This window comes from Streptomyces sp. LARHCF249, from assembly GCF_052871255.1.
This window is the reverse complement of record NZ_JBIXJQ010000006.1, coordinates 111,897-167,424: the sequence shown is the minus strand read 5'-3', so window position 1 is coordinate 167,424 and position 55,528 is coordinate 111,897. Positions and strand designations below refer to the sequence as shown.

Sequence of the window (55,528 nt, the reverse complement as noted above, 5' to 3'; positions counted from 1 at the left end):
ACCCGTTCGGCGGGGGTTGCGTGTAAGCGGGGCCTAAAGGTTGAGCCGACCAGGCTCAGCTCTGTTGACGTCGGCGCAGCGGTACGGCATCCTTGAGCCTGTTGCACTCAAGTCAGCTGGAGGAATTGAAATGGCACGTGCGGTCGGCATCGACCTGGGCACCACTAACTCCGTCGTCAGCGTTCTGGAAGGCGGCGAGCCCACCGTCATCACCAACGCCGAGGGCGCCAGGACCACGCCGTCCGTCGTCGCCTTCGCCAAGAACGGCGAGGTCCTCGTCGGCGAGGTGGCCAAGCGCCAGGCGGTCACGAACGTGGACCGGACCATCCGCTCCGTCAAGCGCCACATGGGCACTGACTGGAAGATCAACCTGGATGGCAAGGACTTCAACCCGCAGCAGATGAGCGCCTTCATCCTGCAGAAGCTGAAGCGCGACGCCGAGGCGTACCTGGGCGAGAAGGTCACGGACGCGGTCATCACCGTCCCGGCCTACTTCAACGACTCCGAGCGCCAGGCGACGAAGGAGGCCGGCGAGATCGCGGGCCTGAACGTCCTGCGCATCGTCAACGAGCCGACGGCCGCCGCCCTGGCCTACGGCCTCGACAAGGACGACCAGACCATTCTCGTCTTCGACCTCGGCGGCGGCACCTTCGACGTGTCGCTCCTCGAGATCGGCGACGGTGTCGTCGAGGTCAAGGCCACCAACGGTGACAACCACCTCGGTGGCGACGACTGGGACCAGCGCGTCGTCGACTACCTCGTGAAGCAGTTCCAGAACGGCCACGGCGTCGACCTGTCCAAGGACAAGATGGCGCTGCAGCGCCTGCGCGAGGCCGCCGAGAAGGCGAAGATCGAGCTGTCCTCCTCCACGGAGACCTCGATCAACCTGCCCTACATCACGGCTTCCGCCGAGGGCCCGCTGCACCTGGACGAGAAGCTCACGCGCTCGCAGTTCCAGCAGCTCACCGCGGACCTGCTCGACCGCTGCAAGACCCCGTTCCACAACGTCATCAAGGACGCCGGCATCCAGCTGTCCGAGATCGACCACGTGGTCCTGGTCGGCGGCTCCACCCGCATGCCGGCCGTCGCCGAGCTCGTCAAGGAGCTCACCGGCGGTCAGGACGCCAACAAGGGCGTCAACCCGGACGAGGTCGTCGCCATCGGCGCCACCCTCCAGGCCGGTGTGCTCAAGGGTGAGGTCAAGGACGTCCTGCTCCTCGACGTGACCCCGCTGTCCCTCGGCATCGAGACCAAGGGCGGCATCATGACCAAGCTCATCGAGCGCAACACGACCATCCCGACCAAGCGGTCGGAGATCTTCACGACGGCCGAGGACAACCAGCCGTCCGTGCAGATCCAGGTCTACCAGGGTGAGCGCGAGATCGCGGCGTACAACAAGAAGCTCGGCATGTTCGAGCTGACCGGCCTGCCGCCGGCCCCGCGCGGTGTCCCGCAGATCGAGGTCTCCTTCGACATCGACGCGAACGGCATCATGCACGTCACGGCCAAGGACCTCGGCACGGGCAAGGAGCAGAAGATGACCGTCACCGGCGGCTCCTCGCTCGGCAAGGACGAGGTCGACCGCATGCGCCAGGAGGCCGAGCAGTACGCGGAGGAGGACCTGCGCCGCAAGGAGGCGGCCGAGTCCCGCAACCAGGGCGAGCAGCTCGTCTACCAGACGGAGAAGTTCGTCAAGGACAACGAGGACAAGGTCCCGGCCGACGTCAAGACCGAGGTCGAGGCCGCCGTCACCGAGCTGAAGGAAAAGCTCAAGGGCGAGGACACCGCCGAGATCCGCACCGCGACCGAGAAGCTCGCCGCGGTCAGCCAGAAGCTCGGCCAGGCGATCTACGCCGACGCCCAGGCCGCTCAGGGCGCCGCCGGCGGCGCTGCCGGTGACGCGGGCCAGGCCAAGGCGGACGACGACGTCGTCGACGCCGAGATCGTCGACGACGAGAAGCCGAAGGGTGGCGCTGCCTGATGTCGGAGGAGACCCCGGGTTTCGACGAGAAGCCCGAAGTCCCCGTCGACGGCACGCCCGACGAGCCGAAGGCCGCCGACTCCGCCTCGGAGGAGGCGGCGGCCCCGGCCGGGGACGCAGCAGCTCAAGCCATCGGCCAGGAGACAGCGCTGCTCGCGCAGCTGGACCAGGCCCGGACGGCGCTCGGTGAGCGCACCACGGACCTCCAGCGGCTGCAGGCCGAGTACCAGAACTACCGCCGCCGGGTGGAGCGGGACCGGATCGCCGTCAAGGAGATCGCGGTCGCGTCCCTCCTGACGGAACTCCTCCCGACCCTGGACGACATCGGCCGGGCGCGGGAGCATGGCGAGCTGGTCGGCGGCTTCAAGTCGGTGGCCGAATCGCTGGAGACCGCCGCGGCCAAGATGGGCCTTCAGCAGTTCGGCAAGGAGGGCGAGCCCTTCGACCCGACGATCCACGAGGCCCTGATGCACTCGTACGCGCCGGACGTCACCGAGACGACCTGCGTGGCGATCCTGCAGCCGGGGTACCGGATCGGCGAGCGCACGATCCGTCCCGCGCGGGTCGCGGTGGCCGAGCCCCAGCCGGGCGCGGCCCCCAAGTCCGAGTCGTCGGAAGGCGACGCGTCGTCCGACAAGGACGCGGATGCAGCCGACAACGGCTGAGGTTGAACACGTAGAGGTACGAGAGGAGGGACACCGGGGATGAGCACGAAGGACTTCGTGGAGAAGGACTACTACAAGGTCCTCGGTGTCCCGAAGGACGCCACCGAGGCCGAGATCAAGAAGGCGTACCGGAAGCTCGCGCGCGAGTTCCACCCGGACGCCAACAAGGGCGACGCCTCGGCCGAGGAGCGCTTCAAGGAGATCTCCGAGGCGAACGACATCCTCGGCGACGCCAAGAGGCGCAAGGAGTACGACGAGGCGCGCGCCCTGTTCGGCAACGGAGGCTTCCGCCCCGGGCCGGGCGGGGCCGGCGGCTCGTTCAACTTCGACCTCGGCGACCTCTTCGGCGGACAGCAGCCGGGCGGCGCGGGCGGCGGCTTCGGCGGCGGCCTGGGCGACGTCTTCGGCGGCCTGTTCAACCGCGGCGCCGGCCCGGGTGCGGGAACCCGCACCCAGCCGCGCCGCGGCCAGGACATCGAGTCGGAGGTCACCCTCTCCTTCACGGAGGCGGTGGACGGGGCCACGGTCCCGCTCCGGATGTCCTCGCAGGCCCCCTGCAAGGCCTGTTCGGGCACCGGCGACAAGAACGGCACGCCCCGCGTGTGCCCGACCTGCGTCGGCACCGGCCAGGTCTCCCGGGGCAGCGGCGGCGGCTTCTCGCTGACCGACCCCTGCGCGGACTGCAAGGGCCGCGGCCTGATCGCGGAGACCCCCTGCGAGGTCTGCAAGGGCAGCGGGCGTGCCCGCAGCTCGCGCACCATGCAGGTCCGGATCCCGGCGGGCGTCTCCGACGGCCAGCGGATCCGGCTGCGCGGCAAGGGCGCGCCGGGCGAGCGCGGCGGTCCCGGCGGCGACCTGTACGTCGTCGTGCACGTCGACTCCCACCCGGTGTTCGGCCGCAAGGACGACAACCTGACGGTGACCGTCCCGGTGACGTTCGCCGAGGCGGCACTGGGCGCCGACATCAAGGTCCCGACCCTGAACGGCCCCTCGGTGACGCTGAAGCTGCCGCCGGGCACCCCCAACGGCCGCACCATGCGGGCCCGCGGCAAGGGAGCGGTCCGCAAGGACGGCACCCGCGGCGACCTGCTGGTGACGGTGGAGGTCGCGGTCCCGACCGAGCTGTCGGACAAGGCCCGCGAGGCGCTGGAGATGTACCGCGAGGCGACGGAGTCGCAGGACCCGCGCTCCGCGCTGTTCGAGTCCGCGAAGGGAGCATGACCATGGACGGCCGCCGACGACAGTCCTCCCGCCTGGGCGGGGGCTACCAGCTCACCGATGAGACCCCGGTCTACGTGATCTCGGTGGCCGCCCAGCTCTCGGGCCTGCATCCGCAGACCCTCCGCCAGTACGACCGTCTCGGCCTGGTCTCCCCGGACCGTACGGCCGGCCGCGGCCGGCGCTACTCGGCCCGTGACATCGAGCTGCTCCGCACGGTGCAGGCGCTGTCCCAGGACGAGGGCATCAACCTGGCGGGCATCAAGCGGATCATCGAGCTGGAGAACCAGGTCGCCGCGCTCCAGCAGCGCGTGGCCGAGCTCTCGGCGGCGGTGGACGGCGCGGCGGCCACGCTCCGGGCCCGCGAGGCCCAGGTGCACGCCTCCTACCGGCGCGACCTGGTCCCGTACCAGCCCCCGCAGCCCGGCAACGCCCTGGTCGTCTGGCGTCCGGCGCCGAAGCGCCCGATGGACTGACGGTTTTCGGCCACGGCCGGCATGCGTGGAAGGCCCCTGCCCGGGAACGGGCGGGGGCCTTCCGTTTGTGTGGGCGGGGGGCCGGGGCAGGGCCGGTCAGGGCTGGTGCCGGTGCTCCGGGGTGTCGAGGATGCCCGACTGGGCGATGAGGAACCCGAGTTGGGCGCGGCTGCCACTGCCGAGGTAGGCGGCCAGCTTGGCGATGTGGGCCCGGCAGGTGCGTACGTTCATCCCCAGGCGGCGTGCGATGGCCTCGTCCACGTGTCCCTCGACGAGGAGCTGGGCGATGGTGCGCTGTACGCCGGAAACGCCGTCCGGGGCGTGGGTGTACGTCACCTCCTCGCTCAACGGCACGGCGCGGCGCCACAGTTGCTCGAAGACCTTGATGAGGTAGTCGACCAGGCCGGGGTGCCGCAGTTCCAGTGCCACCTTCCTGTCGTCGCTCGCGGGGATGAAGGCCACGGTGCGATCGAAGATCATCAGGCGCTCGATGAGCTCTTCGAGTGTGCGGATCTCCGCCTTCCCTGTGGAGATCCGGTCCACGTAGGCGAGCGTGCCCTGGCTGTGCCGTACCGTGTGCTGGTAGAGCGTGCGGATGCTCACCCCCCGGTTGAGCAGCGGCGCAGCGCGCTCCAAGGCCTCGGTGAGGATGAAGCTGGGCCGGGCTCCGCCCGGTTGGACGGTCAAGGCCTCCGTGTGGCACTCGGCAGTGGCCAGGTCGAGCGCCGCGTTGATCTGCTCGAAGCCTTCCAGCACCGTGATGGCGTGGGTGGTTGCGGGGCTCTGGGCGCTGATGGTGAGGAACGGCTCGAAAGCGTCGGCGAGATCTACGGCGCTCCGCCTCCGGTCCCGGATCTCACGTTCGAGCGGATGGAGCCGCTGCGTGAGTGCGACGGACGGGGGAACCGCGCGGAGCTGGTTCGCGTCGTCGGGGTCAGGCCTCAGTAGAGCGAATTCGAGCAGGCAGGGGGCGTTCTCCACCTCACTGCGGGATACGCGGCCGGTGCTCAGCGCGGCTGCGTAGAGTCGCGTCCCCTCGGGGCACATGGCTGTGACCGCGTGGGGATGTGTCGGGTTTGTACTGCTCTTGGGCAAATCTCCACCCCCCAGGGTCCTGAACATGTAAGAACATGATGCATCGTCCCTGTGGCACTGACGTGCCTGAATGAGCCATCGTCAGTCACGCGGGGGAGAGGATTCCATCAAGTGAGGACGAAGCCGACCATGTATAAGAGAATGCTTCGCTCGGTGCTTGCCGTTGTTTTCTCCGTCGTTGCGGTCTATGGGGCAGTTGTCGCCTTCAACGGGGGCGCGGGAAGCGTTCAGGCCGACACAGGTACCAGTACGAGCGCGCCCGTCGAAACGGTAGGCAAGACCGATCTCGGCTGGAACACGGCTCCCGCTGATCTCGGCTGGGACACCGTACCGGCGCAGGTCTCCTGATGACCCCCGACGATCGCGGCTTCCGTCGCGAAATGGCCTCCGCATACCGCTCGGGATGGCAGTTCATCGATCTGGCCACTGCCATCCCCTATCCCGGCGACTCCCTGGTCGTCACCCTGTTCGGGCAGCCGATCGTGGTCGTACGCGAAGAGGACGAAGACGTCCGGGCCTACCGCTGCCTGCGCCGCCCCCGCGGCGCGCCGCAGCCCGTCCGCTGCGAGGTGCGCTACGGAATGGTCTTCGTCAACCTCGACCAGCGCGACCACCAGCTCTTCGAACCCGATATCACCACCGCCACCCCCCGCAGTGCCTGAAGCGATTCCCCCGTCGTTGCAGATCGCTCAGGTGCTACCCCCACACAACGGCGCCATCGTGGACCTGACCACGATGGCGCCGTTGTGATGTCCGGGGCTGTGGGCCGGCTGTCGGGCCGGGCTGTCGGGCCGGGTCCGGGTCAGGCCCGGCCCATCGCCCGGTCCAGTGCGATCTCCATGACCACCCGGTCGGGATTGGGCGAGGGCGTCCGCCCGTAGCGCTCCGCGTAGCGCGCCACCGCGTCGGCGACCGACGCCTCGTCCGTACGGATCACCGCGCGCCCCTCGAGGGTGGCCCAGCGGCGTCCTTCCATCTGGCAGACCGCGACCCGGGCCGCGCCCGGCTGCGCCGCCAGGATGTTGCGGACCTTCTTGCTGTGCTTGTTGCTGATCACCCGGGCCAGGCCGGCCTCCGGGTCGTACGTCACGCCCACCGGGACCACGTGGGGGGTCCCGTCGGGCCGCGGCGTGGTCAGCGTGCAGACGTGCCGCTCCCGCCAGAAGGCGAGGTACTCGGGCGTCGGGTTGAGTACGTCATGGGACATGGCCGAAGGGTACGGGGCGTACGGGGCTGGGCCGGACGGGGGTACCGCGAGCTGCCTTGAGTGGAATAGACTCAACTTTGCATAGGTTGTTTATGTCATAGTTCTGTCCCCCAGAGAGGAGCAAGTCACCCGTGGATGCCGAGCTGACCAACAAGAGCCGGGACGCGCTGAACGCGGCCACCAGCCGGGCCGTCAAGGACGGCCACGCCGACCTGACCCCCGCGCACCTGCTGCTGGCGCTCCTCGCCGGCGAGGACAACGAGAACCTGACCGACCTCCTCGCGGCCTCCGACGCCGACCAGGCCGCCGTCCGGGGCGGCGCGGAGCGGCTGCTCGCCGCCCTGCCCAGCGTCACCGGGTCCACGGTCGCGCCCCCGCAGCCCACCCGCGAGCTGCTCGCCGTACTCGCCGAGGCCGACGCCCAGGCGGGCAAGCTCGGCGACGACTACCTCTCCACCGAACACCTGCTCATCGCCATCGCCGCCACGGGCGGCGCGGCCGGTGAGGTCCTTTCCACCCAGGGCGCGAGCGCGAAGAAGCTGCTGGACGCCTTCCAGAACGCACGAGGAGGGCGGCGGGTGACCACCCCCGACCCCGAGGGTCAGTACAAGGCGCTGGAGAAGTTCGGCACCGACTTCACCGCGGCCGCCCGCGAGGGCAAGCTCGACCCGGTCATCGGCCGGGACCACGAGATCCGCCGCGTCGTGCAGGTGCTCTCGCGCCGTACGAAGAACAACCCGGTGCTCATCGGCGAGCCCGGCGTCGGCAAGACGGCCGTCGTCGAGGGCCTGGCCCAGCGCATCGTCAAGGGCGACGTCCCGGAGTCCCTGAAGAACAAGCGGCTCGTCTCCCTCGACCTGGGCGCCATGGTCGCCGGCGCCAAGTACCGCGGTGAGTTCGAGGAGCGGCTGAAGACCGTCCTGGCCGAGATCAAGTCCAGCGACGGCCAGATCATCACCTTCATCGACGAGCTGCACACGGTCGTCGGCGCGGGCGCCGGCGGGGACTCGGCGATGGACGCGGGCAACATGCTCAAGCCCATGCTGGCCCGCGGCGAGCTGCGGATGGTCGGCGCGACCACCCTGGACGAGTACCGCGAGCGCATCGAGAAGGACCCCGCGCTCGAGCGGCGCTTCCAGCAGGTGCTCGTCGCCGAGCCCTCCGTCGAGGACACCATCGCGATCCTGCGCGGCCTCAAGGGCCGCTACGAGGCCCACCACAAGGTCCAGATCAACGACAGCGCCCTGGTCGCCGCGGCCACCCTCTCCGACCGGTACATCACCTCCCGCTTCCTGCCCGACAAGGCCATCGACCTCGTCGACGAGGCCGCGTCCCGGCTGCGCATGGAGATCGACTCCTCCCCCCTGGAGATCGACGAGCTCCAGCGCTCGGTGGACCGGCTGCGGATGGAGGAGCTGGCGCTGAAGAACGAGTCCGACCCGGCCTCGCTCGAACGCCTCGACAAGATCCGCAAGGACCTCGCCGACAAGGAGGAGGAGCTGCGCGGGCTGACCGCCCGATGGGAGAAGGAGAAGCAGTCCCTCAACCGCGTCGGTGAGCTCAAGGAGCGCCTGGACGACCTGCGCGGCCAGGCCGAGCGCGCCCAGCGCGACGGTGACTTCGACACCGCATCCAAGCTGCTCTACGGGGAGATCCCGACCGTCGAGCGGGAGCTGGCGGAGGCCACCGAGGCCGAGGAGGAGGCCTCCAAGACCGGTGCCGCGAAGGACAGCATGGTCCGGGACGAGGTCGGTCCCGACGACATCGCCGACGTGGTGGGCGCCTGGACCGGCATCCCGGCCGGCCGCCTCCTCGAAGGCGAGACGCAGAAGCTGCTCCGCATGGAGGACGAGCTGGGCCGCCGCCTGATCGGCCAGGGCGAGGCCGTACGGGCCGTCTCCGACGCGGTGCGCCGCACCCGGGCCGGCATCGCCGACCCGGACCGGCCGACCGGCTCCTTCCTCTTCCTGGGCCCGACGGGCGTCGGCAAGACGGAGCTGGCCAAGGCGCTGGCCGACTTCCTCTTCGACGACGAGCGGGCCATGATCCGCATCGACATGTCGGAGTACGGCGAGAAGCACTCCGTGGCCCGGCTCGTCGGCGCCCCGCCCGGCTACGTGGGCTACGAGGAGGGCGGCCAGCTCACCGAGGCCGTCCGCCGCCGCCCGTACTCCGTCGTCCTCCTGGACGAGGTGGAGAAGGCCCACCCCGAGGTCTTCGACATCCTGCTCCAGGTCCTCGACGACGGCCGCCTCACGGACGGCCAGGGCCGCACGGTCGACTTCCGCAACACGATCCTGGTCCTCACCTCGAACCTGGGCAGCCAGTTCCTGATGGACCCGGCGACGCCCCCGGAGCAGAAGAAGCAGCAGGTCCTGGACGTGGTGCGGTCCACCTTCAAGCCGGAGTTCCTCAACCGCCTCGACGACCTGGTGGTCTTCTCCGCCCTGTCCGGGGACGAGCTGGCCCACATCGCGGAGCTCCAGATCGGCCGCCTCGCCAAGCGGCTGGCCGACCGGCGCCTGACCCTGGAGGTCACCCCGGAGGCCCTGGCCTGGCTGGCGGACAAGGGCAACGACCCCGCGTACGGCGCCCGGCCCCTGCGCCGCCTGATCCAGACCGCGATCGGCGACCGCCTCGCGAAGGAGATCCTCTCCGGCGAGGTCAGGGACGGGGACACCGTCCGCGTCGACGTGGCGGGCGAAGACCTGCTGGTCGGCAAGGCGCTGTAACCCGGCGGACGCTCTCGTGCCGTGACCGCGCTAGCGGGCCGGGGCCGAGGCCTGCAGGTCCACGAGGTCGATCCCGCCCTCGAGGTGCCTCACGCCGTACCTCACGCGTTCCGCGAGGCCGGCTCCGTCCTTGCCGTGGAGGACGATGCCGCAATCGACCAGGTCGGAGCGGCCGCAGGGCTTCTGGGGCTCGGCTCCCGGGTAGGTGGCGGCGAGCCAGGCCCCGGCATCGCCGCGTTCCATCCGGAACGTGGCGATGACCGTCGTGTGCGAGCTCGTCGGGGCGTTGAGGCAGCTCGCGTCCTGCGCCCCGGCGGGCAGCCGGGCACGGGCGAAGGCCAGGGCTCCGTCGCACGTGATCGGAGTCTTCGGCGTATCGTCGACGGAGACGTCCCAGTAGGACTCGGGCCGCTCGTCGCCGTACGGATCACCGAAGAAGAACGCCGCCAGCAGCCACAGCGTGCCCGCGACCGGTGTCAGGGCCAGCACCCCCACCACGCCGGCCAGGGCCGCCAGCGCCCATACCGCTCCCTTTGCCTGAGTCCGTCTCCGCACGGTTCCCCCTCTGCCGGCGCACCCCCTGTCCGCCCGGAGCGGATCGTAGGCCGTCGGGCTGGACACGGGGTGGGCGGGATGGGGGAGGATGCAGGTATCCGCACGAAGGGAAGTACACGGTGAGCATCGACCCGGCCTCGATTCCGAACTTCGGAGGGCAGCAGCCCGATCCGCAGGCCACAGGACCGGCGGGCCCCGTCGTCCCCGACCAGGATCTGGTCAAGCAGCTGCTGGAGCAGATGGAGCTCAAGTACGTCGTCGACGACGAGGGTGACCTCGCGGCGCCGTGGGAGGAGTTCCGCACGTACTTCATGTTCCGCGGCGAGGACGAGCAGCAGGTCTTCTCGGTGCGGACCTTCTACGACCGTCCGCACAAGATCGAAGAGAAGCCCCAGCTTCTCGAGTCGATCGACGACTGGAACCGCCGCACCCTGTGGCCGAAGGTCTACAGCCACACCCACGACGACGGCTCGGTCCGTCTGATCGGTGAGGCGCAGATGCTGATCGGCACCGGCGTGAGCCTGGAGCACTTCGTGTCCTCCACGGTCAGCTGGGTCCGCGCCTCCATCGAGTTCGACAAGTGGCTCGTCGAGCAGCTCGGCCTGGAGAAGGAGATCGACTCCACCGAGGGCGACGACGAGGGCGACAACAACGGCTAGGACCAGGTCCTAGAGCGGTACGCGGGCCACGAGCAGCAGGTACAGCCCGTAGCCGTAGCTGAGCCCGGCCAGCGCCGCGGTCACCATGACCGCGGTGCGCGGCCGGGCTCTCGCCATGGCGGCCGCCACCGGCAGCAGCAGGGGGAAGGCCGGGAGCAGGAACCGCGGCTTCGACTCGAAGAACCCGGCCCCGCCGTACGCGATCAGCAGCAGTATCGCCGTGTAGGCGAGCAGCGGCAGCGGGGTGCGGTCCAGCACCAGCAGCATCGCGAGCAGCCCGGCCGCGGCCAGCAGGACCACGGTCACGGTGGTGGCCAGCGGCACGTGCCCGCCGGTCAGCACCCGCTCCGCGGAGCGCAGCGCCCCGGCCCCGAAGTCGAAGCGCGAGCCCCAGCGGCGCTGCACGGCGAAGTACCCGCCGAGGGGATCGCGCACCCGCATCCCCACGGCCACGACGTACGCCGCCCAGCCCGCCGGGGCCAGCAGCCCGGCCACCCACACCTCGGGCGCGCGGGACCGGCGGGTGGCGATCGCGTACAGGGCCATCGCCGAGACGGCGGCGGCGACCGCGAGCCCGGTCGGCCGGGTCAGACCGGCGAGCACGGCCAGGCCGGCCGCCCACAGCCAGCGCTCGCGCAGCAGGGCGTAGAGCGCCCAGGCGGCGAGCGCGGCCAGCAGCGCCTCGGTGTAGGCCAGGCTCAGCACCACGGCGTGCGGCAGCGCCGCCCACAGTCCCACGAGCAGCAGCCCGGCGCGCGGCCCGATCACCCAGGCGCCGATCCGGTAGACGCCGACGGCGGCCACCGCGGCGCAGAGCCAGGCGACGAGGATCCCGGCCGGGACCAGCCCGCCGGGCAGCACGGAGCCGACCAGCCTGATCAGCGCCGGGTAGAGCGGGAAGAAGGCGTAGTCGCTCTGGATGGAGCCGGTGCCGGTGGTGGCGTTGGGCCACATCTGGGTGCGCCCGTAGCCGTTGGCGGCGATCCCGAGGTACCAGACGGAGTCCCAGGACCTGCCGAGGACCCGGAGCGGGTCCTTCCCCGCCCACCAGGAGCCGAGGGTGAGGACCAGTACCCCGGCGCCGCGTACGGCGGCGAACACCCCGAGCGCGATGACCGTCGCCGGCGCGGCCGCCCGCACCGCCTTGACGGCGCGCATCTCCAGGGGCGACGCGGACACCGAGACTCTGCCCGTTGCCATGTATCCCGACTTTCCTGCTCTTCGTGAGTACGCTCATCCGATGATGAGAGCTACGGGCACGTTCCAGGCCGTCAGCTTCACATCGGCCTCGCACACCCCGCAAGCACACCTGGTAAACGACCGGACCCCGAACGTGCCCTAAAGGCGGCGCAGGCGGGACACCGCCTCTTGGAGTACTTCCGTCCGCTTGCAGTAGGCCCAGCGGACCTGGGTGGCGCCGGCCGACTTGTCGTCGTAGAAGACCTGGTTCGGGATGGCGACCACCCCGCAGCGCTCGGGCAGGGCGCGGCAGAAGGCCAGGCCGTCCTTCTCGCCGAGCGGGGTGATGTCCGTGGTGATGAAGTACGTGCCCTGCGGGCGGTAGACCTCGAAGCCGGCCGCCGCGAGGCCGTCGGCGAGGAGGTCGCGCTTGGCGGCCAGGTCCGCGCGGAAGCCCTCGTAGTAGGCGTCGGGCAGGGCGAGGGCCTCGGCGATCGCGTACTGGAAGGGGCCGGAGGAGACGTAGGTGAGGAACTGCTTCGCCGAGCGGACCGCCGTCACCAGCTCCGGGGGCGCCGTGACCCAGCCGACCTTCCAGCCCGTGAAGGAGAAGGTCTTCCCCGCCGAGGAGATGGTGACCGTGCGCTCGCGCATGCCCGGGAACCCGGCCAGCGGGATGTGCGCGCCCTCGAAGACCAGGTGCTCGTAGACCTCGTCCGTGACGACCAGGAGGTCGCGCTCCACGGCGAGGGCGGCGACGGCGGCCAGCTCCTCGCGGGTCAGGACCGTGCCCGTCGGGTTGTGCGGGGTGTTCAGCAGGAGCAGGCGGGTGCGCGGGGTGACGGCGGCGCGCAGTTCGTCCAGGTCGAGGGCGAAGCTCCCGGAGTGCGGGCGCAGGGTGACGGGCACGCGGACGGCGCCGGCCATCGCGATGCAGGCCGCGTACGAGTCGTAGTACGGCTCCAGGGCGATGACCTCGTCGCCCGGCTCGAGCAGGGCCAGCAGCGAGGCGGCGATGGCCTCGGTGGCACCGGCCGTGACCAGGACCTCGGTGTCGGGGTCGTAGGCCAGGCCGTAGAAGCGCTGCTGGTGCGCGGCGACCGCGGTGCGCAGTTCGGGGACGCCGGGGCCCGGCGGGTACTGGTTGCCGAGGCCCGTGAGGACCGCGCGGGAGGCCGCCTCGGCGATGCCGGCGGGGCCGTCGGTGTCGGGGAAGCCCTGGCCCAGGTTGATCGACCCGGTGCGGGCGGCCAGCGCCGACATCTCCGCGAAGATCGTGGTGCCGAAAGCCGCCAGACGGCGGTTGAGGAAGGGGCGGTCGCTGCTCACGGGTGCGCTCATGGGCGCCATCCTGGGGGGAACCTCTGGACTTGCTCAAGTGTGCTTTGGGCCGCGTGGCCTGCGGGCATCCCCCCTTCACACGGGACGCGGGGATCCCGTCCCCCGGGAAGACCGGGGCGTGAGAGAGGGGGCGGGCATCGTGTTCGTCTTCATTGTGATCGGGCTTCTCATCGTCGGTTTCGTCGTGGCCATGGCAGTCCGTTCGGCCGGTTCCGGCGGCGGCGGTGGCGGCAAGAGCAGCAGCTGGTGGGCCGGCGGAAGCGGTTCCTCGTCGGGTTCGTGTTCGAGCGGATCGTCCTCGTCCTGCGGCGGATCTTCGTCCTCCTGCGGCGGTGGCGGGGGATGCGGTTCCAGCTGACACGGGGCAGCTGGCACCGCATGGACGAGGGCGCCCGGCGGGCGGATTTCCGCCGGGCGCCCTCTCCTTCGCGCATGCATCGCGACGCGCGGGGCACATGTCGTTGAACACGTGAACTGTGGAGCCCCCGGGGGGATGTAAACCCCGTCAAGTTGGGTAAAAACGCTGTGAGTGCCGTGCCTTTCATGATTCCCTCGGTTGAGTAGACCAGTCCTCGGACCTCCCTGGACTTCCTGTGGACCCGTGCCGGTGTCCCCCCACCCGTTGACTACCGCTGGCGGGCCCCGGCCCATCTCCCTCGCGCGTTTGCGGAGCCGACTCATGCTCACGACCCTCCAGACCACCTACACCGACACGCGTGCCGCCGATCTCGCCTGGGCCCTGGGTCGGGACCGGCTGCCCGCCCTGGCCGTACTGAACCTCGAACTGTCGGGTGCGAAGGTGGAGTTGCGCCTGCTCGGGGCCTCTCATCAGGTGCTCCTGGAAGAGGGCGAGGTGCTCTGCTCGGAGACGGTCGCCTGCATGCCCGGCAGCAGTACGCCGCTGCCGCTCGGCGTGGCCAAGCGGGTGGGCGACTGGGAGTACGAGTTCGCCGCCCGGGTCGAGACCCTGTCGCGCGGCTCCTTCGCGGGGCGGGCGCAGGAGCTGCTCGCACTGGTGGCCGACCACCCGAACGGACTGGCGGGCACCTTCCCGGGCAGTCCGCACGCCTTCACCGCCATGCTGGCCCAGCACTACGAGGGCCAGGTGCGCTGGCGGACCTGGCACGCGTACCCGCAGGAGGGCCAACTGGTGGCCACCAGGACCCGGGTCGGCGCCCGCGCGGGCTCCGCGGCCGTGGCCACCCTGGAGTCGCACGCCGTGCTGTAGGAGTGCGGCCGGGGCCTGCCGGCCGCCGGGGCGCGGGCATTGCTGCGCGGTTACGCCAACTGGCCGGACCAGTACCCCACTTGCACCCATGTGGGTGACCGGATGCGAGTGGGCGGTGACGTACGGTTCGCTGCATGATCGACCGTTCCGTCCCGCGCCGGGTGCTCCCGGCTCCGGAGCCGCGGGGCGCGGGGCGCGTCCCGGCCGCCCTGCCCGTACGGCCCCGGACCGGCCGACTCCTCGTGCTGGCCACCGTGTTCGTCTGCGCCGCCTGCGGGCTCGTATACGAACTGGAGCTGCTTGCCCTCGGCTCCTACCTCATCGGCGATTCCGTCACCCAGGCGTCGGTCGTGCTGTCCGTCATGGTCTTCGCCATGGGCGTCGGCTCCCTGCTCGCCAAACGGCTGCGGCACCGCCCGGCCTTCGGCTTCGCCGCCATCGAAGCCGGGCTCGCGCTGCTCGGCGGGCTCTCCGCCATAGCGCTGTACGCGAGCTTCGCCTGGCTGGGTGAATCCCGGCCGGCCCTCGTCGCCTTCTCCTTCGCCATCGGTGTCCTCATCGGCGCGGAGATCCCGCTCCTGATGGCCCTCATCCAGCGCATCCGCAGACAGGACGCGGGCGGGGCCGTCGCCGACCTGTTCGCCGCCGACTACGTGGGCGCGCTGGTCGGCGGCCTCGCCTTCCCCTTCCTGCTGCTGCCGGTGCTCGGCCAGCTCACCGGCGCCATGCTCACCGGCACCGTCAACGCGGTCGTCGGCGGCGGGCTCGTGCTCTGGCTGTTCCGCCGCGACCTGAGCCGGCGCGCCCGCTGGACGCTGGTCGCCGCCAACGTGACCGTGCTGTCCGTGCTCGCCTGCGCGACCGTCCTCGCCGACGACTTCGAGCGGGTCGCCCGCGGCGCCGTCTACGGCGGGGAGGTGCGCGTCGCCGTCCAGACCGGGGTGCAGGAACTGGTGCTCACGGGGCCCGCGACCGGCTCCCCGCGCTCCCTGGACCTGTACCTCGACGGGCGGCTGCGGGTCAGCGGCTACGACGAGTACCGCTACCACGAGGCGCTCGTCCACCCCGCCATGACCGGCCCGCACACCCGCGTCCTGGTCCTCGGCGGCGGTGACGGGCTCGCCGCCCGCGAGGTGCTGCGCTACCCCGACGTCGCCTCCGTCACCGTCGTCGAACTCGACCCCGGCGTGGTCCGGCTCGCCCGCACCGACCCGATGCTCTCCGCGCTCAACGCCGGCGTGTACGGGGACCCGCGGCTCGCGGTCGTCACGCAGGACGCGTTCCGCTGGCTGCGCGGAGCGGCCGCCCGGGACCGGTTCGACGTGATCGTCTCCGACCTCCCCGACCCGGGCATCACGCCCAGCACGAAGCTGTACTCGCAGGAGTTCTACGGGCTGGCCGCGCGGGCCCTGCGTCCCGGGGGCCGGCTCGCCGTGCACGCCGGACCGCTGGCCACGCGCCCGCGCACGTACTGGACCGTCGAGTCCACCCTGCGCGCGGCCGGTCTGCGGACCTCCCCCTACAGCGCGGGCGGCCGCCTCTCGGGCTTCGCCGCCGGACCCGACCGCACCCCCCTCGGCGGCAGCGGCGCGCCCCCGCAGGACTGGGGCTTCGTACTGGCCTCCCGCGAGCACGCACCCCCGCTGCTGGTGGACCGCTACACGCCGGGGCTGCGCTCGCTGTCGACCGGCTCGCTCCAGGACGCGGCGCGCGACGCCGAGCGCACCCGGATGCGGGGACTTCCGCCGTCGACCCTCCCGCACCCGCGGTATTCGTGACCCGGTGCGGTTGTCGTCGGTAGGCTCGGCCGCATGGAGCATCAGGTGTTCGTTCCGGTACCGGCAGACAGTCTCCGCGCCGTGCTGCGCGACCCCGTCCGGGTGGCCCGGTGCGTGCCGGGTCTCCAGCAGGACGCCGACACCGAGTCCGGACCGCTCTCCGGCCGGTTGAAGATCCGGGTCGGCGGGAGCACCGTGACCTACCGGGGGGCCTTGTCCGTCGCCGAGCGGGACCCCGACCACTTCGCCGTCGACGGCGAGGGCGCGGAGGTCCGCGGCAGCGGGACCGTCAAGCTCACCCTCGCGCTGCGGCTCACCCCGGAGGGGGACCGGCGGACCCGGATCGACTTCACCGGCGGGGCAACCGCCGACGGGCGCGCCGCCGCGTTCACCGCCGCGGCCACCGCCACCGCCGTACAGCGGCTGCTGGACCAGACCGCCGCCCGGCTCGCCGAGGCGACCCGGGAGGAGTCCGCCCCCGGCGGGGCCGCCGGGCCCGACGAGGTGAGCGACCCGGTGGCGGACGCCGAGGAGGCCGAAGGCGGCGAGTCCGCCGGACCGGAGGGGACCGACGGGGACGACGTCACCGAGGTCACCGCCTCCGTGTTCGACACCGACGTGCCGCCGCCCTCCCTGGACCCCTTCCTGGCCGGCGGCTTCGACGACTTCGACGACCTCGGCGACCTCCCGCGGCCCCCGGCCGAGGCCGCCCACGCCCGCCGAACCATGATCGGCCGCAGCGCCGAGGAGGTGGACCACGCGCCCCCGCGCGGCCGGTACGCCCCCGTCCCCGCGCCCGCCACCACCACGGCCGCCGACAGCCTGCGCTGGCTCGCCCCCGCCGCCGCCCTCGCCCTGGCCTCGGCGGTCGTCATCGGCCGGGCCCTGCGCCGCCGCCGCTAGGGGGTGTCTTGTCGATCACGCCCTATTACGCTCGACCGCATGAGTACGCAACTGAGCGCCGGCGGCGCCGAGCTGACCATCGACCAGGAGAACGGCTGCCGGATCAGCAGCCTGCGTGTCGACGGGACCGAGCTGCTGCGCCAGGGCCCGCACTTCGGGGCCTTCCCGATGGTCCCCTGGTGCGGACGCACCGCGAACGGGCAGTTCCGTGACGGCGGGGTCGTCCACCAGCTCCCGCTCAACCACCCCCCGCACGCCATCCACGGCTTCGGCCGCGACACCGCCTGGCGCCGGGGGCGGCTCACCGGCACCGAGGCGGCGTTCGTCTTCGACCTCGCCGACCCCTGGCCGTGGCCCGGCCGCGTCACCCAGAGCTTCGAGCTGACCCCCGACGGGCTGACGCTCGCCCTGGGCGTCGAGACGTACGGCGACTCCTTCCCGGCCCAGGCGGGCTGGCACCCCTGGTTCCGCCGCAACCTCGGCACCGGCGAGGACGTACGCCTGGACTTCGAGCCCGCGTGGCAGGAGGAGCGCGGCGACGACCACCTCCCCACCGGCCACCGCACCGACCCCAAGCCGGGCCCCTGGGACGACTGCTTCGGCATGCCGCACGGCGTGGACGTGACGCTCACCTGGCCCGGCGCGCTCGAGCTAAAGATCACCAGCCGTGAGGAATGGGTGGTCGTGTACGACGAGGAGGCCGAGGCCGTCTGCGTCGAACCGCAGTCCGGCCCGCCCAACGGGCTGAACACCCTCCCGCGCCTGGTCACCCCCGTCGACCCGCTCGAGGTCTCCACGACGTGGACGTGGCGGCGGCTCCCGTAGAGCCGAATTAAGCTCAGGGGCATGAGCGACGTCAACGAAGTCATGCCGTCAGGCACACGCGATGAGCTTCTGCAGCAGATCAAGGACAAGGCCGTCGTGCACGGCAAGGTGATCCTCTCCTCCGGCAGGGAGGCCGACTACTACATCGACCTCCGCCGGATCACCCTCGACGGCGAGGCGGCCCCCCTGGTCGGGCAGGTCATGCTCGACCTCACCGCCGACCTCGACTTCGACTGCGTCGGCGGTCTGACCCTGGGCGCCGACCCGGTCGCGACCTCGATGCTGCACGCCTCCGCCGCACGCGGTCAGCGGCTGGACGCCTTCGTGGTCCGCAAGGCGCAGAAGGCCCATGGCATGCAGCGCCGCATCGAGGGCACCGACGTCAAGGGCAAGCGCTGCCTGGTCGTCGAGGACACCTCCACCACCGGCGGGTCCCCGCTGATCGCCGTCGAGGCGGTCCGCGAGGCCGGCGGCGAGGTCGTGGCCGTCGCCACGATCGTCGACCGCGGCGCGGCCGGCGCCATCGCCGAGGCGGGTCTCCCCTACCTCACCGGCTACCGCCTCGAGGACCTCGGCCTCTCCTAGCCACGGAGGGGCGGATTCCGCTCCGGGACAACCGGGGACGGAGGTCCCCGGACGTCCCGGATCATGGCTTGACCTGCTGCTTTTCGGGTGGCCGGGATGTTTCACGTGAAACGCCCCGGCAGGTTCCGGCCGTACTTGCCGACGGCCGGGGTGGAGTGTGGGGCGGAGTCTGGAAAGATGGGTGCGACGATGACGTCGCCCCCAGGTCAGGGCCCGCAATAAGCACACTCCCCGCACATCCAAGGAGCGGACAGATGCCCATCGCAACCCCCGAGGTCTACAACGAGATGCTCGACCGGGCGAAGGCAGGCAAGTTCGCCTACCCGGCCATCAACGTGACCTCGTCCCAGACCCTGCACGCTGCGCTGCGCGGCTTCGCGGAGGCCGAGAGCGACGGCATCATCCAGATCTCCACCGGTGGTGCGGAGTTCCTGGGTGGCCAGTACAGCAAGGACATGGTCACCGGCGCCGTCGCCCTGGCCGAGTTCGCGCACATCGTCGCCGCCAAGTACGACATCACGGTCGCGCTGCACACCGACCACTGCCCCAAGGACAAGCTGGACGGCTACGTACGTCCGCTGCTCGACATCTCCGCCGAGCGCGTCGCCCAGGGCCGCAACCCGCTCTTCCAGTCGCACATGTGGGACGGCTCCGCCGAGACCCTGGCCGACAACCTGGCCATCGGCCAGGAGCTGCTCGCCAAGGCCGCCGCCGCGAAGATCATCCTCGAGGTCGAGATCACCCCGACCGGCGGCGAGGAGGACGGCGTCAGCCACGAGATCAACGACGAGCTGTACACCACCGTCGAGGACGCGATCCGCACCGCCGAGGCCCTGGGCCTGGGCGAGAAGGGCCGCTACCTGCTGGCCGCCTCCTTCGGCAACGTCCACGGCGTCTACAAGCCGGGCAACGTCGTCCTGCGCCCCGAGCTCCTCAAGGACCTCCAGGCCGGTGTCGGCGAGAAGTACGGCAAGGCCTCGCCGTTCGACTTCGTCTTCCACGGCGGCTCGGGCTCCACGGCCGAGGAGATCGCCACCGCGCTGGAGAACGGCGTCGTGAAGATGAACCTCGACACCGACACCCAGTACGCCTTCACCCGCCCCGTCGTGGACCACATGTTCACCAACTACGCGGGCGTGCTGAAGGTCGACGGCGAGGTCGGCACCAAGTCCAAGTACGACCCCCGCACCTGGGGCAAGGCCGCCGAGGCCGGCATGGCCGCGCGCGTCACCGAGGCCTGCGCCAACCTGCGCTCCACGGGCACCAAGCTGAAGTAAGCGCCCGCGCGCGCACGTTCACGCCGTTCCCGCCGAAGGGCCCGGCCCGCCGTCCCACGACGGCGGGCCGGGCCCTTCGGCGCTCGTGCCCCGCGATACCCCAGACTGGGGGCATGTCCATTCACCAGAACCTGCTCGGGGGCCCCGCCCCCACCCACCTTCCCGACGAGCCCGGCCGCGGGGCCCTGGCGTCCGGCACCCCCGCGGTCGAGGTGGCTGCCGCGCACCCCACCTCCTCCCTCGCCTGGGCGACCCTCGCCGACGAGGCCTTCGCCGCCGGCCGCGCGGTCGAGTCGTACGCGTACGCCCGTACGGGCTACCACCGCGGCCTCGACGCCCTGCGCCGCGCCGGCTGGAAGGGCCACGGCCCCGTGCCGTGGGAGCACGAGCCGAACCGCGGCTTCCTCCGCGCCTTGAACGCCCTGGCCCGCGCCGCCGAGGCGATCGGCGAGAAGGACGAGTACGAGCGCTGCTCGACCTTCCTGCGCGACTCCTCGCAGACGGCGGCGGACGCGCTGCAGGCCTGAGGCCCGAGGCGGGGACGTGACGTGCGTCACTCCCCGCTGGAGCCCCGCCCCGACCGGGTCCTATGATGCTGGGCAGGGGACCGGGGCTCCACTTGCCTCACGGAAGGAGCGGACCGCTACCCGGAAGCACGTGTCGAGGAGACAGCGATGTCGAACACCCTTGATGCCTCCGGAGCCGGTTCGGACACCCCGAACCTCGACTTCGCCGGCACGACCCCGTACGAGGACTACGTCCAGGCGGACGTCCTCACCCACCTCCAGCACCTCCGCTCGGACGACCCCGGCGAGATGGTCTTCCTGGTCACCACTCAGGTCATGGAGCTGTGGTTCACGGTCATAGTCCACGAGTGGGAAACCGCCGCGAAGGCGCTGCGCGAGGACCGCGTCCCGGTCGCGATGGACGCGCTGAAACGATCCCTCCGCGAGCTGGAGGCCCTCAACGCCTCCTGGCGCCCGCTCGCCCAGCTCACCCCGGGCCAGTTCAACGCCTACCGCGCCGCGCTCGGCGAGGGCTCGGGCTTCCAGTCGGCGATGTACCGCCGCATGGAGTTCCTGCTCGGCGAGAAGTCCGCCTCCATGCTGGTCCCGCACCGCGGCGCCCCGCGCGTCCACGCGGAGCTGGAGAAGGCCCTGCACGAGCCCAGCCTCTACGACGAGGTCCTGCGCCTGCTGGCCCGCCGCGGCCTTCCGGTGCCGGCCGAGGTCCTGACCCGCGACCTCTCGCAGCGCTACGAGCCTTCGGCCGAGGTCGAGGCCGTCTGGACCGGCCTGTACGCCGACCCGGACGAGCACCTGGACCTGCACCGCCTGGGCGAGGTCCTCACGGACGTCGCCGAACTGGTCTGGCGCTGGCGCAACGACCACCTCGTGGCCACCCGCCGCGCGATGGGCGCGAAGACGGGCACGGGCGGCTCGGCGGGCGTGACGTGGCTCGAGAAGCGCGCCGCGAAGAACGTCTTCCCGGAGCTCTGGACGGCCCGCAGCCATGTCTGACATGACCTCGATAACGGACCTCGCGGCCCGGGCCGAAGCCCTGGACGCGGCCGACGAGCTCGGCAAGCTCCGCGACCGTTTCACCCTCCCCGAGGGTGTCGTCTACCTCGACGGCAACAGCCTCGGAGCGCTCCCGGCCGGTGTCGCCGACACCACCGCCGATGTCGTCCGGCGCCAGTGGGGCGAGCTCCTGATCCGGTCCTGGGACGAGAGCGGCTGGTGGACCGCCCCCGAGCGGATCGGCGACAAGCTCGCCCCGCTCATCGGCGCGGCCCCGGGCCAGGTGGTCGTCGGCGACTCCACCAGCGTCAACCTCTTCAAGGCCCTGGTCGGCGCGGCCCGCCTCGCCGGGCCGGGCCGCACGCGGATGCTGGTCGACGCCGCCACCTTCCCCACCGACGGCTACATCGCCGCGTCGGCGGCCAGGATGACCGGCCTCGAGGTGGTCCCGGTGGACCCGTCCGCCGCCGCGCAGGCGCTCGGCGAGGACACCGCCGTGGTCCTGCTCAACCACGTCGACTACAAGTCCGGCCGGCTCCACGACCTCCCGGCCCTGACGGCGGCCGCCCGCGCCGCCGGCGCGGTCACGGTCTGGGACCTGTGCCACTCCGCAGGCGCCCTCCCCGTCGGCCTCGACGCGCACGCCGTCGACCTCGCGGTCGGCTGCACGTACAAGTACCTCAACGGCGGCCCCGGCGCCCCGGCGTACCTGTACATCGCCGACCGCCACCAGGCCGCCTTCGACTCCCCCCTCCCGGGGTGGAACGGCCACGCCGATCCCTTCGCCATGACGCCGGAGTTCACCCCGGCCGACGGCGCGCGGCGCGGCCGCGTGGGCACGCCGGACATCCTGTCCATGCTGGCCCTGGAGGCGGCGCTCGACGTCTGGGACGGCGTGTCCGTCGAAGCCGTGCGCGCCAAGTCCCTCGCGCTGACCGACTTCTTCCTGGCCTGCGTGGCGGCGTACGTCCCGCAGGGCCGGGTCGAGTCGGTCACCCCGGCCGAGCACGCGCACCGCGGCAGCCAGGTCTCGCTGCGCACCGAGAACGCCCGCGAGGTCATGCGGGAGCTCATCGCGCGCGGCGTGATCGGGGACTTCCGGGCCCCCGACGTCCTGCGCTTCGGCTTCACCCCGCTCTACGTCGGATTCGCCGATGCGGAGCGTGCGGCGCGGACACTGGGTCACATTTTCGGGTGACCCCGTAGCGAAACGTCACATCACCGGGCGGGCGGGGCTACGGCTCCGCCCGCTCCGGCACATCCCGGGCCCCGCACGGAACGGCTCGTTCCAGACTGATACGGTCCCGCTCTGCCGGACCACCGGAACATCTGTCCCCGCTGTCCCACGCGTTACCGAGAGGTTGAGCCGATGACGGACCCCGCCGCAGTGGAACGGGACGCCGCCGAGGCTGCCTCGGCCTTCTCCCATCCGGCCGTCGCGCCGGACGCGACCGCCGCGTACGGGGAACACCCCGACCAGGTCGTCGACTTCTACGCCCCGCGCGGGGCGGCCGCGCACCCGGCGCCGCTGGTCGTCGTGCTGCACGGCGGGGCGTGGCGGGCCCCGTACGACCGCCGGCACGTCACGCCCTTCGCGGACTTCCTGGCCCGGCGTGGTTTCGCGGTGGCCAACGTCGAGTACCGGCGCGGCCGTTCCCTTCCGGCGCAGGGCTCCGAGGGTCCGGTCGCCGGGCGTTGGCCGGAGACCTTCGACGACGTCGCCGCCGCGCTGGACGCCCTGCCGGGCCTGGCCGCCACCGCCCTGCCGCAGGCCGACATCCGCCGCGTGGTCCTGACCGGCCATTCCGCCGGCGGCCACCTCGCGCTGTGGGGCGCGGCCCGGCACGTTCTTCCGTACGGCTCCCCGTGGAGGCTGCCTTCCCCGCCGCTGCTGCGCGGCGTGGTGGCGCTGGCCCCGATCGCGGACTTCGCGGTGGCGGAGGAACTCGGCGTGTGCGGGGGCGCGAGCGCGCAGCTGCTGGGCGGGCCCGAGCACTTCGCCTCCCGGCTCCCCTCCGCGGACCCGGCGGCCCTGCTCCCGACGGGCATCGCGACGGCCGTGGTCCAGGGCCGCGAGGACATCGTGGTCCCGCCCGCGGTCGCGGAGTCGTACGTGGCCGCGGCGGCGAAGGCGGGGGAGATGGTGGGCCTGACCCTGCTGGACGGGGTCGGCCACTTTCCGCTCATCGACCCGGCGGCGGACGCGTGCGCGGTGGTGGCGGAGGAGATCTCGCAGCTGGCCTGGTAGAACTCGGAGCCGCCCGGTGCGGCAGCAGCGCGGATTCACGGGTGGGGCGAGGGCCTAGAACGGGACAGGCTGGGGCACATCCGGGCCAGGTTCCCCCACCCTCCCGGATACCCGGCTGGACCGTGCGCATAAGCTATGTAGGCTGCACCCCGATACATCCTGAGCACGTTCAAAAATGGGGGGATCGGTGCGCAGTCGCCGTCTCGTAGTATCCGCCGCACTTATAGCCGCCGGTGCGGGCCTCATCCCGGGAATGGCCCACGCGGCCGACCCGGGCAAGCCGGCCACCAACCGTGTGGCCGCCTCCGCCGTGGACCTGGACAAGGCCGCGGCGTCGAGCTTCAAGAAGTTCTCCAGCCCGGCCGACAAGTCGGTCCGGAAGAGCCTGCCGGGGGCCCAGAACGAGGCCGCCGCCACCGTCCAGGCCGAGGGTGCCGTCGCCGGCAACCCGGACCTGGCGATCGTCCTGAACGCCGAGAGCACGACGGCGCACGGCCTCAACCTGGCCACCGAGATCATCAGTGCACCCGCCTCGCTCAGCATCACCATCGAGTGGGGCGACGGCACCAAGGACACCACCACCGCCGGTGGGTCCACCACGCTGTACAACAGCCACACCTACGCGGAGCTCGGCCAGTACGACGTCAAGGTCACCGTGACGGACGCCGCGAACCAGGCCGAGGTCGTCAACGCGTTCCCCGTCCACACCGCGGGCTCGGACTTCACCCCGTACGGCCCGACCCGTCTGCTGGACACCCGTAGCGGCATCGGCGCCGCCAAGGCCAAGGTCCCGGCGCGCGGCAAGGCCCGTCTGAAGGTCGGCGGCAACGGCAGCATCCCGACCGGCGTCACCGCGGTCGTCCTGAACGTCACCGTCACCAACGCCACCCAGGCCGGCCACGTCACCGTCTTCGGCTCGGGCCACGAGCAGCCGATCACCTCGAACGTGAACTTCGAGGCCGGTCAGACCGTCCCGAACCTGGTCATCGTGCCGGTCGGCAAGGACGGCTACGTCGAGCTGTTCAACGGCGGCTGGGAGTCCATCGACCTGCTCGCCGACGTCACCGGCTACTTCACCCGGTCCGCGGCCAGCGGCTACACGTCGATGACGCCGGCCCGCTTCGTCGACTCCCGCGAGGGCCTCGGCACCGCCAAGGGCCAGGTCGCCGGCCAGGCGGTCTTCAGCACGCAGATCAGCGGCCTGCGCGGGGTGCCCCAGGGCATCAGCGCCGTGGCGCTGAACGTGACCGTCACGAACCCGAAGGAGACCGGTCACCTGACCGTCTTCCCGAGCGGTCAGACGGCTCCGTCCACGTCCAGCGTGAACTTCACCGCCGGCCAGACCATCGCCAACTCGGTGATCGTCCCGGTCGGCGCTGACGGGAAGATCAGCGTCCGCAACGGCGCCTGGGCCGGTGCCGACGTCATCGTGGACGTCGTCGGCTACTACAGCCAGGCGAGCAACGGCGCCTACATGCCGCTGGCGCCGGGCCGCATGCTCGACACCCGCGACCCCAGCTGGCCGTACGGGCAGCTGCCGGCCCGCGATTGGCTCCCGCTGGAGATCTCCGGCACGGAGCCCGGCATCGCCGGCTACGTGCTGAACACCACGGTGACCAACACCCAGGGCGCCGGCTTCCTCTCGGTCGCCCCGGACCCGAACTCGGTCGAGGACTACGAGAACGGCACCTGGGTCGAACCCGCGCGTCCTGGCGCCTCGACCCTCAACTGGACCGCGGGCAAGACCGTCCCGAACCTGGTCCAGGCGAGCGCCGGCACCACCGGCATCGTCGACTTCTGGAACCAGGGCTGGGAGCCCGTGGACCTTGTCGTCGACATCTTCGGCTACTACGAGACCAAGTAGCAGCCGGCTCTCACCACCGCTCCGGGCCCGGCCGTCGAGGCCGGGCCCGGAGTGCGTTTTTCCACTTACACCGACTTTGGGGGGGCCGGTGCGCAATCACCGACTTGTACTTTCCGCCGCGCTCGTCGCGGCAGGCATCGGACTGATCCCGGGCATCGCCCAGGCGGCGGGCCCGGGGCCGGTCGCTCCCGCGGCTCCCGCGGCCGCTCAGGGGGCGGCCGCGACCGGGGCCGCCCCGGACGCGGCGCGGGCGTTCAAGGGCAAGGCCTTCACCAGCCCGGCCGACCGTACGGTGGTCACGCCGGAGTCCGGTGACCGGACCGGCGGGACCGCGCGGGCGCAGGGCGCGCAGGGCGAGCAGGACGGCTCGCGCCTCTCGATCGACCTGTACGCCACGGGCACCGGCGCGCACTCGATCGATCTGCGGACCATCGTCCTCCCCTGGGACGACGCCGCGCTCGACGTCACCATCTCCTGGGGCGACGGGACCACGGACACGTTCAGCGCCACCGTCGCCGGCTTCGACACCGACCTCCGGTACACCAAGCACACGTACGCCGCGGTCGGCTCGTACGACGTCAAGGTCACGGTGAAGGACACCACGAACGGCGTCGAGGCCGCGAACGAGCTCACGTTCGTCACCGCGGGCGCCGAGTTCACCTCGCACGCGCCCACCCGGCTGCTGGACACCCGCGCGGGCCTCGGCGCCGCGCAGGCCAAGGTCGGCGGGCGGAGCTCGGTGGCGCTGAAGGTCGCAGGCGTGGCCAAGGTCCCCGCGGGGGTCCGCGCGGTGGTCCTCAACGTCACCGTCACCAACACGGCGGGACCGGGCCACATCTCGGTCGGCCAGGACAAGGACCTGGCCGAGGGCGCCGAGACGTCGAACGTGAACTACGTCGCGGGCCAGAGCGTTCCGAACCTGGTGATCGCGCCGGTCGGCGACGACGGGTACGTGCACCTGTTCAACGGCGGCTGGGAGTCGGTCGACCTGCTCGCGGACGTCACCGGCTCCTTCACGACGGCGCCCGCCGCCGGCTACGGCGCGCTGACCCCGACCCGCGCCGTCGACACCCGCGAGGGCGTCGGTGCGGCGAAGGGCCAGGTCGCCGGCTACGGCACCTTCGGCGTCGAGATCGCCGGGCGCGGGGGCGTCCCGGCGGGCGCCACCGCCGTGGCGCTCAACCTGACCGCCACCAACCCGCGGGCGGACGGCCACCTGACCGCCTACCCCAGCGGGCAGGCGGCTCCGGCCACCTCGAACGTGAACTTCACCGCCGGCCAGACCGTCGCCAACTCGGTGATCGTGCCGATCGGTCCCGACGGGAAGATCACCGTTCGCAACGGCAGCTGGAAGCCGGCCGACGTGGTGGTCGACGTCGTCGGCTACTACACCCCCGACAGCCGGTCCGCCTTCGTGACCGCCTGGGTGCCCATGCGGCTGCTGGACACGCGCAAGGACCGCAGCTGGGGCCTCAGGAAGGCCGCCCCGGTGCCGGCCCGTGCGTACGAGCCCATGCGGCTCGAGGGCGACAGGACGACCCCCGAGGTCGACGGCTGGGCGCTCAACACCACGGTCACCAACACCACCGGGGCGGGTTTCCTGTCGGTCGCCCCCGATCCGAACTTCTGGTCCGACTACCAGAACGGCACCCCGGTCACGCCGCAGCGGCCCCTCTCCTCGTCCCTGAACTGGACGGCGGGCGCGACCGTCCCGAACCTGGTCCAGACGCCCGGGGGCAAGGGGGGCATGGTCGACTTCTGGAACCAGGGCTGGGAGAACATCGACCTGCTCGTCGACCTGACCGGCTACTACCAGACGATCCGGTAAGAGCCGGCTGGTCAGCGGAAGGGGCGGTGCACCGTACGGCGCACCGCCCCTTCCGCGTCCCGGCGGCTCAGTCCCACTGCTCGTCGGCCAGCGAGCCGACCGGCTGCGGCTTGCCGATGACGGCCAGGGCGATGAAGAAGTTGATCTGGCCGATCGCGATGGTGAGGGTGGCCAGCGCCTTCTCGTCGTAGTGCTTCGCCACCTCGGCGTACAGCTCGTCGGAGACCCGCTCCCGGCCGTGCGGGGCGGGCTGGAGGGTGGCCTCCACCAGGGCGAGGGCGGCGCGCTCCGCCTCGGTGAAGTAGGGGGCGTCCTGCCAGGAGGAGACGGCGGTGATGCGCTCCTCGGTCTCCCCGGCCTTGCGCAGGAACGACGTGTTCAGGATGGTCAGGTAGGTGTTCCCGACGATCTGCCCGGCGCGCAGGTGGACGAGGCTGATCGTCTTGCGCGGCACCGAGCGGTTGCCCGTCGCCCGGAAGAGCGCGGCGCTGATGTCGCTCACCTCGGGGACGAACTCGCCCGGGTCGGGCATCCGCGAGATGTGGGTGGTGGCCGGGGCGGTGGTGTCCGTCATGGCTGCTGCTCTCCTTCGGTTCCGGTGTCTGCACAGCACTGACGGACGGGCGCGCACGAGTGTGACCGGCTGCGGGAAATTTCTTTTCCGGTACGCCGAAGGGGCGGGACGCACGCGTCCCGCCCCTTCGGCGTACTTCCTACAGGAACGAGTTGATCTCGATGGTCTCGGTGCGGCCGGGGCCGACGCCGATCGCCGAGATCGGGGCGCCCGACATCTCCTCGAGGGCCTTGACGTACGCCTGCGCGTTCGCCGGGAGGTCCTCGAAGGTCTTCGCCTTGGTGATGTCCTCGGACCAGCCGGGGAGGTATTCGTAGATCGGCTTCGCGTGGTGGAAGTCCGACTGCGAGTACGGGAGCTCCTCGACGCGCTTGCCGTCGATCTCGTACGCGACGCACACCGGGATCTGCTCCCAGCCGGTCAGCACGTCCAGCTTGGTGAGGAAGAAGTCCGTCAGGCCGTTCACGCGGGTGGCGTAGCGCGCGATCGGCGCGTCGAACCAGCCGCAGCGGCGGTCGCGGCCGGTGGTCACGCCGCGCTCGCCGCCGATGCGGCGCAGGTCCTCGCCGTCCTGGTCGAACAGCTCGGTCGGGAACGGGCCGGCGCCGACGCGGGTCGTGTAGGCCTTCAGGATGCCGATGACGCGGCTGATCTTCGTCGGGCCGACACCGGTACCGGTGCAGGCGCCGCCCGCGGTCGGGTTCGAGGAGGTGACGAAGGGGTACGTGCCGTGGTCGACGTCGAGCAGGGTGCCCTGGCCGCCCTCGAAGAGCACGACCTTGTCCTCGTCCAGCGCGTTGTTCAGGATCAGGGTGGTGTCGGCGACGTAGCCCTTGATCTGGTCCGCGTACTGGAGCATCTCCTCCACGATCGCGGCGGCGTCGATCGCGCGGCGGTTGTACAGCTTCGCGAGGAGCTGGTTCTTGCCCTCCAGCGCCGCTTCGACCTTCTGGGTGAGGATCGACTCGTCGTAGAGGTCCTGGACGCGGATGCCGATGCGGTTGATCTTGTCCGCGTACGTCGGACCGATGCCGCGGCCGGTCGTACCGATCTTGCGCTTGCCGAGGAAGCGCTCGCCGACCTTGTCGAGGGTGACGTTGTACGGCGTGATCAGGTGCGCGTTGCCGCTGATGAGCAGCTTGGAGGTGTCGATGCCGCGCTCGTTCAGGCCGCGCAGCTCGGAGAGCAGGACGGCCGGGTCGACGACGACGCCGTTACCGATGACCGGGGTGCATCCGGGGGAGAGGATGCCGGAAGGGAGAAGGTGCAGCGCGTACTTCTGGTCGCCTACGACGACCGTGTGGCCGGCGTTGTTGCCACCCTGGTAGCGCACTACATAGTCAACGGATCCACCGAGCAGGTCGGTGGCCTTTCCCTTGCCCTCGTCACCCCACTGAGCTCCGAGCAGCACAAGAGCGGGCACAGGCGTACACCTCTTCCGGATGGGGCATGTCCAAGGTCAGGGGGCGTACGACGATGTACACCGCAGGCTGAGCCGTCGGACCGGTACCCCGGAATAGACGAAGGCCCTGGCGCAATAGCGCAAGGGCCTCTTGCACAAAGATGCTACCCGAGGAAGGACCGAGGTGTCGGCTCCAGAGCCCACCATGAGCCACGCGGGCGCGCCGGTAGGCGGCCTTCTCGTGCTCGTCGACCCGGTCGCCCGCCGTCTTGACGGCGAGTCCGTGCGGATCGCGAAAGATGTGTTGTCAGCTGGCGCGGCGGCGAAAATCTGCCTCCCGGATTCGCAGGAGGAGTTTGCGCGGGCGCTGGCCCGCCGGGGTCATCGGCGGCCGGTGATCGTGGGCGACGACCGGGCTCTGGTGCGAGCCGTGGGGCTGCTGCACCGGGAGCGGGGGCTGGCCGAGGGTGCTCTTTCGCTGGTGCCGGTGGGGCCCGCGGGGTCGCTGGGGCTGGCCGGGGCGCTGGGCGTGCCGCTGTCGGCCGTCGCGGCGGCGCGGGCGGTGCTGGAGGGGTCGGTACGGATGTGCGACCTGCTGGTGGACGACAGCGACGGGGTGGTCCTGCGGTCGCTGCGCATCCCGCCGCTGCGGGCGGCGGGGGCCGGGCCCCCGGCGCGGCCCTCGGTGTGGAGCGCGTACCGCTCGCTGGTGCGGACGCTGGTCGGCCCGGTGGTCGGGGCGGGTGGCGCGGCCCGGCTGCGGCTGCGGGTGGAGGCGGACGGGGTGGTGCTGGCGGACGCGGACCGGCCGGTGGAGGAGGTCGCGGTGACCACCGGGGAGGACGGGGGCCTCGCGGAGGTCGTCGTCCGTACGGGTGGCGGCGGCGCGGGTTCGACGGTGTCGGCGCGCGCGAAGACGGTCTCGGTGTCGGGCACGGACTTCCGCTACCGGGCCGACGCGACGATGACCGGGCCGGTACGGCGCCGCACGTGGACCCTGCACCCTTCGGCGTGGGCGCTCACCGTGCCCCGGTGACGGCCCCGGTGACGGCCCCGGTGACGGCCCCCGTGACGGAGGCGATGCGCGACGCGCTCGCCGACTGGCGGCGGGACGGGCTGCTGCTGTGCCTGATGCCGGTGTTCTGCTGGCCTGCGCTGGTCGCGGCGGTGCTGACCCGGCCGGTGGCGCTGGTGGTGCTGCTGAGCCCGGTGGTGCTCGGGGTACGGGAGCTTCTCGCCGCCCGGTGGGCCGGCCGGGCCCTGCGGGACCCGGCCGCGCGCTGGACCTCGTACGAGGCCGTGGTGGTGCGGCCGGGGTGGCTGCCGCCGGTGCTGCTCGTGGACGGGCTGGACGGGCGGGTCGGGCTGGACGGGCTGGACGGGCGGCGGGACGCGCTGACCTTGGGGCTGCTGGGCCGGCGGGTGCTGCCTCCAGGCGCTGGGGGCGGCGCCGTACGGCTCCTGCTGGCCGGGGATCCCCCGGTCGGGGGCGTGGTGTGGGTCCCGGCGGCCCGCCGGCTGGGCCGGGCCCGCCCGGCCCGGCCTCAGCCCAGGTCCAGGGTCTCCCGGTAGGCCCGCCAGCGGTCGAGCAGGCCGAGCAGCTCGCCCTGCATGAACTCGAAGAACGCCGCCGTCTCGGCGACCCGCGCCCCGGCCGGGGTGTCGGCGCCCAGGCCGGCCGCGCCCTCGCGCAGGGTCTTCTCCCACAGGGTCAGGACCTGGTCCCGGCGCGTGAAGGTCTCGTACCAGAGCTCGTTGTGCAGGACGTACCGGTCCCGCCGGGAGCCCGGTTCGCGCTCGCGGCTGACCATGTTGACCTGCGCCAGGTACGCCACGGCCCCCGACACCGCCGCCGGGCTGATCCGGAGCGCTTCGCCGAGCTCCGCCGAGGTCATCGCGGCCTCGTCGCTCGCCAGCAGCTGCGCGAAGACCCGCGCGGCCATCCGGGGCATCCCCGCCTCGGTCAGCTGCGCGGCGAACCGCTCCACGAAGCGGGAGACCGCTTCCGCGTCCCGTACCGCCATCTCGTCTGCCATCTCATCCGCCACCTTCCCAACTTTATGCGATTTCTTAGCTTCACAAATTTGTGAAAGAAGCGTACGTTCTGAAACATGACGAAGGCAATCAGCGTCGCCGGGCTCCACAAGGCGTTCGGCCGCACCCACGCACTGGACGGACTCGACCTCTCCGTCGCCACCGGCGAGGTCCACGGCTTCCTCGGCCCCAACGGCGCCGGGAAGTCCACCACCATCCGGGTCCTGCTGGGCTTGCTGCGCGCCGACTCCGGCGCCGCCGAACTCCTCGGCGGCGACCCGTGGGCCGACGCCGTGGCCCTGCACCGTCGCATCGCCTACGTGCCCGGCGACGTCACCTTGTGGCGCAACCTCTCCGGCGGCGAGGTCATCGACCTCTACGGGCGGCTGCGCGGGGGCCTCGACCGGGCCCGCCGCGCCGAGCTGATCGAGCGGTTCGAGCTGGACCCGACCAAGAAGGGCCGTACGTACTCCAAGGGCAACCGGCAGAAGGTCGCCCTGGTCGCCGCCTTCTCCTCCGACGCCGAGCTGCTCATCCTCGACGAACCCACCTCCGGCCTCGACCCGCTGATGGAGGAGGTCTTCCGGTCCTGCGTCGCCGAGGCCCGCGCCGCCGGGCGCACCGTGCTGCTCAGCTCGCACATCCTCAGCGAGGTCGAGGCCCTCTGCGACCGGGTCAGCATCATCCGCAAGGGCCGCACCGTCGAGACGGGCACCCTCGCCGGCCTGCGCCACCTGACCCGTACGTCGATCAGCGCCGAGCTCGCCGGTCCGCCCAATGGCCTCACCCACCTGCCGGGCGTGTACGACGTGCGGGTGCAGGGCCTGCGGGTCAGCCTCCAGGCCGACACCGACAAGCTGGACGCGGTACTGCGCGCCCTCACCGCCTCGGGCGTGCGGTCGCTGACCTCGACCCCGCCCACCCTCGAGGAACTGTTCCTGCGCCACTACGAGGACGAGGACGAGGGTGCGGGTGCGAGTGCGGGTATGGGTGCGGGCGCGGAAGGTGCGTCGCGATGAAGAACCAACTCGCCGGGACGGGCGCCCTGCTGCGGCTGGCCCTGCGCCGCGACCGCGTGATGATGCCGGTCTGGATCACGGTCGTGTCGCTGCTTGTGCTGAGCATGCCCGCCGCCCTCGAATCCGTGTACGCGACGCCCGCCGAACGGGCCCGGCTGGTCGTCACGATGGGTGCCAACGGCTCCCTGCGCGCCCTGTACGGCCCGCTGTTCGGCGACTCGGTCGGCGCCCTGACCGCTTGGCGCAGCGGGGTCTTCGCCGGGCTGCTCGCCGGGGTCATGAGCCTGGTCATCGTGGTCCGGCACACCCGTGAGGAGGAGGAGACGGGCCGTCAGGAACTGCTCTCCGCCGCCATGGTGGGGCGCCGGGCCCCGATGACGGCCGCGCTGCTCACCGCCCTCGTCGCGAACGGGCTCGTCGCGCTCGTCGTGACCGCCGGCCTCGCCGGGCGGGGTACCGGCGGCGCATCGGCCCTCGGGCTCGCCCTCGGCGCGACGGGGATGGTCTTCGCGGGACTGGCGGCCATGGCGGCCCAGCTCACCGAGAGCGCGCGGCTCGCGAAGGGGCTCACCGGGGCGATGCTCGGCGCGGCCTTCGTCCTGCGCGCCGCGGGCGACGCGGGCTCGCAGACCGGCTCGTCGGTGCTGACGTGGATCTCGCCGCTGGGGTGGCTGGAGCACGTACGGGCCTTCGCCGCCGAACGCTGGTGGGTGTTCGCCGTGTTCGCCGCGGCCGTGAGCGCGCAGGTGGCGGCGGCGTACCTGCTGGCCGGGCGCCGCGACGTGGGCATGAGCTTCCTGCCCGCCCGCCCCGGCCCCGCGGAGGGCCGGATCGGCTCGGCCGGCGCGCTGGCCTGGCGGCTGCAGCGCGGCAGCCTGATCGGCTGGAGCCTGGGCTTCCTCGCCGCCGGTGTGGTCTTCGGCGGGATGACGGACGGTGCCGCCGAGCTGGTCGGCGACAACGAGAAGACCCGGGAGATCATCGAGCGGATGGGTGGTCAGAGCGGGATCGCCGACGCCTTCCTCGCCACGATGGCGGGGATGCTCGGCCTGGTCGCCGCCCTGTACATCGTCTCGGCGGTGCTGCGGCTGAGCGGCGAGGAGTCGGGGCAGCGCGCCGAACCGCTGCTCGCGAACGCGGTCGGCCGGCTGCGCTGGGCCGGCGGCCACCTGGCCGTGGCCTTCGGCGGCTCGGCGCTGATCCTGCTGCTCGGGGGGCTCGGGCTGGGCGTCGGGCACGGCCAGTCAGCCGAGGGCGTCGTCGAGGCGGTCGGCGCCGCGCTCGCGCAGCTCCCGGCGGTCTGGGTGATCGGCGCCGTCGCCGCCCTGCTGTACGGGGCGCTCCCCACGTACGCGGTGGCTGCCTGGGCGGTGGCCGGGGCAGCGCTGGCCCTCGGCTGGATCGGCCCCGCACTGGAACTCCCCGGGGCCGTCATGAACCTTTCGCCCTTCGCCCACCTGCCGAAGCTGCCGGGCGCCGAGGCCCTGGCCTGGGCCCCGCTGCTGACCCTGACGGCGCTGGCGGCGGCCCTGACGGGCGCCGGCCTCGCGGCCCTGCGCCGCCGCGACATGGCGGCCTAGGCCTCGGCGGCTAGAACGCCACGAGCAAGCGCTCCAGTCCCCGGATGACGTACCCGTCCCGCCACTGCGGCTCCTCGACGAGCCGCAGGGGCGGGACTCCGTCTGCCAGCAGCGCCCCGAAGGAGGCCTCCAGCTCCCGGCGCGCCAGCGGCGCCCCCAGGCAGTAGTGGATCCCGGCCCCGAAGGACAGATGCGGATTGTCGGCCCGTACGAGGTCCAGCGCGTCGGGATCGGCGAACCGCGCGAGATCCCGGTTCGCGGACCCGAAGAGCAGCGCGACCTCGGCCCCGCGGGGGATCTCGGTGTCCCCGATCCGGATGTCGTCGAGGACCCAGCGCTCGAACATCTGGAGGGGAGTGTCGTAGCGCATGAGTTCATCCACAGCTGTGGACAACTTTTCGGGATTCGGATCGGCGCGCAGCGCGGCGAGCTGACCGGGATGGCGGAACAGGGCCCACCAGCCGTTGACCGTGGTGTTGACGGTGGCCTCGTGCCCGGCGTTCAACAGGAGCACGCACGTGGAGATCATCTCCTGCTCGCTGAGCCTCCCCTCCTCGTCGTGAGCGGCGATCAGACCGGAGATCAGGTCCTCCCCGGGGCGTGCGCGCCGCTCGGCGATCAGTCCGCGCAGGTACGCACTGAACTCGACGCTCGCCCGCACCGCGCGCCGGGCCGTCTCCTCGTCGGGCCGGAGCTCGAACATCCCGCAGATGTCCGCCGACCAGGGCCGCAGCAGCCCCCGGTCCGCCTCGGGCACGCCCAGCAGCTCCGCGATCACCGCCACGGGCAGCGGCTCGGCGACCACGGTGAGCAGATCCCCGCCCCCGTCCGCGAGCAGCTGCCCCACCAGCTCGCCGGCCATCCGCCGTACGGCGGGCACCAGCCGCTCCACCGTACGCGGGGTGAAGGCCTTCGCGACCAGCCTGCGCACCCGCGCGTGCGCGGGGTCCTCCAGGTCCAACAGACCGTTGCCGTTGAGCACGTGAAAGGGCTCGTGCTCCGCGGGCGGCGCTTCGCGCCCGAACTCCTCGTGCGAGAACCGGTGCAGGTAGGTCCTCCCCAACCGCCGGTCCCGCAGCAGCGCACTCACATCGGCGTAGTGCGGCACCAGCCACTGCCCGGTGGGCTCGCACCACACCGCCCGCCCCTGCTCCCGCAGCTCCCGGTACGCCGGATACGGATCGGCGACGAATGCGGCATCCCACGGATCAAAGCCCATCCCCGCACCCTACGACGGAGTCACCAGCCGGGTCTCATAGGCGAAGACCGCCGCCTGGGTGCGGTCCCGCAGGCCCAGCTTCACCAGGATCCGGCTCACGTGGGTCTTGATCGTGGACTCGGCGACGATCAGCCGGCCGGCTATCTCCCCGTTGGACAGACCCTGTGCGATGAGCACCAGCACCTCCTTCTCCCGCTCCGTCAACTCGCCCAGCCCCGCCGGATCCGCGACCCGCGGCGCCTCGGCGAGCTTCGAGAACTCCGCGATCAGCCGCTTGGTCACCGACGGAGCCAGCAGCGCCTCCCCCGCCGCCACCACCCGTACCCCGTCGGCCAGCTGACGGGCCGACGCGTCCTTGAGCAGGAACCCGGAGGCCCCGGCCCGCAGCGCCTGGTACACGTACTCGTCGAGGTCGAAGGTCGTCAGGACCAGCACCTTCGCGTCCGTGTCGGCCGCCACGATCTCCCGCGTCGCCTCCAGCCCGTTCATCTGCGGCATCCGGATGTCCATCAGCACCACATCCGGCCGCAGCGCCGCCACCTGCGCGATGGCCTCACGGCCGTCGACGGCCTCACCGACGACCTCGATGCCCTCCATGGCGTTCAGCAGGACGGAGAACCCCTCGCGGACCATCATCTGGTCGTCGACGATCAGCACCCTGATCGTCATGCCGCCCCCGCCTCTTTCCCCGTGTCCTTCTGAGACTCGGCGGCCGGCTCCGCGCGGTGGCGCACCGGTATGAACACCGCCACCTCGTACCCGCCTTCCGCGGTGTCGCCGGCCGTCATCTCCCCCTCCAGCATGGCCACCCGCTCCCGCATCCCGGTGATCCCGTGCCCGGCCCCCGGCGAGGGCCGTACGTCCCCGGTCGCCGCCCCGTTGACGACGCGTATCCCCAGGCCGCCCAGCACGTACGAGACCTCCACCGAGGCCGTCGCCCCCGGCGCGTGCCGCAGGGTGTTGCTCAGGGCCTCCTGGATGATCCGGTACGCCGACAGCTCCACCCCCTGCGGCAGTTCCCGCATCGCACCCGTGACCGTCTTCTGCACACTCAGCCCCGCCTCCCGCACATTGGCGAGCAGCCCGTCGAGCGAGGCCAGCGTCGGCTGCGGGGCGTCCGGAGCCTCGTAGTCCGCGGAGCGCACCACGCCCAGCACCCGACGCAGCTCCGTCAGCGCCGCCACCGCGTTCTCCCGGATGGTGGCGAACGCCGCCTCCAGCTCCGGCGGCGGGTTCTTCACCCGGTACGGCGCGGCCTCCGCCTGGATCGCCACCACCGACATGTGGTGGGCCACCACGTCGTGCAGTTCCCGCGCGATCGTGGTCCGCTCCTCCAGCAGCGTCCGCTTGTCCCGCTCGACGGCCGTGACCTCCTGCTGCGCGCTCACCTCCGCCTTGGCGGAGCGGCGTATTTGGACGCTGCTCGCGATCGCCAGCGCGAAGGCCGAGGTCACCGCCATCTGCGGCAGTCCGGTCCCGTACCCGTTGCCGAGCAGCACGGTTATCGCGAAGCCGAGCGCGAGGGTGAGCGTCCACATCCAGGCCGCGACCCGGGGGCCGGTCCGCAGGGTGACGAGGACCATGACCAGGAGGTGGGAGAGGAAGCTGCCCGGGCTCCAGGGCCAGTCCGCGCCACCGCCGACCACGGCGAGCACCAGTGTCATCGCCACGGCCGCCCACCACGCGCCGATCGGCCGCACCAGCGTCATGGCCACCGGGATCGTGGCCATGACCCCCGTGGCGAAGCTGCCGGTTTCGCCGAGATAGCCCGACTGCGTGGTGCTCGTGAACACCAGGACGAAGAACGCCAGCGCCCCCACCGCCGCGTACTGCCTCCACGGCGCGTACTGGCGTATCGCCCCGGGAAGCCGCCGCACGAAGCGCCCGGATGTCTCCGCCAGGGGCAGGGGCCGGTAGGCGAAGGCGTCGGTGAAGAGGTCCTGGCGCAGGGTCTCGATCAACCCCGATGCCATTCTGATCTCAGGCGTCCGGGCTGTCCCCCCGGTGGTCGTCTCGGTCATGCGCACAACCGTAGGTCCGTACCTCCCTGGTCCGCGTCGCCACCTGAGGGGATTTCCCCGGGTCCCCCTCAGGTACTACACGGGTGACGTCAGTAGCCCGTCGGACGGACCAGGCCGGTCTCGTAGGCGAACACCGCCGCCTGGGTGCGGTCCCGCAGCCCGAGCTTCACCAGGATCCTGCCCACGTGGGTCTTCACGGTCTGCTCGGCCACGGTCAGGTGGGCCGCGATCTCCGCGTTCGACAGGCCCTGGGCCACGAGTGACAGGACCTCGGTCTCCCGCTCCGTCAGCTCGTCGATCCGCGCCCGCGACGGCGCGCGCGGCGCCCCCAGCCGGGAGAACTCGGTGATCAGCCGCTTCGTGATGTTCGGCGACAGCAGCGCTTCCCCGGCGGCCACCACCCGCACCGCCTCCGCGAGCTGATCGGCCGACGCGTCCTTGAGCAGGAACCCGGAGGCCCCGGCCCGCAGCGCCTCGTACACGTACTCGTCGAGGTCGAAGGTGGTCAGCACGAGCACCTTCACGGTGGCGCCCGCGGCGCCCGTGATGACGGACGTGGCCTCGATCCCGCCCATCCCGGGCATGCGGATGTCCATCAGCACCACGTCCGGCCCTAGTTCGCCGACCTTGGCCACGGCGTCGGCCCCGTCGACGGCCTGGCCGACCACCTCGATGTCGGGCTGGGCGTTGAGAAGCACGGTGAAGCCCTGCCGGACCATCATCTGGTCGTCGGCGATCATCACCTTGATCGGGGTGCTCATGAATCCCTCGTCGTCTCGGGTGCGAAACCGCCGGGCTTGTCCTGCGGATCCATCGGAAGTACCGCGGTCACCTCGTACCCCCCGCTGGGCAGGGGACCGGCGGCCAGCTCGCCCCCCAGCATGCCTGCCCGCTCCCGCATGCCCAGCAGCCCGTGCCCCGCGCCCGGCGAGGGCGGGGCCGGCCGGGTCGGCTCGGTGTTGGCCACGCACAGGTGCAGGTCGTGCGGCCCGTACGCGATGCCCACCTCGACCCGCGAACCGGGCGCATGGCGCAGGCAGTTGCTCAGCGCCTCCTGCACGATCCGGTACGCGGTGAGCTCGACGCCGGGCGTCAGCGGCCGGCGTATCCCCGCGATCTCGGTGGTGACATGCAGTCCGGCCCCCCGCACGTTGTCCACGAGGCCTTCCAGCTCGGCGAGGGTCGGCTGAGGATGGTGAGGGTTCGCCGGATCGTCGGTTTGCTCGGAGCGCAGCACGCCCAGCACCCGCCGCAGCTCGGTCAGGGCCTCCAGCGCGTTCTCCCGGATGCCCGCGAGATTCTCCTTGAGCTCCTCCGACGGGTTGTCCACCAGGTGCGGGGCGACCTGCGCCTGGATGGAGATGACCGACATGTGGTGCGCGACGACATCGTGCAGCTCGCGGGCGATGCGGCTGCGCTCCTCCAGCAGCGTGCGGCGGGCGCGCTCCTCCGCGGTGAGGGACTCCTGTTCGACGAGCTTGCCGCGGGTCAGGCGCGTCGCGCGGAGGGCATAGCCGAGAACGCCGACGAAGCCGAAGAGGAGCGCGATGCCCGGCAGCACCGTCTGACTGCCCGGCGGCCTGAAGGCGGTCTCGGCCAGCCCGGAGTAGAGGATCGACAGTCCCACGACCCCGATCGTCACCCGGGCCGGCATTCGCAGCGCCACCAGCAGGATCAGCGGAGCGAACGTGAAGGCCCCGGCGGGTGTCCACGGCCAGGACTGGCCCTGACCGACGTTGCCGTAGATGGTCCACGCCACCATGGCCGCGGTGACGAGGCCGAGCCACCAGCCGGCGAGGGGCCGGAACATCCCGAGAACGATGGAGCCACCGGTCAGGAGGGCCATCGCGACGACGGGGCCACCGGTGACCTTGTAGTGGTCCTCGAGCTGCGAGACCGTGAGGGCGCAGGACGCCACGGCCGCGTAGGCGACGGCCACATGCGGCAGCCAGGCCAGCCAGCGCGGCCGCGACATGCGGGGAAGCGGGTCCCACTCCAGGGTGAGCAGCTCCCGGGCCAGGCCGCGCAGCGCTGGACGGCCGCTGCGGTTTTCGCGGACGTCGGGTACCGGGGACTCGCTGGGCTTGCTCACGGGCTCCAGCCTAGGCATGGGTGATTTCCTTGACGGGGGCCGTCGCCAGGTGGGGGGAGCCGGAGGCGATGCGCATGGTGCCCTGCGGCTTCGGGCGGCCGCCCCGCTCGTACGCGCGGAACGCGGCCCAGCACACCGTCAGCGCGGCGGCGAACGCGGGCAGCCACAGCAGCCGGGCCGGTATCCACACCAGCGAGTCGGGCACGGTGTGCAGCCCGGGCAGGTCAGCGGGGGCCAGCAGCCCGAGGGCGGTGACGGCCATCATGGCGGTCTGGTGCCAGAGGAAGACCGTCATGGCGGAGAGGTTCACCAGAGCCACCTTCGCCCAGGCCCCCGGCCGTCGCATGGCCCGGGCCAGCGGCTCGCGCACCAGGAGGGCCAGCCCGCACTGGGCCAGTCCGAACGCGACCGCGGCGAGCGTCGGCGGGTTCAGGTTCGACACGGCGGCCCCGGGGACGCCGACCATCGACGCCGGGTATCCGCCCCACAGGATCAGCGCGCCGGTGGCGACGGCGCCCGCGGTGAGCAGCAGGAGCGCGGGCCCGCGCCGGGCGAACGCCCCTCGGGACCAGGCGGCGCCCAGGGTGTAGGGGACGAGCCAGCCGGCGGCCACGTTGACCCAGCCCGCCCATTCGGGCCCGCCGAGCCCGAAGCGCCACACGTCGACGCCCGCCACCACGGCCAGCGGCCACAGCGGATGGAGCCGGGCCACGAGAGGGGTCGCGGCGGTCAGCGCGGCGAACACCAGCAGGAACCACAGGGGGGAGAGCACCAGCTTGACCAGCGTCTGGACGGTGGTGACTTCGACTCCGCCGATCAGCATCCCGCCCGCCACGACCGTCCACAGGATGAGGACGGCGGCGACCGGACGGAACAGCCGGCCCAGCCGCCCGCCGGCCCAGGTGCGGTACGAGTCCCCGCGCTGCCGCGCCGAGGCGTAGCCGAGGGCGGCGACATGCCCGCCGACGAGGAAGAAGACGGCCAGTGTCTGGAACACCCAGGACACCGGGGCCAGCCAGCTCGTGTACGCCAGCGGACTGGTGTTGCTCAGCCCGCCGTTGGCAGTGGTCAGGGCGGTGACCAGCCAGTGGCCGAGCACCACGCCGAGGATCGCGAAGGCCCGCAGCGCGTCCACGGCGCGGTCGCGGTCGGCCGGCGTGGCCGCGTCGATGCCCTCGGCCAGGACGGACCAGCGGGCGCGGAGCTCACGCATGGGAAGCCTCCGAGGCGGTGGCGGTGCCCAGGACGATGGCGGCGAGACTGTCCAGGGACTCGGTGCCGGGCTTGAGGTAGTCGCTGTGCCCGGCGGGACCGGCGGCGAACGCCCGGGCTCCGAAGGCGGGGTCGACGGGGTCGGTGCCGAAGCCGATCGCGCCGAGCCGGGCGTGCGGGACATTGCCGATCCAGTCGCCGCCGCCCCGCCCGGCCCAGACCCGGGCCCCCGTCGGGAGGTCCCGGGCGGAGTCGGCCCCCGTGCCCGGGCTGCCGAACAGGACCATGTCGCCGACCGCGGGCCCGGTCCCCGTACGGGCGCAGACGACCGAGCCGTACGAGTGGCACAGCAGGGAGAGGCGGGCGCCGGGCCCGGCCATGTGCCGCAACCGGTCGAGGAAGGGCCCCAGTTCGGCGGCGGCCTCGTCGGCGCGAGCGGCGGTCAGCACGGTCGTGCTGACCGTGCCGGGGGTGTCGTACCCCAGCCAGGCGACCACGGCGGAGCGCGGATGCTCGGCCTGGAGGCGCTGCTGAAGGGAGACAGCCCCGGCACGGAACCTTTGGTAGGTGTCGAGCGTCGTGTCGGACCCGGGCACCAGGACGGTGACCCGGTCGGCGGTTTCCAGATCGCCGAACACCTCGACGGCCCGGCCCCGTCCCCGGCCGTCGAAGGCGAGGAACTGCGCCGTACCGGCTGCGTCCATGGCGTCCAGCTTCGCGGCCCGCCCGGTGCGTCCGGCGCCCGCCGCCATCCCGGCCGCCTCGGCGAGGTTGGCACGGTTGGCCGTGTACCGGACGTGGGGCGCAGCGGACTCGGCGAACGCCGCGGGTACGGGCGCGGGGACGTCAGGGGAGGCGGCAGCGGCGGACACCGGAACCACGACCGCCGCCGCGACCAGCGCGGCCAGCAGGGTGCGGCGCAGCCGGCCCGTCGGCAGGCCGCGACCGCTCGCCGCGCCCGTCGCCGCGGCGCTGCCGGTGTTTGTCGTCGTCCCCGTCGCCATCGTCTCTTCCTTCGGTTCGGAAGAGCCGTCAGCGCCCTTCTCCGCTTCCGAAGTTAGAAATCGCGCCCCGTCGTCGGCGTCCCGCTCCAGAGCCGTGTTCCTACGTAGCTCTCAGGTATGACAGGGGTTACCTGAGAGGCAGGACCGGCGCGAAGTCGCTGGTGAGGGCGGTTGGTTAGAGTCGATGGATGAGCGAAACCGACTGGCGCCACGACCGCATCGGCACTGCGCACCGCGGGCAGAACCCGACCGTCCTGCGCCGCCTCGACGCGGGCTTCGCCGTGATCGGGGACCGGCAGTTCCTGCCCGGGTACTCCGTCCTGCTCACCGACGATCCCGCCGTGAGCCGGCTCTCCGACCTGCCCCGTGCGCGCAGGGCCGCGTACCTCACCGGCATGGAACGGCTCGCCGAGGCCGTCGAACGGGCCTGCCGCCGCCTCGACCCCGCGTTCCGCCGGGTGAACATCGAGATCCTGGGCAACACCGACCCGTACCTCCACGCCCACATCTGGCCGCGCTACGACTGGGAGCCCGCCGACCGCGTCCGGCTGCCCGTCTGGCTGTACGGGGAGGAGTACTGGCGCGGCGAGCGGCACGCGCTGAGCGACCGCCACGACGGGCTGCGGGATGCCATCGGGCAGGAGCTGGACGTCCTCGGCGGGGCGTGAGGTCAGGTCGTCAGGGGTTCCACGTAGCCCGCGCGCCAGCGGGGTGCCGGGTCCTGGCCGGGGCTGGTCCAGTACTCCCGGGCACCGACGATCTCGCCGTCCCGTACCGTCCAGAGGGAGACGGCCCGGTAGAGCACGTGGTCCTGGGGCACCTCGACCTCGGTGACGACGAGGTCCCCGTCGGCGAGGATGCGCAGCAGTTCCACGGATCTTTCGACGGTGTAGCCGTCGTCGCTGTTCACGGCGATGAAGTTGGCGCGGCCGACGATGCGTTCGCCGCTCACGGGCCATTCGATGACGGCGTCCTCGGCGATGAGGTCGGCTACGCCGTCCCAGTCGCGGGCCTCTATGCGCTGCCACAGGCGTGCCACTACGTTCATCGGCTCCATGGGGGGAGTGTCCGACGGGGGTGTCGGGTGCAACAAGCGTTGCTTGCAGGGTTATTGACATCGACACATTCGCCGGGGCCCTGCCGGGCCCTGCGGGGCTGGGCGGGGTCCGGGGGCCGCAGGGCTTCGCGGGTTCGGCCGCGGGTCGGCTGCTGGGGCTCCGCCCCGGGCCCCGCGCCTCAAACGCCGGCGGGGCTACAAGATCGGGGCTCCGCCCGCGCCCCGCGCCTCAAACGCCGGCGGGGCTGGGGGTGGCTGGGCGGGGCTACAAGATCGGGGCTCCGCCCGCGCCCCGCGCCTCAAGCGCCGGCGGCGTTGGGGCTGGCCCTGCGGGCTGGGGCGGCCCCGCGGGTTGCGGGTGGCCGGGTGGGGTTGGGGTGGCCGTCCGGGTTGGGGCGGTCCCCGCGGGTTGGAGGGTGGTCGGGTCGGGTTGGGGTGGGCCCTGAAGGTGGGGGATCAGGCTTCGGGTGGAGTCGTTATGGCGTCCAGGGCTGCTGTCAGGCGGGTCAGGGCGTCGACCGTTTCGGCGAAGGCGGCGTCGCCCAGTTCTTCTGCCAGGCGGGTGGCCAGGGCGGCGTGGCCCGGGGTGATGCGGGCGATCGCCGCGCGGCCCGCTTCGGTCGGGCGCAGGAGTTTGGCGCGGCGGTGCGCCGGGTTCGGGACGTACTCCGCCAGGCCCTTGGCGGCGAGCAGGTCGGCGATGCGCTGGACGCTCTGCCGTGTGATGCCCATGGCGCGGGCGATGCCGGCGACCGGGAGGGGCTCACGGAGTACGGCGCCGAGCACCTGCCACCAAGCCGCGGTCAGGCCGGCCGGGCGGGCCAGTTCCTCCGACACCGCGAGGAACTGGCCGTTGAGCCGGAACACCCCGAGCGCGGTCCGGCTCAGGAGGTCCTGACGGGCGCGCACCGGCAGAGGCTCCGGTACCGCCGGCTCCGCCCCCGGCTCACGCATCGCCCGCCTCCGCCGCCGCCATCAGGACCGGATACGCGCTCGCGTCCGAGTCGTGGAACAGCCGGTACCACGCGTCCAGTACGTCCGGCTTGTACACGTCCAGCCGGGCGAAGACCTCGCGGGCGAACGCCACCGGTTCCGTCGGCCCCGCCGTGATCAGGTCGCCGTCGGTCACCGCGTCGGCCTCGACGTACCGCTCGGCGCCCGCGTAGCCCGGCTGCTCCGCCAGGTAGAAGGGGGCCGCGCTGGTGTGGGCGTACCCGTCCAGCAGGCCCTCCCGGGCGAGGCCCGCCGTGGCTCCGCAGATCGCCGCGACCGGCACGCCCGCGGCCAGGAACTCCCGGGCCTTCGCCGCGAACGGTGCCAGCTCCTCGCCGGTGTCCCACAGCGAGGCGCCGGTGAGGATCAGCAGGGAGGAGTCCTGCGGCCGCAGGTCCGCCAGGGCCAGGTCGGGCTGGATGCGGACGCCGCCCATGGTGGTGACCGGCCGATCGGCGGCCGGGCCGACGGTACGGACCTGGTGGCCGCGCTGCGTCAGGTGCGCCGTGGTGTGGCCGGTCTCCCAGTCCGCGTACGTGTCGTAGACGGCGAGGTGGACGGGCTTGCGCGGGGTCTCGTTCATCGTGATCGCCTCCGGCGTTGACGTGCTTCACGACCTGCCTTATGACAATAGGCTGTCATGTAGGCAGCATGCTGTCAATGCTTGCGAGGGGTGGTGGCGTGGCAGACAGACTGCCGAGACCGGCCCCCCACCCCCATACAGTCCGCCGATATCCCTTCCCACCTGCGCACTTCTAGCGTGACGCCATGACCCCTCATGTCACCTCGCACAGCCTCGCCGCAGTGAAGGACGCCGACCGGAAGCACGTCTTCCACTCCTGGTCCGCCCAGGCCCTGATCGACCCGCTCGCCGTGGCCGGTGCCGAGGGGTCGTACTTCTGGGACTACGACGGCAAGCGCTTCCTCGACTTCTCCTCCCAGCTGGTCAACACCAACATCGGGCACCAGCACCCCAAGGTCGTCGCCGCCGTGCAGGAGCAGGCCGCCCGGCTCTGCACCCTCGCGCCCGGCTTCGCCGTCGACGTCCGCTCCGAGGCCGCACGCCTCATCGCCGAGCGGACCCCCGGCGACCTGGACAAGATCTTCTTCACCAACGGCGGCGCGGAGGCCGTCGAGAACGCCGTCCGCATGGCCCGGCTGCACACCGGCCGGCAGAAGGTGCTGTCCACCTACCGCTCGTACCACGGCGCCACCGCCGCCGCGATCAACCTCACCGGCGACCCGCGCCGCTGGCCGTCCGACACCGCCGCCGCCGGTGTCGTGCACTTCTGGGGCCCGTACCTCTACCGCTCCGCCTTCCACGCCGCCACCGAGGCCGAGGAGTGCGAGCGCGCCCTCGCGCACCTCGCCGACACGATCGCCTTCGAGGGGCCGCAGACCATCGCGGCGATCATCCTGGAGAGCGTGCCCGGCACGGCCGGGATCATGACCCCGCCGGCCGGCTACCTCGCGGGCGTGCGCGAGCTCTGCGACCGCCACGGCATCGTCTTCGTCCTGGACGAGGTCATGTCGGGATTCGGCCGCACCGGCACGTGGTTCGCCGCCGACCACTGGGGAGTCACCCCCGACCTGATCACCTTCGCCAAGGGCGTGAACAGCGGGTACGTACCGCTCGGCGGTGTCGCCATCTCCGCCGCCATCGCCGAGACCTTCGCCACCCGCCCCTACCCGGGCGGACTCACGTACTCCGGTCACCCGCTGGCCTGCGCCGCCGCCGTGGCCACGATCAACGCGATGGAGGAGGAGGGCATCGTCGAGCACGCCGCCCACCTCGGCGCGAACGTGATCGGCCCGGCGCTCGCCGAGATCGCCGAGCGCCACCCCTCCGTCGGCGAGGTCCGCGGCCTGGGCACCTTCTGGGCCCTGGAACTCGTACGGGACAAGGAGACGCGCGAGCCCCTCGTCCCGTACAACGCCTCCGGCGCGGCCAACACGCCGATGGCCGAATTCGCGGCGGCCTGCAAGGCCTCCGGCCTCTGGCCCTTCGTCAACATGAACCGCACCCACGTCGTCCCCCCGTGCACCATCTCGGAGGCGGAGGCCAAGGAGGGGCTGGCCCTGCTGGACGAGGCGCTGACGGTCGCCGACCGCCACACCACGTCCGGATAGCGGACGGCACATTCGTATACCGATCTTCAACCGCTCTATTTCGGCCTCGCTGCCTGGCCTAAGGTGTCCGGAGTTCACCTAAGGAGACGGACCCCTATGCCAGGCAGCGGCGCTGTCACCCGCAACACACTTCGCCAGCAGATCGCGGACGCGCTGCGTGACGAGGTGCTCGCGGGACGCCTGCCGCCCGGGACCGAGTTCACCGTCAAGCAGATCGCCGAGCAGTACGAGGTCTCCGCGACCCCGGTCCGCGAGGCACTGGTGGACCTCTCGGCCCAGGGCCTGCTCGAACTGGTCCAACACCGCGGATTCCGGGTGCGGATCTTCTCCGTGGACGACTTCCGGGGAATGATCGAGGCCCGCTCGCTGGTCGTGGACGGGATCTTCCGCAGGCTCGCCGAGCACGGCACCGTGGTCGGCTCCGGAGAGCGGCTGGTGTCCGTGCGGCGCCGGGCCGAGGAGGCGCGGCGGGCCGCGCAGAGCGGTTCGCTCGAAGTGCTGATCGGCTACGACCTGCGCTTCTGGCGGGAGCTCAGCGAGCTGGTCGGCAACACCTACATCTCCGAGTTCCTGCACCGCATCCGGGTGCAGTGCTGGGTCTTCGCCGTACCCCACCTCCAGCGCGATCCGCAGCGGCTGCGGGCGGCGCTGTGGGACGGGCACGGCGAGCTGGTGGACGCGGTGACCCTCGCCGACGCGGACGCGGTACGCCGCATCGTGCACGGGTACAACCAGCACGGGCTGGACTGGGCCGCCGGGCTCTAGGTTCGGCGCGTACGGGTCTGCGCGCACGGGTTCTGCGCACCCCTTCGCGGAGCGTGTCCGGCCCACTACGCTGGCCGGATCGGCGGCAACGACTGATCGGAGGCCGAGTGGCCTGTGACCTGTGGCTGGTCCCCCTTGTCGACGTGCTGTGCCACAGCCCCGACAACCCCTTCGCGGAAGAGATCGCCGCGTACGACAAGGCGCTCGGCGAGGCCGGGCTGCCGTCCGTGCCCGTGTTCGCCTACATGCCGGGCCTGAGCGGGGACGTGGCCCCGGTCGCCGGCTTCGACTACGACGCCCTGCATTTCCTGCGGCGGGCGTACCTGCTGCAGATCTGCGGGCTGCCGGTGACGCCGGTGGACGAGCTGGGCGGGGACTACGAGCAGCTGCTGGAGATGTTCGAGCCGACGGCGCAGCAGTCGCACCTGGTGTGGCACTACGACCATGCCGGGGCGTACGTTCCGGTGGACTTCGCGGCTCCGCTGGCGAACGAGGAGCTGTTGGCCGGTGGGGGGCCGCTGGGGTCTGCGCAGGGGTTGCTGCGGGAGCTCGCGGTCGTGGCGCCGGCCATCGGGATAGATCCCGGGAATCCGCCGACCGCGCCGGCGCCGCCGGGGCGGCCGACGTCGTTGGAGGAGCCGGCGGGGCCGATTCCGTATGACGACAGTCCGTTTGCACGGGAGCGGCATGTGTGGCTCGGCTTGCATGCGGCGGCTACGCGGAGTCTGGGGCAGGGGTCGATGATCATCTTTAGCTGAGGGCGGGCCGCGGGGGTCGGGGTGCGGGGCCGCTGCGCGGAGCCTGCTCCCCGCCCCGCCCCGGGTTCTGCCCGGACCCGCGCGGTCGGTTCAGCGGGGCTGTTCCGGGGGGCGCTGGCGGGGCATGTTGGGGCGGGTGCCCGGCGGGAGCGGGAAGCGGGCCGGGGGGACGTACGCGTCCGAGCGGGCTCCGTTGGCGCCCAGGGACTGCATGACCAGCGGGGCGGGGCCGGAGCTGAATTCCACCATCCACTCCGCCGTCTCGGAGCGCACCAGTTCCGTCACGTCCTCCGAGAAGCGCCGCAGTACCGTCAGGCACCGCTCGGCGGCCTCGCTGGCCGTGCCCTCCGTCGGCCCGAGCACCTCCCGTACGTTCTCCGAGGCCCAGTCGAACTGCAGGGTCTGCAGACGGCGCTGCACCGCCTGCGCCGTGGCCACGTCCCGCATCCAGCCCGAGGTCAGGCCGAAGAACCGGTCGCAGCCCAGGCAGGACGCCGCCAGCAGCAGGGACAGGAACCCGTACGCCGACGCGCCCGGCGCCGAGCCCGTCAGCTCCAGCAGCGGCAGCGCGGCGCCCGTGACGGCGCCCAGCGCGGCGCCGACGCGCAGCACGCGCGCCCCCCGGCGCTTCCACGCCCGGTCGGACAGGTACCACTCGGCAGTGCGCAGCGCGTCGGCCTCGACGCGGCGGTAGAGCTCGTCGAGCCGCTCGGCGGGCTCGCCCCAGTCTCCGAGGGGGAACGGCCGCCCGGTCAGATCGCCCGCCGCCATGGGTCCGCTGCCCTCCTCCCGGGGATCCCGGGGATCCCGGGGTGGCCCCTCGGGCTGCATCTCCGGCTGGCTCACCCGGCACTCCCTCTGCCTGCGCTGACGTGTGGTGGTGCGCGTGTGCGCAATGATGCGCATGCTCTTCCTACCTTCGAATGGGGCGCGATGGGCAATGATTCCCGGGATTTCCGCCCACAAGGAGGTCTCCATCAGGTACGCGCACGTCCTGTCTCTCACTCGAAAGAGTTGGTCCTCACGGCGTAGGGCGCAGCGCCCGGGGAGCACGTAGGCTCGGATTGACCAAGCGTCCCGAACGGTACGGAGTGAGTGACCTGTGATTCCCGGTGGTGGCCAGCCCAACATGCAGCAGCTGCTCCAGCAGGCCCAGAAGATGCAGCAGGACCTCGCCGCGGCTCAGGAAGAGCTGGCCAGGACCGAGGTCGAGGGCCAGGCCGGCGGCGGCCTCGTCACCGCGACCGTGACCGGTTCCGGCGAGCTGCGCGCCCTGGTGATCGACCCGAAGGCCGTGGACCCCGAGGACACCGAGACGCTCGCCGACCTGGTGGTCGCGGCCGTCCAGGCGGCCAACGAGAACGCCCAGGCGCTCCAGCAGCAGAAGCTGGGCCCGCTGGCCCAGGGGCTGGGCGGCGGCAGCGGCATCCCCGGCCTCCCCTTCTAGCACTCCCCACCCACCCGAACGAAAGAAGGCAGTCCGTTGTACGAAGGCGTGGTCCAGGACCTGATCGACGAACTGGGCAGGCTGCCCGGCGTCGGGCCCAAGAGCGCGCAGCGGATCGCCTTCCACATCCTGCAGGCCGAGCCCACCGACGTCCGCCGCCTCGCGCACGCGCTGCTGGAGGTCAAGGAGAAGGTCCGGTTCTGCGCGGTGTGCGGGAACGTGGCGCAGGAGGAGCGGTGCGCCATCTGCCGCGACCCGCGCCGCGACACCACGGTCATCTGTGTCGTGGAGGAGCCGAAGGACGTCGTCGCGATCGAGCGGACCCGCGAGTTCCGGGGCAAGTACCACGTCCTCGGCGGCGCGATCAGCCCGATCGAGGGCGTCGGCCCCGACGACCTGCGGATCCGCGAGCTGCTGGCGCGCCTGGCGGACGGCGAGGTGACCGAGCTGATCCTCGCCACCGACCCGAACCTGGAGGGCGAGGCGACCGCCACCTACCTCGCCCGCATGATCAAGCCCATGGGCCTGAAGGTCACCCGCCTGGCCAGCGGGCTCCCCGTCGGGGGAGATCTGGAGTACGCGGACGAGGTCACGCTCGGGCGGGCCTTTGAAGGAAGGCGACTTCTCGATGTCTGACGCAACGCTGCACGCCCTCGGCCAGGATCCGGACGACTTCGCCGCCTCGATCGCGGACCAGATCGAGTCGTTCATCGTCGCGGTCACCGAGGTGGCCAAGGGCGAGGACCCGGACAGCGCGGTGCCCTTCCTCCTCCTGGAGGTCTCCCAGCTGCTGCTGGCGGGCGGCCGGCTGGGCGCGTACCAGGACGTGCTGCCCGAAGAGCGCTACGAGCCCGACCTCGGCCCGGAGCCGGACGTGGACGACCTGCGCGAGCGGTTCGCGATCATGCTGGAGCCGGTCGACGTCTACTCCGAGGTCTTCGACCCGTACGAGCCCCGCAAGGCGCCGGTCCCGCACCGGATCTCCGACGACCTGGCCGACGTGGTCGCCGACCTGCGGCACGGGCTCATCCACCACCAGGCGGGCCGGATCACCGAGGCGCTGTGGTGGTGGCAGTTCTCGTACTTCACGAACTGGGGCCCGACGGCCTCGGCCACGCTGCGCGCCCTCCAGTCGCTGATCGCGCACGTGCGCCTGGACCAGCCCCTCGCCGCCCTGGACGGCCTGGACACGGACGAGGACGTGACGGAGGACGACCTCGCCGAGCAGGCCGGAGAGGTCATGGCCCAGGAGCTCGGCGGCCTCGGCCGTAAATGAGCGCCCGGAAAACGGGCACCAGGGGGAGGAGCGCCCGGGGAAATGAGCGCCCGGCCGGGGGAACCCATCCTTTGATCTTCACGTCTCATGATGTGGTACGAAGCGGTCGGATCCCGGGCGCTCGTTAGACTGCACCAGCAAATGAGACGGACTGAGCGAGGAGCGCACGTGGGCCTTGTCGTGCAGAAGTACGGAGGCTCCTCCGTAGCCGATGCCGAAGGCATCAAGCGCGTCGCCAAGCGGATCGTGGATGCCAAGAAGAACGGCCACCAGGTGGTCGTCGTGGTTTCCGCGATGGGCGACACGACGGACGAGCTGATCGATCTCGCCGAGCAGGTTTCTCCCATGCCTGCCGGGCGCGAATTCGACATGCTGCTGACCGCCGGAGAGCGGATCTCCATGGCCCTGCTGGCCATGGCGATCAAAAACCTGGGCCACGAGGCCCAGTCGTTCACCGGTAGCCAGGCAGGCGTGATCACCGACTCGGTCCACAACAAAGCGCGCATCATCGATGTCACGCCGGGCCGTATCCGCACCGCGCTGGACGAGGGCAACATCGCCATCGTCGCCGGCTTCCAGGGCGTGTCCGCGGACTCCAAGGACATCACCACCCTGGGCCGCGGCGGCTCGGACACCACCGCCGTCGCGCTCGCCGCGGCGCTGGACGCCGAGGTCTGCGAGATCTACACCGACGTCGACGGCGTCTTCACCGCGGACCCCCGCGTCGTGAAGAAGGCCAAGAAGATCGACTGGATCTCCTCCGAGGACATGCTGGAGCTCGCCGCCTCCGGTTCCAAGGTGCTGCTGCACCGCTGTGTCGAGTACGCACGCCGATACAACATCCCGATCCACGTCCGCTCGTCCTTCTCGGGACTGCCGGGCACGTGGGTCAGCAACGAGAATCCGCAAGGGGACGAGCAGGTGGAGCACGCCATCATCTCCGGAGTCGCTCACGACGTCTCCGAAGCCAAGATCACGGTCGTCGGCGTCCCGGACAAGCCGGGCGAGGCCGCGGCGATCTTCCGCGCGATCGCGGACGCCGAGATCAACATCGACATGATCGTGCAGAACGTGTCGGCGGCCTCGACGGGCCTCACCGACATCTCCTTCACGCTTCCCAAGACCGAGGGCCACAAGGCCATCGACGCCCTGGAGAAGGCGAAGGCCCAGATCGGCTTCGACTCCCTGCGCTACGACGACCAGATCGGCAAGATCTCCCTGGTCGGCGCGGGCATGAAGACCAACCCGGGCGTCACCGCCTCCTTCTTCCAGGCGCTGTCCGACGCGGGCGTCAACATCGAGCTGATCTCCACCTCCGAGATCCGCATCTCGGTCGTGACCCGCCAGGACGACGTCAACGAGGCCGTCCGCGCCGTGCACACGGCCTTCGGCCTCGACTCCGACAGTGACGAGGCCGTCGTCTACGGGGGCACCGGACGATGACCGGCGCCCGGTCCTCCGCCCCGGCGCTCGCCGTGGTCGGGGCGACCGGCGCGGTCGGCACCGTCCTGCTCCAGATGCTGTCCCAGCGGGCCGACGTCTGGGGCGACATCCGCCTGATCGCCTCCGCGCGCACGGCCGGCCGCATGCTGGCCGTCCGCGCGGAGGAGATCGAGGTGCTCACCCTCACCGAGGACGCCTTCGACGGCCTCGGCCCGGGCGATGTCGCGCTCTTCCTCACCCCGGCCGAGGTCTCCGCCCGGTGGGCTTCCGTCGTCACCGCACGCGGTGTCGTCGTCGTCGACCAGTCCGCCGCCTTCCGCGAGGACCCCGAGGTCCCCCTGGTGGTGCCCGAGGTCAACGCGCACGCCGTACGGATCCGGCCGCGCGGGATCGTCGCCACCCCGGACTGCGTGACCGCCGCCATGATCGCGGCCCTGGGCGCGCTGCACGCCGAGTACTCCCTCTCCGAGCTGGCCGTCTCCTCGTACCAGGCGGCGAGCGCCGCCGGCCGGGCCGGCACCGAGGCGCTGCGCCGCCAGCTGTCGCTGGTCGCCGGTACCTCCCTGGGCGAGCAGACCGGAGACGTACGCCGGGCCGTGGGCGAGGACACGGGGCCCTTCGCGGCCCCGCTCGCCCTCAACGTCGTGCCCTGGTCCGGGGAGCTGCGCGAGGACGGCTGGTCCTCGCACGAGCTGGCGGTCCGGGGGGAGACCCGCCGGATCCTGGGCCTGCCGGAGCTGCCGATCGCCGTGACCTGCGTACAGGTTCCCGTGGTGACGGGGCATTCCCTGACCGTGCGGGCCCGGTTCGACAACGAGGTGGACGCCGCGCACGCCCGGCAGGTCCTGGACGCCGCGCCCGGCGTGGTGCTCGTGGACGACCCGGCTGCGGGCGAGTTTCCGACGCCGGCGGACGCCGCCGGAACGGATCCGGCCTGGGTGGGACGGGTGCGGGTCTCGCTCGACGACCGGCGTGCGCTGGAGTTCTTCGTGTGCGCCGACAATCTCCGCAAGGGCGCCGCCCTGAATGCCACTCAGATCGCGGAACTGATCGCAGGTGAACTTGCGTAATTCGCTTTGTAGGATCGGTGCTGATCCCTTGATCAAGGTGATGGCCCGACTGCCGTCTCGATAGACGGGGCAATCGGGAAGAGCGGGTACGCATGAGGGCAATGGGGATATTGCTGTGGCGGCTGCCTCGCGCGTACAACCCTGACGGGGGGACGCGTGTCCTACAGGCGTGGCAGAGGCACTGCTGGAACTGGCCGTCCTGCCGGCGCGCACCGGGATCATCCCGTCGCGCCGGGGCTCCCGCACGTCCGGCGGCGGTCTTCCTGTGATCGTTCCCGTCCCGCCGGCCGGGCCCTCCGAGGTGCCCCTACGGGCCGTCGTACCGACCCCGGGCGGCCGCGTGCCCGCGCCGCGCGACAGCGCTGAGGCGGGCGGCGAGACGCCCCCGGCGAGCGAGGCCGCGGCCGGGGCAGCGGCGGAGGCCGTGCCCGAGGCCGTGCGCGAGGTGGTGGCGGGCACCACCGTGGACCACCTCACCGAGACCTACCAGGCGCACTACCGCTCGCTCCTGGGCCTCGCCGCGCTGCTCCTCGACGACACGGCCTCCTGCGAGGACGTGGTCCAGGAGGCGTTCATCCGCGTGCACTCGGCCCGCAACCGGGTCCGTGACCGCGACAAGACGCTGGCGTACCTGCGCCAGACCGTCGTGAACCTCTCCCGGTCCGCCCTGCGCCGGCGCATCCTCGGCCTCAAGCTGCTGTCGAAGCCGATGCCGGACATGGCGAGCGCCGAGGAAGGCGCGTACGACCAGCTGGAACGTGACGATCTGATCAAGGCGATGCGCGGACTGCAGCGTCGCCAGCGAGAGGTGCTCGTGCTGCGGTACTTCGCGGACATGACGGAAGCCCAGGTCGCCGAGACGCTCGGGGTGTCGCTCGGCTCGGTGAAGGCGTACGGATCGCGGGGGATTGCCGCGCTGCGGGTGGCGATGGAGGCTGCGCAGTCATGATGGACGACCACACCGCGCCCGGCGGCGCGAGCGAGGAAGAGGCGCTGCGGGGCCTGCTGCGCGGGGCCGTCGAGGGCCTGCAGCCCGCCGACGGGGCGCTGGAGCGGCTGCGGTACGCCGTCCCCGCCCGCCGGACCCTCAAGCGGCAGGTCTTCGTCGGGGCCGCGGCGGTCGCGCTGCTGGCCGGGACGGCCATTCCGGCCGCCCTTCACATGGCGGCCGACGAGGCAGCCACCACCGAGCACTCGACGATGGCCGGGCACGGGGCGGAGGCGGGCGGGAAGCCGGGCTCCGCGTCCTCCGACCCGCACCAGAACGGCTCCGGGAGCCAGCCCAGGGCCACCCGGTCCGGCGGCGGTACGCCCGACGCGGGCGGCACCACCGGGCAGCCGGACCCCGAGGCCACCGGTTCGCCGGCCGGCGGTGTGACGGCCGGCCCGTCGAGCAGCGGCACCGACCCCGGCACGGTCGTGGGCGCGGGCAAGGGCCCGCAGCCGCCGGCGGCGGCGTCCGGCGCGCCCGGGTGCGGAGCCGAGCAGCTGGGGGTGGTGGGCTCGGCCCGCGCCCCGGAGGCCGACGGCAAGATCTACGGCAGTTTCAAGGTCACCAACGTCTCGGCGCAGGGCTGCACCGTCAGCGGCCCGGACACCGTGACGGCGGCCGCCGCGGCCGGCGCCCCGACCGGCCCGGGCTCCGGCGTCGCCGTGGTCGCCCACACGGCGGGGGACCCGGCCAGCGGGCTGCTGCCCGACCCGTCGGCGGAGGCGCCGGTGCTGGTGCTCCCGCCGAACTCGGCGTACGAGGTCCGCTTCGCCTGGGTGCCGTCGGCGGAGCCGTGTGCCGCGGCCAGCCCGGACGCGGGGGCGAAGCCGTCGCAGGGCCAGTCCGCGGGCACGCCCGTCGCCGAGCCGGAGACGGGGACCACGCCCCCGGAGGCTCCGGGCGTGGCGGTGTCCCACACGCCCCCGACGGGCGCCCCGGTGACGCGGACGACGATCCCCGAGGCCTGCGGGGGGACGGTGTACCGCACGGGAGCGATCCCGGTGGACGCTCCGAAGCCGTAGTCCCTGCGGGTCAGACCCGCTCGGCTGCCGGCGCCGCGGGCAACAGGCCCGCCTCCGCGTCGCGGAGGGTTTCCAGTTCGCGGCGGTAGAGCCGGAACCACATGAAGAGCACGAAGGCGACGAAGACGAACCACTCGCCGGTGTAGCCGAGGTTCTGGAAGGCCTTCAGGTCGAGCCCGGTGTTGGCCGGGGCCGCGGCGGGCACCGGGGTCAGGCCGTCGGCCGGGGTCTGCACGGTCAGCCAGGCGTCGTACAGGTCGTACGGGACGAGGTTGACCAGCGAGGCGGCCCCGATCACGCCGAGCTGCCCGGCCGGGAGGCCGCCCTGGGCGTGGACCCCCTTGGTTCCGGAGTTCTCCGAGGCCTGGAGCGCACCGGTGACCTCGACGCGGCCGGTGGGCGCGGCCGGGGCCTTCGCCGGATCGGCCGTCCCCGGCAGCCAGCCCCGGACCACCGGGACGGCCTTGCCGGAGTCGGTCTTCAGCAGGGTCAGCACGTAGAAGCCGGTCGCGCCGTCCAGCCGCCGCTCGGGGACCAGCAGCTGGTCCCCGTACTCCCCGGAGGCGGAAGCCAGCCGTCCGGAGGTCTTCTTGTCCACCGGGAGCAGTGAGTCCAGCGGCGCGGCCGCCCGGTCCGCGGGGCGCTCGGAGGTCGCCTCGCGGTGGCTGTCGACGCGGTCCTCGAACCGGTCTAGCTGCCAGGACCCCATGAACAGGCAGAAGGGGACGGCGAGCGCGACGAAGACGTTGATCCCCCACCAGCGCGGGGTCAGGAGAAACCGGTGCACCCCACCACCGTACGGGGGGTGCACCGGCTCGGGTTTAGCGGGGCAGGTGCTTGAGCGCGAACTCCAGCTCCATCCGGACCTGCTTGATCCGCTCTTCCACGACCAGCGAGCCGTGCCCGGCGTCGTACCGGTACACCTCGTGCACCGCGCCGCGCGCCGCCAGCCGGTCCACGTAGTTGTCGATCTGCCGGATCGGGCAGCGCGGGTCGTTGACGCCCGCCGCGATGTAGACGGGCGCCTTCACCGCATCGACGTACGTCAGCGGAGAGGAGGCCTCGAAGCGGTCCGGGACCTCCTCCGGCGTACCGCCGAAGAGGGTGCGGTCCAGGGACTTCAGCGCCTCCATCTCGTCGTGGTAGGCCGTCACGTAGTCGGCGACCGGTACGGAGGCCAGGCCCACCGCCCAGGCCCCGGGCTGCGTGCCGAGGCCCAGCAGCGTCAGGTAACCGCCCCAGGAGCCGCCCGAGA

Annotated in this window: 56 protein-coding genes (1 of these 56 running past the window's edge); 35 read left to right on the top strand and 21 right to left on the bottom strand. The window is 72.0% G+C overall.

The window, feature by feature from the left end:
- Positions 1–130 precede the first annotated feature (130 nt).
- The 4 genes from dnaK to ACIPUC_RS18690 are packed head-to-tail and all read left to right on the top strand — an operon-like array spanning position 131 to position 4,340.
- Positions 131–1,981, top strand: a complete 1,851-nt coding sequence (gene dnaK, locus ACIPUC_RS18705) for a molecular chaperone DnaK (protein WP_446590654.1) — start codon at positions 131–133, stop codon at positions 1,979–1,981.
- Positions 1,981–2,646 (top strand): nucleotide exchange factor GrpE, encoded by a 666-nt coding sequence (gene grpE / locus ACIPUC_RS18700; RefSeq protein ID WP_446590653.1) that lies wholly within the window; start codon positions 1,981–1,983, stop codon positions 2,644–2,646. The genes dnaK and grpE overlap by 1 nt, the downstream gene beginning before the upstream one ends.
- A gap of 39 nt (positions 2,647–2,685) precedes the next feature.
- Complete coding sequence (gene dnaJ / locus ACIPUC_RS18695; RefSeq protein WP_446590652.1) at positions 2,686–3,867, top strand: molecular chaperone DnaJ; 1,182 nt, start codon at positions 2,686–2,688, stop codon at positions 3,865–3,867.
- 2 nt (positions 3,868–3,869) lie between these two features.
- Positions 3,870–4,340: a heat shock protein transcriptional repressor HspR gene (locus tag ACIPUC_RS18690; RefSeq protein ID WP_384580355.1), complete on the top strand. Its 471-nt coding sequence runs from the start codon at positions 3,870–3,872 to the stop codon at positions 4,338–4,340.
- Positions 4,341–4,436: 96 nt separating this feature from the next.
- Here the strand turns inward: ACIPUC_RS18690 and ACIPUC_RS18685 are convergent, their stop codons facing one another.
- Complete coding sequence (locus tag ACIPUC_RS18685; protein ID WP_446590651.1) at positions 4,437–5,462, bottom strand: helix-turn-helix transcriptional regulator; 1,026 nt, start codon at positions 5,460–5,462, stop codon at positions 4,437–4,439.
- A gap of 84 nt (positions 5,463–5,546) precedes the next feature.
- On the opposite strand from ACIPUC_RS18685, the gene ACIPUC_RS18680 reads away from it, so the two are divergent.
- Positions 5,547–5,783 (top strand): hypothetical protein, encoded by a 237-nt coding sequence (locus ACIPUC_RS18680; protein WP_446590650.1) that lies wholly within the window; start codon positions 5,547–5,549, stop codon positions 5,781–5,783.
- A complete protein-coding gene (locus ACIPUC_RS18675; RefSeq protein WP_362598434.1) occupies positions 5,783–6,097 on the top strand; it encodes a (2Fe-2S)-binding protein in 315 nt (104 codons plus the stop codon). Before ACIPUC_RS18680 ends, ACIPUC_RS18675 begins: the two co-directional genes overlap by 1 nt.
- A gap of 140 nt (positions 6,098–6,237) precedes the next feature.
- Here the strand turns inward: ACIPUC_RS18675 and ACIPUC_RS18670 are convergent, their stop codons facing one another.
- Positions 6,238–6,642, bottom strand: a complete 405-nt coding sequence (locus ACIPUC_RS18670; protein WP_446590649.1) for a pyridoxamine 5'-phosphate oxidase family protein — start codon at positions 6,640–6,642, stop codon at positions 6,238–6,240.
- 131 nt (positions 6,643–6,773) lie between these two features.
- Here ACIPUC_RS18670 and clpB point away from each other — a divergent pair, with 131 nt between their 5' ends.
- On the top strand, positions 6,774–9,374 hold the full coding sequence (clpB, locus tag ACIPUC_RS18665; RefSeq protein ID WP_446590648.1) for an ATP-dependent chaperone ClpB: 2,601 nt from the start codon (positions 6,774–6,776) through the stop codon (positions 9,372–9,374).
- 30 nt (positions 9,375–9,404) lie between these two features.
- On the opposite strand, the gene ACIPUC_RS18660 is transcribed toward clpB, so the two are convergent.
- Positions 9,405–9,929 carry a hypothetical protein gene (locus ACIPUC_RS18660; protein ID WP_446590646.1) on the bottom strand — a complete coding sequence of 175 codons (525 nt, stop codon included), beginning with the start codon at positions 9,927–9,929 and terminating at the stop codon, positions 9,405–9,407.
- A gap of 119 nt (positions 9,930–10,048) precedes the next feature.
- On the opposite strand from ACIPUC_RS18660, the gene ACIPUC_RS18655 reads away from it, so the two are divergent.
- Positions 10,049–10,588 carry a YbjN domain-containing protein gene (locus ACIPUC_RS18655; protein WP_446590644.1) on the top strand — a complete coding sequence of 180 codons (540 nt, stop codon included), beginning with the start codon at positions 10,049–10,051 and terminating at the stop codon, positions 10,586–10,588.
- A gap of 9 nt (positions 10,589–10,597) precedes the next feature.
- Here ACIPUC_RS18655 and ACIPUC_RS18650 read toward each other — a convergent pair whose 3' ends face one another.
- Together ACIPUC_RS18650 and ACIPUC_RS18645 are read right to left on the bottom strand one after the other, a co-directional pair.
- Positions 10,598–11,788 (bottom strand): hypothetical protein, encoded by a 1,191-nt coding sequence (locus ACIPUC_RS18650; RefSeq protein ID WP_446590643.1) that lies wholly within the window; start codon positions 11,786–11,788, stop codon positions 10,598–10,600.
- Between the two features lie 138 nt (positions 11,789–11,926).
- Positions 11,927–13,117 carry a pyridoxal phosphate-dependent aminotransferase gene (locus ACIPUC_RS18645; RefSeq protein ID WP_446590642.1) on the bottom strand — a complete coding sequence of 397 codons (1,191 nt, stop codon included), beginning with the start codon at positions 13,115–13,117 and terminating at the stop codon, positions 11,927–11,929.
- Between the two features lie 670 nt (positions 13,118–13,787).
- Here ACIPUC_RS18645 and ACIPUC_RS18640 point away from each other — a divergent pair.
- The 12 genes from ACIPUC_RS18640 (at position 13,788) to ACIPUC_RS18585 (ending at position 27,164) form a co-directional block, all read left to right on the top strand.
- A complete protein-coding gene (locus ACIPUC_RS18640; protein WP_446590641.1) occupies positions 13,788–14,336 on the top strand; it encodes a DUF2617 family protein in 549 nt (182 codons plus the stop codon).
- Between the two features lie 134 nt (positions 14,337–14,470).
- Positions 14,471–16,114: a polyamine aminopropyltransferase gene (locus tag ACIPUC_RS18635; protein ID WP_446590640.1), complete on the top strand. Its 1,644-nt coding sequence runs from the start codon at positions 14,471–14,473 to the stop codon at positions 16,112–16,114.
- 33 nt (positions 16,115–16,147) lie between these two features.
- A complete protein-coding gene (locus ACIPUC_RS18630; RefSeq protein ID WP_446590639.1) occupies positions 16,148–17,017 on the top strand; it encodes an SRPBCC domain-containing protein in 870 nt (289 codons plus the stop codon).
- Between the two features lie 39 nt (positions 17,018–17,056).
- A complete protein-coding gene (locus tag ACIPUC_RS18625) occupies positions 17,057–17,842 on the top strand; it encodes an aldose epimerase family protein (protein ID WP_446590637.1) in 786 nt (261 codons plus the stop codon).
- A 21-nt stretch (positions 17,843–17,863) separates the two neighbouring features.
- The gene (pyrE, locus tag ACIPUC_RS18620) at positions 17,864–18,427 is read left to right on the top strand and encodes an orotate phosphoribosyltransferase (RefSeq protein WP_446590636.1); all 564 of its coding nucleotides are present in this window, start codon (positions 17,864–17,866) and stop codon (positions 18,425–18,427) included.
- A 254-nt stretch (positions 18,428–18,681) separates the two neighbouring features.
- Positions 18,682–19,704, top strand: a complete 1,023-nt coding sequence (fbaA, locus tag ACIPUC_RS18615) for a class II fructose-bisphosphate aldolase (RefSeq protein ID WP_446590634.1) — start codon at positions 18,682–18,684, stop codon at positions 19,702–19,704.
- Between the two features lie 113 nt (positions 19,705–19,817).
- Complete coding sequence (locus ACIPUC_RS18610; RefSeq protein WP_446590633.1) at positions 19,818–20,231, top strand: DUF3151 domain-containing protein; 414 nt, start codon at positions 19,818–19,820, stop codon at positions 20,229–20,231.
- 147 nt (positions 20,232–20,378) lie between these two features.
- Positions 20,379–21,224 carry a tryptophan 2,3-dioxygenase family protein gene (locus ACIPUC_RS18605; RefSeq protein WP_446590632.1) on the top strand — a complete coding sequence of 282 codons (846 nt, stop codon included), beginning with the start codon at positions 20,379–20,381 and terminating at the stop codon, positions 21,222–21,224.
- A 10-nt stretch (positions 21,225–21,234) separates the two neighbouring features.
- Complete coding sequence (kynU, locus tag ACIPUC_RS18600) at positions 21,235–22,422, top strand: kynureninase (RefSeq protein ID WP_446591157.1); 1,188 nt, start codon at positions 21,235–21,237, stop codon at positions 22,420–22,422.
- A gap of 171 nt (positions 22,423–22,593) precedes the next feature.
- Positions 22,594–23,472, top strand: a complete 879-nt coding sequence (locus ACIPUC_RS18595) for an alpha/beta hydrolase family protein (RefSeq protein WP_446590631.1) — start codon at positions 22,594–22,596, stop codon at positions 23,470–23,472.
- A gap of 253 nt (positions 23,473–23,725) precedes the next feature.
- Entirely contained in the window at positions 23,726–25,336 is a 1,611-nt protein-coding gene (locus tag ACIPUC_RS18590) for a hypothetical protein (protein ID WP_446590630.1), read from the top strand.
- 88 nt (positions 25,337–25,424) lie between these two features.
- The gene (locus ACIPUC_RS18585) at positions 25,425–27,164 is read left to right on the top strand and encodes a PKD domain-containing protein (protein ID WP_446590628.1); all 1,740 of its coding nucleotides are present in this window, start codon (positions 25,425–25,427) and stop codon (positions 27,162–27,164) included.
- Between the two features lie 67 nt (positions 27,165–27,231).
- Here ACIPUC_RS18585 and ACIPUC_RS18580 read toward each other — a convergent pair whose 3' ends face one another.
- On the bottom strand, positions 27,232–27,738 hold the full coding sequence (locus tag ACIPUC_RS18580; protein WP_446590627.1) for a carboxymuconolactone decarboxylase family protein: 507 nt from the start codon (positions 27,736–27,738) through the stop codon (positions 27,232–27,234).
- Between the two features lie 139 nt (positions 27,739–27,877).
- Complete coding sequence (locus ACIPUC_RS18575; RefSeq protein WP_215014325.1) at positions 27,878–29,161, bottom strand: adenylosuccinate synthase; 1,284 nt, start codon at positions 29,159–29,161, stop codon at positions 27,878–27,880.
- 184 nt (positions 29,162–29,345) lie between these two features.
- On the opposite strand from ACIPUC_RS18575, the gene ACIPUC_RS18570 reads away from it, so the two are divergent.
- Positions 29,346–30,176: a diacylglycerol kinase gene (locus ACIPUC_RS18570; protein WP_446591156.1), complete on the top strand. Its 831-nt coding sequence runs from the start codon at positions 29,346–29,348 to the stop codon at positions 30,174–30,176.
- A complete protein-coding gene (locus ACIPUC_RS18565) occupies positions 30,173–30,712 on the top strand; it encodes a hypothetical protein (RefSeq protein ID WP_446590626.1) in 540 nt (179 codons plus the stop codon). Before ACIPUC_RS18570 ends, ACIPUC_RS18565 begins: the two co-directional genes overlap by 4 nt.
- Here ACIPUC_RS18565 and ACIPUC_RS18560 read toward each other — a convergent pair.
- Positions 30,685–31,176 carry a GbsR/MarR family transcriptional regulator gene (locus tag ACIPUC_RS18560; protein ID WP_446590625.1) on the bottom strand — a complete coding sequence of 164 codons (492 nt, stop codon included), beginning with the start codon at positions 31,174–31,176 and terminating at the stop codon, positions 30,685–30,687. The two genes, ACIPUC_RS18565 and ACIPUC_RS18560, sit on opposite strands and share 28 nt — an antisense overlap.
- 75 nt (positions 31,177–31,251) lie before the next feature.
- On the opposite strand from ACIPUC_RS18560, the gene ACIPUC_RS18555 reads away from it, so the two are divergent.
- Positions 31,252–32,193 carry an ABC transporter ATP-binding protein gene (locus ACIPUC_RS18555; RefSeq protein ID WP_446590623.1) on the top strand — a complete coding sequence of 314 codons (942 nt, stop codon included), beginning with the start codon at positions 31,252–31,254 and terminating at the stop codon, positions 32,191–32,193.
- Positions 32,190–33,773, top strand: a complete 1,584-nt coding sequence (locus ACIPUC_RS18550; protein ID WP_446590621.1) for an ABC transporter permease — start codon at positions 32,190–32,192, stop codon at positions 33,771–33,773. The genes ACIPUC_RS18555 and ACIPUC_RS18550 overlap by 4 nt, the downstream gene beginning before the upstream one ends.
- Before the next feature lie 10 nt (positions 33,774–33,783).
- Here ACIPUC_RS18550 and ACIPUC_RS18545 read toward each other — a convergent pair whose 3' ends face one another.
- The 7 genes from ACIPUC_RS18545 to ACIPUC_RS18515 form a co-directional block, all read right to left on the bottom strand.
- Positions 33,784–34,992, bottom strand: a complete 1,209-nt coding sequence (locus ACIPUC_RS18545; RefSeq protein ID WP_446590620.1) for a cytochrome P450 — start codon at positions 34,990–34,992, stop codon at positions 33,784–33,786.
- 9 nt (positions 34,993–35,001) lie between these two features.
- Complete coding sequence (locus tag ACIPUC_RS18540) at positions 35,002–35,661, bottom strand: response regulator (RefSeq protein ID WP_446590618.1); 660 nt, start codon at positions 35,659–35,661, stop codon at positions 35,002–35,004.
- Entirely contained in the window at positions 35,658–37,013 is a 1,356-nt protein-coding gene (locus tag ACIPUC_RS18535) for a sensor histidine kinase (RefSeq protein WP_446590616.1), read from the bottom strand. Before ACIPUC_RS18535 ends, ACIPUC_RS18540 begins: the two co-directional genes overlap by 4 nt.
- Positions 37,014–37,102: 89 nt before the next feature.
- The gene (locus ACIPUC_RS18530) at positions 37,103–37,774 is read right to left on the bottom strand and encodes a response regulator (protein WP_215143277.1); all 672 of its coding nucleotides are present in this window, start codon (positions 37,772–37,774) and stop codon (positions 37,103–37,105) included.
- The gene (locus ACIPUC_RS18525) at positions 37,771–39,105 is read right to left on the bottom strand and encodes a sensor histidine kinase (protein WP_446590615.1); all 1,335 of its coding nucleotides are present in this window, start codon (positions 39,103–39,105) and stop codon (positions 37,771–37,773) included. The genes ACIPUC_RS18530 and ACIPUC_RS18525 overlap by 4 nt, the downstream gene beginning before the upstream one ends.
- A 10-nt stretch (positions 39,106–39,115) precedes the next feature.
- The gene (locus ACIPUC_RS18520; RefSeq protein WP_446590613.1) at positions 39,116–40,318 is read right to left on the bottom strand and encodes an acyltransferase family protein; all 1,203 of its coding nucleotides are present in this window, start codon (positions 40,316–40,318) and stop codon (positions 39,116–39,118) included.
- Positions 40,311–41,321: an alpha/beta hydrolase gene (locus ACIPUC_RS18515; protein WP_446590612.1), complete on the bottom strand. Its 1,011-nt coding sequence runs from the start codon at positions 41,319–41,321 to the stop codon at positions 40,311–40,313. Before ACIPUC_RS18515 ends, ACIPUC_RS18520 begins: the two co-directional genes overlap by 8 nt.
- Positions 41,322–41,509: 188 nt before the next feature.
- Between ACIPUC_RS18515 and ACIPUC_RS18510 the strand changes: the two genes are divergently transcribed.
- Entirely contained in the window at positions 41,510–41,989 is a 480-nt protein-coding gene (locus tag ACIPUC_RS18510; RefSeq protein WP_446590610.1) for an HIT family protein, read from the top strand.
- Positions 41,990–41,991: 2 nt separating this feature from the next.
- Here the strand turns inward: ACIPUC_RS18510 and ACIPUC_RS18505 are convergent, their stop codons facing one another.
- From ACIPUC_RS18505 to ACIPUC_RS18495, 3 genes are all read right to left on the bottom strand, one after another.
- On the bottom strand, positions 41,992–42,378 hold the full coding sequence (locus ACIPUC_RS18505) for a nuclear transport factor 2 family protein (protein WP_446590609.1): 387 nt from the start codon (positions 42,376–42,378) through the stop codon (positions 41,992–41,994).
- A 456-nt stretch (positions 42,379–42,834) separates the two neighbouring features.
- Positions 42,835–43,332 carry a MarR family winged helix-turn-helix transcriptional regulator gene (locus ACIPUC_RS18500; protein WP_446590608.1) on the bottom strand — a complete coding sequence of 166 codons (498 nt, stop codon included), beginning with the start codon at positions 43,330–43,332 and terminating at the stop codon, positions 42,835–42,837.
- The gene (locus tag ACIPUC_RS18495; RefSeq protein WP_446590607.1) at positions 43,325–43,954 is read right to left on the bottom strand and encodes a DJ-1/PfpI family protein; all 630 of its coding nucleotides are present in this window, start codon (positions 43,952–43,954) and stop codon (positions 43,325–43,327) included. The genes ACIPUC_RS18500 and ACIPUC_RS18495 overlap by 8 nt, the downstream gene beginning before the upstream one ends.
- A 185-nt stretch (positions 43,955–44,139) precedes the next feature.
- Between ACIPUC_RS18495 and ACIPUC_RS18490 the strand changes: the two genes are divergently transcribed.
- From ACIPUC_RS18490 to ACIPUC_RS18480, 3 genes are all read left to right on the top strand, one after another.
- A complete protein-coding gene (locus ACIPUC_RS18490) occupies positions 44,140–45,501 on the top strand; it encodes an aminotransferase class III-fold pyridoxal phosphate-dependent enzyme (protein ID WP_446590606.1) in 1,362 nt (453 codons plus the stop codon).
- Between the two features lie 96 nt (positions 45,502–45,597).
- A complete protein-coding gene (locus ACIPUC_RS18485; RefSeq protein WP_446590605.1) occupies positions 45,598–46,266 on the top strand; it encodes a GntR family transcriptional regulator in 669 nt (222 codons plus the stop codon).
- Between the two features lie 107 nt (positions 46,267–46,373).
- Positions 46,374–47,024 (top strand): hypothetical protein, encoded by a 651-nt coding sequence (locus tag ACIPUC_RS18480; protein WP_446590604.1) that lies wholly within the window; start codon positions 46,374–46,376, stop codon positions 47,022–47,024.
- Between the two features lie 90 nt (positions 47,025–47,114).
- On the opposite strand, the gene ACIPUC_RS18475 is transcribed toward ACIPUC_RS18480, so the two are convergent.
- Positions 47,115–47,870, bottom strand: coding sequence for an SLATT domain-containing protein (locus ACIPUC_RS18475; protein ID WP_446590602.1), 756 nt, complete (start codon positions 47,868–47,870; stop codon positions 47,115–47,117).
- A 256-nt stretch (positions 47,871–48,126) separates the two neighbouring features.
- Between ACIPUC_RS18475 and ACIPUC_RS18470 the strand changes: the two genes are divergently transcribed.
- The 7 genes from ACIPUC_RS18470 (at position 48,127) to ACIPUC_RS18440 (ending at position 54,273) form a co-directional block, all read left to right on the top strand.
- Positions 48,127–48,471 carry a YbaB/EbfC family nucleoid-associated protein gene (locus ACIPUC_RS18470; protein ID WP_446590601.1) on the top strand — a complete coding sequence of 115 codons (345 nt, stop codon included), beginning with the start codon at positions 48,127–48,129 and terminating at the stop codon, positions 48,469–48,471.
- Between the two features lie 36 nt (positions 48,472–48,507).
- Positions 48,508–49,107, top strand: coding sequence for a recombination mediator RecR (recR, locus tag ACIPUC_RS18465; RefSeq protein WP_446590600.1), 600 nt, complete (start codon positions 48,508–48,510; stop codon positions 49,105–49,107).
- Entirely contained in the window at positions 49,100–49,747 is a 648-nt protein-coding gene (locus ACIPUC_RS18460) for a DUF5063 domain-containing protein (protein ID WP_446590599.1), read from the top strand. The genes recR and ACIPUC_RS18460 overlap by 8 nt, the downstream gene beginning before the upstream one ends.
- 168 nt (positions 49,748–49,915) lie before the next feature.
- The gene (locus tag ACIPUC_RS18455; RefSeq protein WP_446590598.1) at positions 49,916–51,190 is read left to right on the top strand and encodes an aspartate kinase; all 1,275 of its coding nucleotides are present in this window, start codon (positions 49,916–49,918) and stop codon (positions 51,188–51,190) included.
- Positions 51,187–52,260: an aspartate-semialdehyde dehydrogenase gene (locus tag ACIPUC_RS18450; protein ID WP_446590596.1), complete on the top strand. Its 1,074-nt coding sequence runs from the start codon at positions 51,187–51,189 to the stop codon at positions 52,258–52,260. The genes ACIPUC_RS18455 and ACIPUC_RS18450 overlap by 4 nt, the downstream gene beginning before the upstream one ends.
- A 169-nt stretch (positions 52,261–52,429) precedes the next feature.
- Positions 52,430–53,209: a SigE family RNA polymerase sigma factor gene (locus tag ACIPUC_RS18445; RefSeq protein WP_446590594.1), complete on the top strand. Its 780-nt coding sequence runs from the start codon at positions 52,430–52,432 to the stop codon at positions 53,207–53,209.
- A complete protein-coding gene (locus ACIPUC_RS18440; protein WP_446590592.1) occupies positions 53,206–54,273 on the top strand; it encodes a hypothetical protein in 1,068 nt (355 codons plus the stop codon). Before ACIPUC_RS18445 ends, ACIPUC_RS18440 begins: the two co-directional genes overlap by 4 nt.
- 10 nt (positions 54,274–54,283) lie before the next feature.
- Here ACIPUC_RS18440 and ACIPUC_RS18435 read toward each other — a convergent pair whose 3' ends face one another.
- Both ACIPUC_RS18435 and ACIPUC_RS18430 read right to left on the bottom strand, forming a co-directional pair.
- The gene (locus ACIPUC_RS18435; RefSeq protein WP_446590591.1) at positions 54,284–55,060 is read right to left on the bottom strand and encodes an SURF1 family protein; all 777 of its coding nucleotides are present in this window, start codon (positions 55,058–55,060) and stop codon (positions 54,284–54,286) included.
- Between the two features lie 34 nt (positions 55,061–55,094).
- Positions 55,095–55,528: the final stretch of a S9 family peptidase gene (locus ACIPUC_RS18430; RefSeq protein ID WP_446590590.1), read on the bottom strand. It continues 1,390 nt past the right edge of the window; 434 of the gene's 1,824 nt are visible here — the last part of the coding sequence; the start codon falls outside the window, past its right edge — the gene reads right to left on this strand; its stop codon occupies positions 55,095–55,097.

Coding starts and splice junctions, on each gene's coding strand:
- dnaK (WP_446590654.1), top strand. CDS start 131: ATGGCACGTGCGGTCGGCATCGACCTGGGCACCACTAACTCCGTCGTC.
- grpE (WP_446590653.1), top strand. CDS start 1,981: ATGTCGGAGGAGACCCCGGGTTTCGACGAGAAGCCCGAAGTCCCCGTC.
- dnaJ (WP_446590652.1), top strand. CDS start 2,686: ATGAGCACGAAGGACTTCGTGGAGAAGGACTACTACAAGGTCCTCGGT.
- ACIPUC_RS18690 (WP_384580355.1), top strand. CDS start 3,870: ATGGACGGCCGCCGACGACAGTCCTCCCGCCTGGGCGGGGGCTACCAG.
- ACIPUC_RS18685 (WP_446590651.1), bottom strand. CDS start 5,462: ATGTTCAGGACCCTGGGGGGTGGAGATTTGCCCAAGAGCAGTACAAAC.
- ACIPUC_RS18675 (WP_362598434.1), top strand. CDS start 5,783: ATGACCCCCGACGATCGCGGCTTCCGTCGCGAAATGGCCTCCGCATAC.
- ACIPUC_RS18670 (WP_446590649.1), bottom strand. CDS start 6,642: ATGTCCCATGACGTACTCAACCCGACGCCCGAGTACCTCGCCTTCTGG.
- ACIPUC_RS18650 (WP_446590643.1), bottom strand. CDS start 11,788: ATGGCAACGGGCAGAGTCTCGGTGTCCGCGTCGCCCCTGGAGATGCGC.
- ACIPUC_RS18645 (WP_446590642.1), bottom strand. CDS start 13,117: ATGGCGCCCATGAGCGCACCCGTGAGCAGCGACCGCCCCTTCCTCAAC.
- ACIPUC_RS18640 (WP_446590641.1), top strand. CDS start 13,788: ATGCTCACGACCCTCCAGACCACCTACACCGACACGCGTGCCGCCGAT.
- ACIPUC_RS18635 (WP_446590640.1), top strand. CDS start 14,471: ATGATCGACCGTTCCGTCCCGCGCCGGGTGCTCCCGGCTCCGGAGCCG.
- ACIPUC_RS18630 (WP_446590639.1), top strand. CDS start 16,148: ATGGAGCATCAGGTGTTCGTTCCGGTACCGGCAGACAGTCTCCGCGCC.
- ACIPUC_RS18625 (WP_446590637.1), top strand. CDS start 17,057: ATGAGTACGCAACTGAGCGCCGGCGGCGCCGAGCTGACCATCGACCAG.
- pyrE (WP_446590636.1), top strand. CDS start 17,864: ATGAGCGACGTCAACGAAGTCATGCCGTCAGGCACACGCGATGAGCTT.
- fbaA (WP_446590634.1), top strand. CDS start 18,682: ATGCCCATCGCAACCCCCGAGGTCTACAACGAGATGCTCGACCGGGCG.
- ACIPUC_RS18610 (WP_446590633.1), top strand. CDS start 19,818: ATGTCCATTCACCAGAACCTGCTCGGGGGCCCCGCCCCCACCCACCTT.
- ACIPUC_RS18605 (WP_446590632.1), top strand. CDS start 20,379: ATGTCGAACACCCTTGATGCCTCCGGAGCCGGTTCGGACACCCCGAAC.
- ACIPUC_RS18595 (WP_446590631.1), top strand. CDS start 22,594: ATGACGGACCCCGCCGCAGTGGAACGGGACGCCGCCGAGGCTGCCTCG.
- ACIPUC_RS18590 (WP_446590630.1), top strand. CDS start 23,726: ATGGCCCACGCGGCCGACCCGGGCAAGCCGGCCACCAACCGTGTGGCC.
- ACIPUC_RS18580 (WP_446590627.1), bottom strand. CDS start 27,738: ATGACGGACACCACCGCCCCGGCCACCACCCACATCTCGCGGATGCCC.
- ACIPUC_RS18570 (WP_446591156.1), top strand. CDS start 29,346: ATGAGCCACGCGGGCGCGCCGGTAGGCGGCCTTCTCGTGCTCGTCGAC.
- ACIPUC_RS18560 (WP_446590625.1), bottom strand. CDS start 31,176: ATGGCAGACGAGATGGCGGTACGGGACGCGGAAGCGGTCTCCCGCTTC.
- ACIPUC_RS18555 (WP_446590623.1), top strand. CDS start 31,252: ATGACGAAGGCAATCAGCGTCGCCGGGCTCCACAAGGCGTTCGGCCGC.
- ACIPUC_RS18550 (WP_446590621.1), top strand. CDS start 32,190: ATGAAGAACCAACTCGCCGGGACGGGCGCCCTGCTGCGGCTGGCCCTG.
- ACIPUC_RS18545 (WP_446590620.1), bottom strand. CDS start 34,992: ATGGGCTTTGATCCGTGGGATGCCGCATTCGTCGCCGATCCGTATCCG.
- ACIPUC_RS18540 (WP_446590618.1), bottom strand. CDS start 35,661: ATGACGATCAGGGTGCTGATCGTCGACGACCAGATGATGGTCCGCGAG.
- ACIPUC_RS18535 (WP_446590616.1), bottom strand. CDS start 37,013: ATGACCGAGACGACCACCGGGGGGACAGCCCGGACGCCTGAGATCAGA.
- ACIPUC_RS18530 (WP_215143277.1), bottom strand. CDS start 37,774: ATGAGCACCCCGATCAAGGTGATGATCGCCGACGACCAGATGATGGTC.
- ACIPUC_RS18520 (WP_446590613.1), bottom strand. CDS start 40,318: ATGCGTGAGCTCCGCGCCCGCTGGTCCGTCCTGGCCGAGGGCATCGAC.
- ACIPUC_RS18515 (WP_446590612.1), bottom strand. CDS start 41,321: ATGGCGACGGGGACGACGACAAACACCGGCAGCGCCGCGGCGACGGGC.
- ACIPUC_RS18510 (WP_446590610.1), top strand. CDS start 41,510: ATGAGCGAAACCGACTGGCGCCACGACCGCATCGGCACTGCGCACCGC.
- ACIPUC_RS18505 (WP_446590609.1), bottom strand. CDS start 42,378: ATGGAGCCGATGAACGTAGTGGCACGCCTGTGGCAGCGCATAGAGGCC.
- ACIPUC_RS18500 (WP_446590608.1), bottom strand. CDS start 43,332: ATGCGTGAGCCGGGGGCGGAGCCGGCGGTACCGGAGCCTCTGCCGGTG.
- ACIPUC_RS18495 (WP_446590607.1), bottom strand. CDS start 43,954: ATGAACGAGACCCCGCGCAAGCCCGTCCACCTCGCCGTCTACGACACG.
- ACIPUC_RS18490 (WP_446590606.1), top strand. CDS start 44,140: ATGACCCCTCATGTCACCTCGCACAGCCTCGCCGCAGTGAAGGACGCC.
- ACIPUC_RS18485 (WP_446590605.1), top strand. CDS start 45,598: ATGCCAGGCAGCGGCGCTGTCACCCGCAACACACTTCGCCAGCAGATC.
- ACIPUC_RS18460 (WP_446590599.1), top strand. CDS start 49,100: ATGTCTGACGCAACGCTGCACGCCCTCGGCCAGGATCCGGACGACTTC.
- ACIPUC_RS18450 (WP_446590596.1), top strand. CDS start 51,187: ATGACCGGCGCCCGGTCCTCCGCCCCGGCGCTCGCCGTGGTCGGGGCG.
- ACIPUC_RS18440 (WP_446590592.1), top strand. CDS start 53,206: ATGATGGACGACCACACCGCGCCCGGCGGCGCGAGCGAGGAAGAGGCG.